Below are 56972 nucleotides of genomic sequence, written 5' to 3'. Positions count from 1 at the left end.
GGAGTACCGGGAGGCGTGGGACGAGCAGCGCCGTGTGCATGCCGCCCGCTTCGCCGACGAGGTCCCGGACACCTGCCTGCTCCTTGAGCACCTGCCGGTGTACACCGCGGGCCGCCGCACCGCGGACAGCGAGCGCCCGCTGGACGGCACGCCCGTCGTCGACGTGGACCGCGGCGGCAAGATCACCTGGCACGGCCCGGGGCAGCTCGTGGGCTATCCGATCCAGAAGCTGCCGCGCCCGGTGGACGTCGTAGCACATGTGCGGCGCCTGGAGGAGGCTCTTATCCGTACGTGTGCGGACTTCGGGCTGGAGACCTCGCGCGTCGAGGGCCGCAGCGGCGTCTGGGTCCTCGGCGACCCGGTGGCGGAGCGTCCGGCGCTCGGGGGCCTGTCCCTGGACTTCGACCCGCGCCTTGAGGACGACGAGTTCGACGCCCGGTTCAACGGTCCGGAGTACGCGCCGTCCAACGCGGGCCAGCGCCGCGAGGACCGCAAGATCGCCGCGATCGGCATCCGGGTCGCCAAGGGCGTGACGATGCACGGCTTCGCGCTGAACGTGAACCCGGACAACACCTGGTTCGACCGGATCATCCCGTGCGGCATCCGCGACGCGGGCGTCACGTCGCTCTCGTACGAACTGGACCGCGAGGTCACCATCGCCGACGTGCTGCCCGTCGCCGAGCGACATCTGCGGGACGTCCTGGAGAACGCGGAACTCACACCGCGCGTCGTCGAGAGGACGGCCGTCTGAGGCTCGGGGAATGAACCCCGTTGGCCAGAGGTTGGCCGGAAGTAAGTCCAACGACATCACGGGCGTACCCTGGTGTGCGCCGAAGAATCGAAGCTACGCCAGCTCATACGCCAGCTAACAGGGAGCCGATGTGTCCGCAGTCGCACCCGACGGACGCAAGATGCTGCGCCTGGAGGTCCGGAACGCCCAGACCCCCATCGAGCGCAAGCCCGAGTGGATCAAGACCCGGGCGAAGATGGGCCCCGAGTACAACGCCCTCCAGAAACTCGTGAAGAGCGAGGGTCTGCACACGGTCTGCCAGGAGGCGGGCTGTCCGAACATCTACGAGTGCTGGGAGGACCGCGAGGCCACGTTCCTCATCGGCGGCGACCAGTGCACGCGGCGATGTGACTTCTGCCAGATCGACACCGGCAAGCCGCAGGCCCTCGACCGCGACGAGCCGCGCCGCGTCGGCGAGTCCGTCGTCACGATGGACCTGAACTACGCCACGATCACCGGCGTCGCCCGCGACGACCTGGAGGACGGAGGCGCCTGGCTGTACGCGGAGACCGTGCGCCAGATCCACGCGATGACGGCGGACCGCGCGGAGGGCCAGACCAAGGTCGAGCTGCTCATCCCGGACTTCAACGCCGACCCCGACCAGCTGGCCGAGGTCTTCTCCTCCCGCCCCGAGGTCCTCGGGCACAACGTGGAGACCGTGCCGCGCATCTTCAAGCGGATCCGCCCCGGCTTCCGCTTCGAGCGTTCGCTGGAGGTCATCGCCCGCGCGCGGGAGGCCGGCCTGGTCACCAAGTCGAACCTCATCCTCGGCATGGGCGAGGAGCGCGAGGAGATCAGCGAGGCGCTGCACGCGCTGCACGACGCGGGCTGCGAGCTGATCACGATCACGCAGTACCTGCGCCCGACCCCGCGCCACCACCCCGTGGAGCGCTGGGCCAAGCCCGCGGAGTTCGTGGAGCTGAAGGAGGAGGCCGAGGAGATCGGTTTCTCCGGCGTCATGTCGGGCCCGCTGGTCCGCTCCTCGTACCGCGCGGGTCGGCTCTACCAGATGGCGATCGAGAAGCGCGGCGCGTACGTGGCCTCGCAGGCGGTGTGACGCGGGCCCATGGGTGAGGCGGACGCGTGGGCGCGGTGTGCTGTGTGCCCTGCGCTGTGTGCCGTGCGCTGTGTGAATCCGCGCACAAGTAGCTACTGACTAGTAAAACCCGCAACGACGCGGCCCGTACGATCCCCGCAGGTGACGGGGTCGTACGGGCCGCGTCAGTGTTTTTGGGGCGGGTTGGGGCAGGGCGTCAAGGTTTCATCGGGGTTTGACCGGTCGGTCACGCCCTGGTAACACCAATCAGTGACCCTGTAATCACCGCACGTACAGCCTTACCCACAGCATTGCCCAGACTTAGCCGCAGCCTTATCCCCAGCCGCTCATCCCCCGAGCCGCTCCCCAGGAGGGCCCCATCATGCAGGCCGCGCCCGTACGCGCCACCGCCATCCCGTCCGTCACCGACGCCCTGCGCGCGGTCGAGTCGCTCTTGATGAGCGGCGGCCAGCGCACCGCACGCCGCAACGCCTGGACTTCCGTGCTGGAGGACCGGCGCCGCGCCAAGGACCGGGGCGAGGCGCTGCGCGTGTTCGAAGAGGGCATGGCGACCCGTACGTCGTAGCCGCCTCCCGGGCCACGTAGACTTCACGACATGGCGAGGAAGGAATCCACCGCGGCGGATACGGCCGCGGAGCCAGGGCGACTCAAGCAGATCGCTCTGACCTACAAGATGACCCGACGGGCCGACTCCAAAATCGGTCTCATCATCGCGGCTGTGGGAATCGTCACCTTTGGTGTGTTCCTCGCGATCGGCTTCTTGATCGGTCACCCGGTCTATCTGGGCATTCTCGGCTTCCTGATCGCCTTCCTCGCGATGGCGATCGTCTTCGGACGCAGGGCCGAGCGTGCCGCCTTCGGGCAGATGGAGGGCCAGCCCGGTGCGGCGGCCGCGGTGCTCGACAAGATCGGCCGCGGCTGGACGACGACCCCCGCGATCGCGATGAACCGCAGCCAGGACGTGGTGCACCGCACCGTCGGCAAGGCCGGCATCGTCCTGGTGGCCGAGGGCAACCCGAACCGCGTGAAGGGCCTGCTGGCCGCCGAGAAGAAGAAGATGGCGCGCATCGTGGCGGACGTCCCCGTGCACGACGTCATCGTCGGCACCACCGAGGGCACGGTCTCCCTGAAGAAGCTGCGCACGACGCTTCTGAAGCTGCCGCGCGTCCTCACCGGTCCGCAGGTCACGGCGACCAATGACCGACTCCGGGCGATGGGTGACCTTATGTCCAATATGCCGCTCCCTAAGGGGCCGATGCCCAAGGGCATGCGGATGCCGCGCGGCGGCCCGAAGGCGAAGTAGTCCGCTCTGCTTCTCCCTACGACGATGAAGGGCCCCGGAACCGATCGGTTCCGGGGCCCTTCATCGTCGTAACCCTAGACCCGGACCTGCACGGCGCGGGCGAGGCGGTCGTGGAGGCCGCGGCCGTCGCGGTCCCAGATCAGGGCGGGGATGGCGACGCACAGCAGGACGCTGCGGGCCAGGACCCGGCCCAGGCCGAGCCGGCCGCCGCGCTCGGCGACGACGCGCAGCCTGAAGAGGGCCTTGCCGGGCGTGCAGCCGACCGTGCCGACGGTGAGCACGCTCATGACGAAGAGGATGCCGAGGGCCCAGTTGCCCATCGCCTGCTGGTCACCGCGAGCGAACAGGCCGTATGCGATCACCATGCACAGACCCCAGTCCACGGCGATCGCGCCGATGCGGCGGCCCGGGCGCGCGATCGAGCCCGGCCCCTCCTCCGGCAGGCCGAGCTGCTCGCCCCGGTACCCGAAGTCGACACCGGCGTCCTCCGCGGCCGCGCGCGGTCCGGACAGCCACGATCCGATTGCTTGCCTGTTGTCCACCCGTCCACGGTACTGCGCCCGGTTTCGTACGGGCGCGGGCGGGTCAGATGTACGAAGGTGCACGCGGGGCCGCCGAGGCGGCAGCGACCGCTCCCCACCGGCGGGCCGGTTAACTTCGGCGAAACAAATGGGTCATGCTTGAGAAATCCCCCGTCCCTATGGTCGGGTCCCAGCGTGTGCCACCGCACCGGCCGCACCACGAGCTGCAACCCCGTCCCGCCTCGGGCGGGAGTAGGAGGAGTTGGATGTTGTTCCAGAACGCCGACGACGCAAAGAAGTTCCTCGCGGACGAGGACGTCAAGTTCGTCGATGTCCGCTTCTGTGACCTGCCGGGTGTGATGCAGCACTTCACGATCCCGGCGGCGGCGTTCGACCCGGACGAGGAGCTGGCCTTCGACGGTTCGTCGATCCGCGGCTTCCAGGCCATCCACGAGTCCGACATGGCGCTGCGCGCCGACCTGTCGACGGCCCGCGTGGACCCCTTCCGCCGCGACAAGACCGTCAACATCAACTTCTTCATCCACGACCCGATCACGGGCGAGCAGTACAGCCGTGACCCGCGGAACGTCGCGAAGAAGGCGGAGGCGTACCTGGCCTCCACCGGCATCGCGGACACGGCCTACTTCGGCCCCGAGGCCGAGTTCTACGTCTTCGACAACGTCCGCTTCCAGACGTCGGCGAACGAGAGCTTCTACCACATCGACTCCGAGGCGGGCGCCTGGAACACCGGTGCGGTCGAGAACAACCGCGGCTACAAGGTCCGCTACAAGGGCGGTTACTTCCCCGCCCCGCCGGTCGACCACTTCGCGGACCTGCGCGCCGAGATCTCCCTCGAACTCGACAAGAACGGCCTCCAGGTCGAGCGCCAGCACCACGAGGTGGGCACGGCGGGCCAGGCCGAGATCAACTACAAGTTCAACACGCTGCTGGCCGCGGCCGACGACCTGATGCTCTTCAAGTACATCGTGAAGAACGTCGCCTGGCGCAACGGCAAGACCGCGACGTTCATGCCGAAGCCGATCTTCGGCGACAACGGCTCGGGCATGCACGTCCACCAGTCGCTGTGGTCCGGCGGCAACCCGCTCTTCTACGACGAGCAGGGCTACGCGGGCCTCTCGGACACCGCGCGCTACTACATCGGCGGCATCCTCAAGCACGCCCCGTCGCTGCTGGCGTTCACCAACCCGACGGTGAACTCCTACCACCGCCTGGTCCCCGGCTTCGAGGCCCCGGTCAACCTGGTCTACTCGCAGCGCAACCGCTCCGCGGCGATGCGCATCCCGATCACGGGCTCGAACCCGAAGGCCAAGCGCGTCGAGTTCCGCGCGCCGGACCCGTCCTCGAACCCGTACCTGGCCTTCTCCGCGCTCCTCCTGGCGGGCCTCGACGGCGTCAAGAACAAGATCGAGCCGGCCGAGCCGATCGACAAGGACCTCTACGAGCTGGCCCCCGAGGAGCACGCGGGCGTCCCCCAGGTCCCGACCTCCCTCCCCGCGGTCCTCGACGCCCTGGAGGCGGACAACGAGTACCTCCAGGCGGGCGGCGTCTTCACGTCGGACCTGATCGAGACGTGGATCGACTACAAGCGGACGAACGAGATCGCGCCGATTCAGCTGCGGCCGCATCCGCATGAGTTCGAGCTGTACTTCGACATCTAGACCGACCGGGCCGGTCTCTGGCCCGATGGCAGCTTCACCAGTGGGGGCGGTTACCCGGATCCGGGTAACCGCCCCCACTGGGTTCCGGCGCTCAGGCGTCCGGCAGCTCGTCGAGCGGCACCACCCGATAATGCGTCGTCAACCGCCCCGTGTCGTCCAGGACGTGGAAAGCGAGCGCCGGGGGCAGGTCGCGGTGGATGTGGTGGGTCGGGGTGGTCTGGGGTTCCCAGGGGAGGCGCAGGGTCGAGACCACGCCGGGGGCCACCAGGAGCGGGCGGTTCGCGAACGTCGTCGCCGCGGGGGTGTGCGCGTGACCCGCCAGGAATGCCGTGATGTTGGGGTGGCGGGTCGTCAGGGCGGCCAGGCGGGACTCGTCGAACTGGCGGATCTCGTCGACGTACGGCGTGTGCAGGGGCACGGGCGGGTGGTGGAAGGCGATCAGGACGGGCTGGGTGGGGCGGGTGCCGGCCAGGAGGTCGGACAGCCACGTCAGGGTTTCGTCCGACAGGCTGCCGTGGTCCTCGCCGGGGACCGAGGTGTCGCACAGGGCCAGCCGTGAAGTGGTCTGTGGTGTACGACTGGTTGATCGGGTCGGTCCGCGGCGGTTCGCCCAGCAGGTGCTCGCGGTACGCGGCGCGCTCGTCGTGGTTTCCGGGGCAGGTCAGCAGCGGGTGGCGGGATGTGAGGAGCTTGCGGGCCTCCTCGTACGCCGAGGGGGCGGCGTGGTCGGTTATATCGCCCGTGACGATCACGGCGTCCAGGTCGTACGGGAGGTCATTCAGGTACCGCATGACCGTGCGGGTGCGCTCGGCGCTGCGGCCCGCGTCCTCCGCGCCGGTGTCTATGTGGGTGTCGCTCAGGTGGGCGATCACGGCGACGGGCGTTGTGGGGTGGTGGGGTGGTAGGGATGTCGGGGTCTGCATCGGGGCGGGGCTCCTTGGTCGGTGATCTTGCGCTGAACTGAACCTAGAGCGCCGCAGGTGTGTCGTTAAGAGCCAGTGGCCCAGCCCTGGACCGGTTCGCGCGGTCAGCTCCGCAGGAAGCGCACCGATGGGGTCGGCGGGCGGCCGTCGGGGGTCGGCTCGCCGGGGGTGACCCGCGCCCGTACTCCGTATACCTCCGCGATCAGGTCCTCCGTGATCACCTCCGTCGGTGTGCCCGCCGCGTACGCCGTGCCCTCCTTGAGGATCAGCACGTGGTCGCAGAACATCGCCGCCAGGTTGAGGTCGTGCAGGGCGATGACGCTGGTGACGGGGAGGTCGGCGACCAGGGAGAGCAGGTCCAGCTGGTGCTGGATGTCCAGGTGGTTGGTGGGCTCGTCCAGGAGGAGTTCGCGGGGTTCCTGGGCCAGGGCGCGGGCTATCTGGACGCGTTGGCGTTCGCCGCCGGACAGCGTGTGCCAGGACTGGGTGGCGCGCCCGGTGAGGCCGGTGCGCTCCAGGGCCTCGCGGACGGCGCGCTCGTCGTGGGACGTGGGGGCCGACCATGCGCGGCGGTGCGGGACGCGGCCCAGGCGTACGACGTCTCGTACGGTCAACTCCACTTGTGTGGACGCGTGTTGGTCGACCACCGCGATACGGCGTGCCACCGCGCGGCGCGGGGTGTCGGGGAGCGGGCGGCCGTCCAGGGTGACTACCCCGGAGGCGGGGGCGAGGACGCCCGCGAGCAGCCGCAGGAGCGTGGACTTGCCGGAGCCGTTGGGGCCGAGGAGGCCTACGGTGGCGCCGGGTGGCGGAGCGAGACTGACGCCGTCGACGACGAGCCGCCCACCGGCCGCACGGGCGACGCGCTCGGCACGCAGACCGTGCGGGCCGTGCGGGCCGTGCAGGCCGTCCTCGGCAGGCGGTCCGCCCTGGACACGCGGCCCTCGCTCGGTCACGTCGTCCCCCTCCGCGTCCGGTACAGCACCAGCACGAACGCCGGTACGCCGATGAGTGAGGTCACCACTCCCACCGGGACCTCCTGCGGGTCGAGGGCCGTGCGGGCCAGGGTGTCCACCCAGATCAGGAAGACCGCCCCGGCCAGCGCCGTGACGGGGAGGAGGCGGGTGTGGCCGGAGCCGACGAGGGCGCGGGCCGCGTGGGGCAGGACCAGGCCCACGAAGCCGATGGCGCCCGCCGAGCTGACCAGGGCCGCCGTCAGCAGTGCCGTCACGCAGAGCAGGACGAGCCGGGTGCGGGCGACCCGTACGCCCAGTGTCGCCGCCGCTTCCTGGCCGAAGGCGAACGCGTCGAGCGTACGGGCGTGGCCGAGGCACACGGCCAGCGTCACCGCGAGGACCGCGGCGCACAGCCATACGTCCGTCCAGCCCGCGCCGCTGAGCGAGCCGAGCAGCCAGAACAGGACGCCCCTGGCGGTCTCCGCGTCGCCCGCCGTGAGGATCACGAAGGAGGTCAGGGCGGAGAAGAGCTGCATCGCGGCCACGCCCGACAGCACGACCCGGTCCGTCGTGTCGCCGAGCGTGTGGCTCAGGAGCAGGACGAGGGCGAAGGAGAGGAGCGCGCCGACGAACGCTCCCGCCGAGACCGAGAGCGCTCCCCCGCCCACGCCGAGGACGAGGACCGCGACGGCCCCGGTGGACGCCCCGGACGACACCCCGAGCACGAAGGGGTCGGCGAGGGGGTTGCGGAGCAGCGACTGCATGACCGCGCCGCAGACCGCGAGGCCCGCGCCGCACACCGCGGCGAGCAGGGTGCGGGGCATCCGCAGGTTCCAGACGATGCCGTCCCTGATGGGGGTGAGCCGTGCCTCGCCCCAGCCGAGGTGCGCGGCGAGCGCCGAGAACACGTCGGGGACCGAGATGTCGGCGGGGCCGATGGTGACGGCGACCGCCACGGAGAGCAGGAGCGCGGCGCACGCCGCCAGCCACAGGAGGGCCTGTCGGGCGGGGGCGGCCACGCTCACTTGGCGAGCCCGAACTTCCGCAGCCCGGCGGCCACTTGCTCGATGCCGTCGACCGTGCGGATCGTGGGGTTCATGGCCTGGCCGCTGAGGAGTACGTAGCGCTTCTTCCGTACGGCGGTCAGGTTCTTGGTCGCGGGGTTGGACTCCAGGAACTTGATCTTCGCCGCGGCGCTCTCGGCGGACTGCGACTTGCGGGTGAGGTCGCCGATGACGAGGACGTCGGGGTCGCGGTCGGCGACGGTCTCCCAGTTGATCTGGGGCCACTCCTCGCGGGTGTCGTCGAAGACGTTCTTCGCGCCGAGTTCGCGGGTGATGATGCCGGGGGCGCCGCAGCAGCCCGCCATGTAAGGGGCGTCGGAGTTGGCGAACCAGTACAGGAGCGTCGTGTCGGAGGCCTTGATGTCCTTGGTGGCCTTCGTGACGCGGCCCTTCAGGTCGGCGACGAGCCTCTCGCCGCGCTTCTCGACGTCGAACACCTTCGCCAGGTCCCGCACCTCGCCGTAGACGGTGTCCATGGTGAGGGTCTTGACGCGCTTGCCGTCGCCGCCGCCGTCGTTGTCCTTGCCCGCGCAGTCGGTGGGCGAGACGTAGACGGGCACGCCGAGTTCGGTGAACTTCGTACGGTCGGCGACGCCGCCCTTGCCGACGGTGTAGAGGAAGGAGGCGCTGACGAAGTCCGGTTCCTTGGCGAGGACCTTCTCCAGGGAGGGGTAGCGGTCGGCGAGCCGCTCCACCTTGGCGTTGTCCTTCTCCAGGTTCTTCAGGACCGGGTCCGTCCAGGTACCCGTACCGACCATGCGGTCGGCGAGGCCGAGGGAGAGCAGGATCTCCGTGGAGCCCTGGTCGAGCGAGACCGCGCGCCGGGGCGGGGCCCCGACCTTCGCCTCCTTGCCGCAGGAGGCGACCGTGACCGGGTAGCCGTCGGCGCTCTTGCCCGACGGCTTCGACGCGGAACCGTCGCCGCACGCGGTGAGCGCGAGCATGGCGACCGTCAGCGTTCCGGCACAGCGCAGGGCGGTTGTACGGGCTTTCGAGGACACGTGATCCCTTGAGTCTCACGGCTCATACGCGGAGCCTGGTCTGCGGCACAACCTCCGCCGCCCGGTGTGCGGGCGGAGGCGCCAGCAGGTCTTCGGACTCGGGATCGGCCGGACGGGGCGCCTTCCCAGGTGTCGGCGGACACCCAGTGGCCGTGGCCCCGCCCGTCCCCCTCACCGCTGCGCGTCAGTTCCGGATTTCCACCGGATTCCCTGACCCAGGTATGGGTTTGACTGGCTTGCGCAAGTTATCACGCGCCTTCACCAGGCCGGCCCGTGCCTTCACGAGCGGGCGGGGCCGGGCCTGGGGTCGCCCCGGTAGGTGCCGAAGAACCAGCGGTTTCCCTCGGGGTCCGCGATGCCGAACTCGCGGCTGCCGTACGGCTTGTCCTCGATCTCGCTGACGATCCTCACGCCGGCCCCGGTGAGGCGGGCGTACAGGGAGTCCACCTGGTCGGTGACGACATAGGCGCCGGAGGTGCCCGGCTTCCCGCACGTCTCGCCGGGCGCGTCGGGGTCGTAGGAGCCGAGCATGATGCCGCCGCCCTCGGGCCAGTCCAGCTGGGCGTGGGCGACACGGCCGCCGTCCTCGTATACGGCCGTGCGCAGGAAGCCGACGGTGTCGACGAGGAAGTCGATCAGTGCGGGGGCGTCCTGGGCCTGGAGGGTCGGCCAGATGGCGGGAGCGGGGGTGTGGAGCTGCTGCTCTGCTTGGAGGCGCTGCTTCGCTGTGGTGTCGGATGTGGTGCTGGGTGTGGTGTCGGGTGTGGTGTTCATGTCTCCCACTCTTCGCCTCCTCCGCGCACCCCGGCTTGGATATTCCGGCACTCCTCGGCCAGCCACCTGGTGGGGCTCGTCTCCGTGTACTGCTGGAAGTCCCGTACGAGGTGGGAGTGGTCGTAGTAGCCGGTGTCGGCGGCGACCCGGGCGAGGTCGGGCGGGCCGCCCGCCGCGACGGCCCGGACCACCGCCGCCCTGGCGTGCTGGAAGCGCATGAGGCGTGCGGCCTGCTTGGGGCTCAGTCCGGTCTCGGCGCGGAAGAGCGCGGTCAGGCGGCGCTCGCTGAGCGCCACGTGCCGGGACAGGCCGCCGAGGGTGCCCGCGCCGCGGTGCCGGGCCAGCCACGCCCAGGCCTCGGCGACCTCGGGGCGTACGGAGCCGGCGCGGCCGGTGGCGGCGTGGTCGGTGGCGGCGCGTCGACGCAGGTAGCCGGAGAGGAGGGCGAAGCGGTCCTCCCAGCGGTCCAGCTCGCACAGTCTTTCGCGCACCTCGGCGGCGCGGGCGCCGAACACGTCCGTGCCGCCCGTGACGAGCTGCCCGGTCAGCGCGGCCGCGGGCAGACCGAGGAGGGTACGGGCGGCCAGCGGGTGCACGGCGAGCTGGATGCCCGCCTGGTGCTCGGCCTGGGCGATGTACGCGGGGCTCTGGTGCAGGCCGCCCACGACGATGTCGGTGCGGACCGCGTCCGTGCCGGTCGCCTGGGCGGGGGTGCCGCCGCTGGCGATGGGGCCGTCGAGCGAGAAGATCACCGTCAGATAGGGGGAGGGCAGGCCCCGGTGCAGGGCAGGCGGCCGACCCGCGGTGCGGTAGCCGACCGCGGAGACGATGCCCTCCACGCGGGGGGCGGCTCGGACGAACTCGGAGGAGCCCACGTCTTCCAGTATGCGTGTACGTATGCGACTGCGCGGGGGTGGAGTCGGCGCCCGGCGTCCCCCTCCGCTACCCCCTCTCCCCCCGCCGCATGCGCCCCGCCCCCGGTGACTTCGATCATGGGAAACGGCCGTCCCGCCGCTTAGCATGGCGCGCCGCTCCGGACGGGGCCGCGCATCGCTCTCAGAATCGGCAGGACAAGGCCCACATGGCAGACACAGCAGACACAGCAGGTACGGCAGACACGGCAGTACGACGGAGGAACAAGCTGGCCGCCACCGGCGTCGCGGGGGCGCTCGTCGCGGCCGTGCTCACGGGCGGCGCGCTGTGGCCGACGAGCGAGGCCACGGCGGCGGACACCTCCGCCGCCACCGCCCGCGAGCTGTCGCACTGGCCGAAGCCGGTCGCGAAGAAGCTCGGCGAGGTCATCGCGGCGAACGACCACAAGGGCGCGTACGCCGTGTTCGACGCGGACAACACGACGTACCGCAACGATCTGGAGGAGTCGCTGCTGCCGTTCCTGGAGATGAAGGGCGTCCTGACCCGCGCGACCATGGACCCGTCCCTCAAGACCATCCCCTTCAAGGACACGGCCACCCACAAGGAGAGCCTCTACAGCTACTACAACCGGCTCTGCGAGGTGGACGACCAGGTCTGCTACCCCTGGGCCGCGCAGATCTTCTCCGGTTTCACGCTGAAGGAGCTGAAGGGGTACGTCGATGACCTCCTGGCGTACAAGAAGCCGATCCCCGCGGAGTACTACGAGGGCGGGAAGCTCACGAAGACGCAGGTGAATCCGCCCGAGTTCTCGAACGGCATGCGCCAGCTCCACAAGACGCTGCGTGCGCACGGCATCGAGGTGTACGTCGTCAGCGCGGCCAGCGAGGATCTGGTCCGCATGGTCCTCGCCGATCCGAAGTACGGCTACGGCGTGAAGCCGCAGAACGTCATCGGCGTCTCCATGCTGCTCAAGGACCGCGAGACCGGCGAGGTGACCAGTTCCCGCAAGGAGATCGCCGAGGGCCGCTTCGGCGAGAGGGACCGGGCGAAGCTCGCCGGGCGCGAGCTGACGCCGAAGCTGTGGGCGCCGCTGACCTGGTACGAGGGCAAGCCCGCGGCGATCAGCACGTACATCGACGAGTGGCGGAAGCCCATCCTCGTGGCCGGTGACACCCCGGTCAGCGACGGCCCGATGCTGTTCCACTCGGCGGATGTGGAGCACGGCGGCGTACGGGTCTGGGTCAACCGCAAGGACGCGTACATGAAGCAGCTCGACGGGATGAAGAGGAAGAACGCGCAGCGGCAGCGCGAGCTGGGCCAGAAGGTGACGGCCGACAAGCGGTGGCTGACGGTGACGCCGGGCCAGATCGGCTGATCACCGGCGGTCAGTGGACGGTCAGTCGGTGGATGTCCAGGCCGCCACCTGCTTGGCGAGCGCGCCGCCCGCCTTCGTCCACGCGAAGTGGTCGAGGCGGGTGCCCGCCTCCCGCTCGGTGTAGTGACGCCGGGTGAGGCGGGCCCGGGGGATCTTGCCGAGCAGGTGGTCGAGGGCGGCGGCGGGGGCGAACGTATCGCGCTCGACGGAGACCGCGAGCACCGGCAACTCCAGTGCGGCGAGGGCCGTTTCGTAGTCGCGTGCGGACCCCTTGGCGGTGTAGCGGCCCGTACGGCCCTGCCGCGCCCAGTCCCGCATGACGCTCTTGGGCTGGTCGCCGCCGAAGCCGAGCCGGGCGCCGGGCCACCGGCCGAGCACGGTCGACGTCGCGGCGATCAGCAGCTGGCCGAGGAGCAGGGCGGGGCCGCGCAGGGGGCCGTACGCGCGGAACCAGACGGATCCTGTGGCGACGAGCACCACACCGTCGACCCCGGGTCCGGGGGCGGGGCCCGGGACGGGGGCGGGGCTGGGGGCGGCGGTCAATGCCGCGTGTATCAGGCCCAGTTGGCCGCCGAGGCTGTGGCCGAGGAGGTACAGGGGCGGCTCGGGGCCCAGCTCGGCGCGGACGGCTGCGAGGACGGCGGGGAGGTCCTCCTCGACGATCGCGCGGTAGCCGTGGTCGCGCGTCCCGCGGCGGCCGGCGCGCGGGGTCGCCTCGCCCTGGCCGCGCAGGTCGGCGGTGAGCACGGTCAGGCCCTCGCCGTGCAGCCGGTGGGCGAAGCGGCGGTAGAAGCGGGCGGGGGTGCCCATCGCCGGGACGATGAGCACCGCGGGTGCCGGGGGCGGGCCGGGGGCCGGTCCCGAGCCGGACGGCAGGAAGCGATCCGGCGCGGGGGCGCACAGGGCACGCACCGGAACGCGGGCGCCGTCCGGGAGTTCGACGGTCACCAGGAGCGGCAGGTCGGCGACGGGGTCCGGCTGGTTCGGGCCGACGGTTTCCGGCTGGGTCATGGGGCACAGCATGCCTCGTCGCACGCGTGTACGCACGGCCCCACGCCGAAACGGGGCGCAACGCGATGGGGGCGCCCCCTGCTCGAGCGAAGCCGAGAGCTTGGGGAAGTGCCAGACCCCGCGGCCCGCGGCATGATCCGCCGGACAGGCCCTAGCGGCTGTAGCGCATCAGCGCGCGCACCATGTGGCAGGTGATGTCGGAGGGCGGGTGGATCCCGACCTCCTCCGCCATGCTCCTTATCCTGCTGTTCGTCGCCTGGTTCGGCACGAAGACGCCCGAGTCGAGAAGGGCGATCGCGAGGCGCATGGCCTTCAGGCGGCGGTTGTGGCTGACGTACCACTCGCGCGGGCGCCCGGCGGGCAGCACCTTCTTCGCCAGTGGTGCGTACGGCAGATCGATCAGTACGGGTTGGGAAACACGCTTCGTCGTCAGTGCGGCAGCGGGCACGGGCATCCTCCTGTCGCGGTCGGGACCCCCCGTCGGGCGCCCTCGAACACTACGTTGATTCTACTGCGCACCACTGACAATCGCCGCTGGCCAGAAGGCCTTTCGGATGTTCGAATAGGGTCGCGCCGCACGGCCTGGTGCGGGTGGTTCGGAGGTAGCGTGTGGGCATGGAGATCTGGATCAACCCCGCCTGTTCGAAGTGCCGCGCCGCCCTCTCGCTGCTCGACGCGGAGGGTGCCGACTACACCGTGCGCCGCTACCTCGACGAGGTACCGACCGAGGACGAGATCCGTGCCGTGCTCGACCGCCTCGGCCTCGAACCGTGGGACATCACCAGGACGCAGGAGCAGGCCGCCAAGGACCTGAACCTGAAGGACCGCGAGGCCTGGCCGCGCGACGCCTCGGGGCGCGACCGCTGGGTGAAGGCCCTCGCCGAGCACCCGAAGCTGATCCAGCGCCCCATCATCACCGCGGACGACGGCACGGCGGTGGTGGCGAGGACGGAGGAGGCGGTACGGGACGCGCTCGCACGCTGAGGCCCGGACGACCGCCGGCCGGGCCCAGGACCCGCGCTCCGGTAACACGGGGTTTTCCGGTAACACGGGGTTCACACAGGAGCAACGGTCGGGAAATCGCCGGTTGCCAGGCTGCCGCTCATCACCACGGCACCGCAGCACCCGCACGTTCTGCGCCGTACCGAGCGTCTAAGGATGAGGCACCCGTGACCTTCAAGGCTGAGTACATCTGGATCGACGGCACCGCGCCGACCGCCAAGCTCCGTTCCAAGACGAAGATCCTGACGGACGACGCGAAGGGCGCCGAGCTGCCGCTGTGGGGCTTCGACGGATCCAGCACGAACCAGGCCGAGGGCCACGCCTCCGACCGCGTGCTCAAGCCGGTCTTCACCTGCCCGGACCCGATCCGCGGCGGCGGCAGCACCGGTGACGTACTCGTCCTGTGCGAGGTCCTCAACACGGACATGACGCCGCACGAGTCCAACACCCGCGCCGAGCTGGCCGAGGTCGAGGCCCGCTTCGCCGCGCAGGAGCCGATCTTCGGCATCGAGCAGGAGTACACCTTCTTCGAGGGCGACCGCCCGCTCGGCTTCCCCGTCGGCGGCTTCCCCGCGGCGCAGGGCGGCTACTACTGCGGCGTCGGCTCGGACGAGATCTTCGGCCGTGACGTCGTCGAGGCGCACCTGGAGAACTGCCTCAAGGCGGGTCTCGGCATCTCCGGCATCAACGCCGAGGTCATGCCGGGCCAGTGGGAGTTCCAGGTCGGCCCGCTCGCCCCGCTGGAGGTCTCCGACCAGCTGTGGGTGGCCCGCTGGCTGCTCTACCGCACCGCCGAGGACTTCAAGGTCTCCGCGACCCTCGACCCGAAGCCGGTCAAGGGCGACTGGAACGGCGCGGGCGCGCACACCAATTTCTCCACGAAGGCGATGCGCGAGGGCTACGACGCGATCATCACCGCCTGCGAGTCGCTCGGCGAGGGCTCCAAGCCGATGGACCACGTCAAGAACTACGGCGCGGGCATCGACGACCGCCTCACCGGCCTGCACGAGACGGCCCCGTGGAACGAGTACAGCTACGGCGTCTCCGACCGCGGCGCCTCGGTCCGCATCCCCTGGCAGGTCGAGCAGGACCGCAAGGGCTACATCGAGGACCGCCGCCCGAACGCGAACGTCGACCCGTACGTCGTCACGCGCCTCCTCGTCGACACGTGCTGCGCCGCCCTGGAGAAGGCCGGCCAGGTCTGATCCCGCGATGACCGCCACCGACGTGGGCGCCCGCCGATACCGGTGGGCGCCCACGTCGTCATCTGATTCAATGGGGGGCATGGGCAGCCACCAGAACACCTCGACGGGTCGTGACGACCTCGAGCCCTTCTGGCCCTCCCGTCAGCACCACGACTTCGACCGGGTGTGTTGCCGCGCGATGAACGCGCGGGCCCTCTAAAGCCGTTCACCCCGGCCTTCGCCCGACGCGCACGACGTAACGACGTACGTCTCGTTCTCGACGACTCCTTATCTCGCGCGAAAGAGCTGACTCCCCATGGCGAACTCCCGTACCTTCACCGCCGCTGCCACCGCCACCGCATCCCCCGCGGCCTCCGCCGCCCGGGGGCGCCTGCGGGCCGTCGCCCCGGACGAGGTGGCGCACATCCCCGACTTCCTGCCGCCGGGCGCCACTTGGCTGCCCGCGCCCCAGCACACCCTGCCCACCCTGCCGGGCCAGCCGCCGATGGTCGGCTACCTCGTCCTCGTACCGGCCGGGCAGGAGCCCGTCGCCGCCGATCCCCGGCTGCCCGAGGCGCCGCCCGCGCCCGCCACCGGCCCGGTCAGGGTCGACGCCGTGCGGCGTGCCGCCGAGGTCGACGGGCGGCCCCTCGACCTGACGTACCTGGAGTTCGAGCTGCTCGCCCACCTCGTCGCGCACCCCCACCGGGTGCACACCCGGGACCAGTTGGTGACGACGGTGTGGGGGTACGGCCACGTCGGCGACGGCCGCACCGTGGACGTCCACATCGCGCGGCTGCGGCGCAAGCTCGGCGGCGAGCACCGCGGGACCATCCAGACCGTGCGGCGGGTGGGATACAAGTACGTGCCGCCGGCATCCCGCTGAGCACCGCCGCCCTCTGCTGGAAGCAGAATGCGTTCCCCCGCCCCCTGCCACCGGGGCAGAGTCACCCGCATGAGACTTCTGATGCTGGGTGGTACGGAGTTCGTGGGCCGCGCCGTCACCGAGGCGGCGCTCGCCCGGGGCTGGGAAGTGACCGTCTTCCACCGCGGCCGCCACGCCGCGCCCGAGGGGGCCCGGGTCATCCACGGCGACCGCACGGCCGAGGGGGGCCTCGCGGGGCTCGCCGGCGGCGAGTGGGACGTGGTGGTCGACACCTGGTCGGCCGCGCCGCACGTCGTACGGGACGCGGCGCGGCTGCTCGCCGGGCGGGCCGGGCGGTACGTGTACGTGTCCAGCGGTTCCGTGTACCGCTACCCCGGGGAGGCGGGCTCGGACGAGAGCTTCCCCGTGGTGGACGGCGACCCCGACGCGGACGCCACGGCGTACGCGGAGGACAAGCGGGGCGGCGAGCTGGCCGCGATCGCCGGGTTCGGCGCCGAGCGGACGGTGCTCGCGCGGGCGGGGCTGATCCTCGGCCCCTACGAGAACATCGGCCGGCTGCCGTGGTGGCTGAACCGGGTCGCGCGCGGTGGCCCGGTGCTGGCCCCCGGCCCCCGGGACTCGGAGATCCAGTACGTGGATGTGCGCGACCTCGCGGAGTGGGTCCTCGACGCGGCCGTGGCGGCACTGCACGGCGCGTACAACCTGGTCAGCCCCATGGGGCAGTTCACGATGGGGGAGCTGCTCGACGCGTGCGTGGAGGTGGCGGGCCCGGACGCGGAGCTGCGCTGGACGGCGCCCGAAGCGGTGCTGGAGGCGGGCATCGAGCAGTGGATGGAGCTGCCGGTGTGGCTGGCGCCCGGGGAGCTGCACGACACGATGCACCGCACCTCCTCGCGGAAGGCGATCGAGGCGGGGCTCAAGGCCCGGCCCGTCGCCGAGACGGTGCGTGACACCTGGACGTGGCTCCAGTCCATCGGCGGGATCCCGCCGCAGCGGCCGGACCGCCCCGTCGTCGGGCTCGCCCCCGAGAAGGAGGCGAAGGCGCTCGGCCTGTGACACGACGTGGTGGTGGCCCCGGCGCGGTGCAGGGCGCCGGGGCCACCTCACGGGTGCCGGTGTTCCGTCAACGCCCGCTCGGCACCCTGGTGTTGTACGAGTCGCCGTGGAGGGGGGCGGTGGGTCCCGCCTCCGCGTGGGAGATCCGCGGAAGCCACTTCAGGTAGCGCGGCGTGTGCCAGTTGCGCTCCCCCAGCAGCACCATCACGGACGGCAGGAGGATCATGCGGACCACCGTGGCGTCGAGCAGGACCGCCACGCCGAGGCCCACGCCCATCTGCTGCATGTCCTGCATGGACAGCGTGCCGAAGACCGCGAAGACCGCCACCATGATCACGGCCGCGCCCGTCACCGCGCCCGCCGTGCGCGTGACGCCCTCGCGGATCGCCGAGCGGTTGTCCATGCCCCCGTCCCGGGACTCGCGGATCCGGGAGACCACGAACACGTGGTAGTCCATCGACAGGCCGAAGAGGACGACGAGGACGAACAGCGGCATCCAGTTCTCGATCGCGCCGACCCGCTCCGAGCCGATCAGCTCCGCGCCCCAGCCGTGCTGGAAGACGGCGGTCATGACGCCGTACGCCGCGCCCACGGAGAGCAGGTTCAGGGCGATCGACGTCACCGCGATCACCACCGAGCGGAAGCTGAGGAGCATCAGCAGGAACGTCACGGCGGTGATGAAGGCGAAGACGGGGACGATGCCCTTGCCGAGCTGGTCGCCGAAGTCCTCCGAGGAGGCCAGTTCCCCGCCCACGTACGCCGTCGCGGCCACGCCTTCGAAGGCGGCGGGGACCGTGTCGTCGCGCAGTTCCCCCAGCGCCTTCTTCGCCTCGGCACCGGTGCCGTCACCGGGCAGCGGCACCTCGATCTCGGCGACGTCCGCCGCCTTGTGGACGGTGAGTTCGGCGCCGTCACCGGCCTTCTTTGTCAGGGCGTCGAGGGCGTCCCGCACCGGCGGCGCGCCGATGTCGTCCGCCGCGACGACCACGCGGGCCGGGGCCGGGCCGCCGGGGAACTCCTCGGTGATCCTCTTGTACGAGATGGAGAGCGGGGCGTCGGAGCCGAACTGCTTCTCCAGGCCCAGCTGTTCCGTCCTCATGCCGAGCGCGGGGGCGGCCAGCGCGAGGAGCAGCACGGTGGCGCCGACGGCGAAGAACTTCGGGCGGGCGAGGACGGGCCGCAGGAGCCTGCCCGCGACACCACCGCTCGTCCCGCTCGTGGAGCGGCGGCTCAGGAACGGGAGGCGACCCGCGTCGACCCGGTCGCCGAGCCCGGCGAGCAGTGCCGGCAAGACCGTGACGGAGCCGAGCATCGCCACGCACACCACCAGGATCGTGGCGACGGCGAAGCCCTTGAAGAGGAGCAGGCCGGACAGGAACATGCCCGCCATCGCGACCATCACCGTCAGACCCGAGACGAGGACGGCACGCCCGCTGGTGGCGGCGGCGATCCGCAGCGCGGTGTCCGCGTCGTGCCCGGCCGCCCGCTCGTCCCGCTCGCGGCGCAGATAGAACAGGCAGTAGTCGACGCCGACCGCGAGGCCCATCAGGAACATGACGGAGTACGTCGTCTCGAACAGGTGCAGCTGGTGGCTGGCGAGGGAGAGCAGCCCGAAGGCCGCCACGCACGCCGTGAGCGCGAGGCCGACCGGGAGCAGGGCGGCGACCACCGCGCCGAAGGCGACCAGGAGGATGCCGAGGGCGAGCGGCACCGCGGTGAACTCGGCCCGCTTCAGGTCGTCGGCGAGCAGGTCGGACAGGTGTTTCTCGGAGCTGGCGTCGCCGAACTGATGGATCACGATGCCGTGGGCGGCGGCGCCCTTGCGCCCGGCATCGGTCACGGCGTCGAGGACCGGCTGGACGCGGTCGGCCGCCTCGTCCGACGGCCCCTTGATCTCGAAGCGGAGCAGCGCGTCCTTGCCGTCCCGCGAGGGCAGCGGCTTCTGGAGGCCGGTCACGTCACCGGTCGCCCTCAGCGCCTTGGACAGGTCGGCCGCCGCGTCGCGCCAGCCGTCGGGGGTTCGCGCGGTGACCATGACGAGTTCGCCCGCGGGTTCGTCGACGCCGGCGTCCTTCAGGATCGTGGCGGCCCGGCCCGAGTCGCCGACCTCCATCTCCTCGTCGGACGCGGTGACCATGCCGCCGGCCCCGCCGAGGACCGTGGCGAGGACCACGAGAACCAGCCAGCCGAGTACGGCCGTCTTGCGGTGGTGTGCGCTCCACACCCCGAGTCGTGCCGCGAGGTTGTGCCTCATGGCGTTCCGCCCCCATCAGTTCGCGTAAGTAAGCGTCGGATAAGACGGACTCACGGTAGGAACCGGCGGCTTCGCGCCCCAGCCGCCGGGCCCCCCTCCGCGGGAGGCGGAAGGCGAGGTCCGGGGGTGTCGTCAGGTACACCCCCGCTCGGGTGGCGGACCCCATGACCTGGGCACGCGCCTCGGGCGAGACTGTGACGGTGCCGAACGCGCACGGAACGCGCACGGCCGCCGTGCTTGTCGAGAGGGATGGATGCCATGACGAGGCTGAAGGACGCAGTGATCGCGGGGGCCCGGGGCCTCTATCTGGCGATCGTCTCGTTGGTGGGCTCGATCGTCCTCTTCGTGTTCTCGGTCGTCTCGATCGCGTTCCTCCTGCTGGGGGTCGGCTTCCTCACCACCCCGGTCGTCCTGACGGGCGTACGCAAGTACGCCGACGCGCACCGCGCGCGGGCCGAGGAATGGTCCGGCGTGCGGATCGCGGTGCCCTACCGCCCCTTCCCCACCGGGATGCGGCGCGGCCTCACCGGGCAGGTCGAGCGCTGCTCGCTGATGCTGAAGGACCCGGCGACCTGGCGCGACCTCCAGTGGCTCCTGGTGAACATGACCGCGGGCTTCGTCGTCGCGATCCTCGCGCCCGCGCTGCTGCTGTACATGCTGTACGGCTGGGTGCTCGCCCTCGGCGTGTGGGAGCCCATCCACAACGCGGGCGGCGGCGAGTGGTACGCCTGGATCCACGTCACCTCGCAGTCCACCGCGAACCAGGCGGCGGCGCTCGGGGTGGGCTTCTTCGTGCTCGGCGTGCTCGTCAACACCTCCCTCGTACGCTCCCACTTCCTCCTCGCCCGTGCGTTCCTCGCGCCGACCGCGGCCATGCGGGAGCGCCGACTGGCCGATCGCGTGGACCGGTTGACCGAGACGCGGCACGACGCCGTGGACAACTCCGCCGCCGAGCTGCGCCGCATCGAACGCGATCTGCACGACGGCGCGCAGGCCCGTCTGGTGGCCATGGGCATGGATCTCGGTACGGTCGAGGCGCTCATCGAGACCGACCCGGCCAAGGCCAAGCAGCTGCTCGCCAAGGCGCGGCACGACTCCGGTGAGGCGCTGACCGAGCTGCGCGACCTGGTGCGCGGCATCCACCCGCCGGTACTCGCCGAGCGCGGACTGGGGGACGCGGTGAAGGCTCTCGCCCTGCGGATGCCGGTCTCCACCGAGGTCGACGTGGAGCTGCCGGGCCGGGTCGAGGCGCCGGTCGAGTCGGCGGCGTACTTCGCGGTGAGCGAGTCGCTGACGAACGTGATCAAGCACGCGGGCGCCGACCGCATCTGGGTGGACGTGCACCACGCCGACGGCATGCTGCGCATCGCGGTCACCGACAACGGCAAGGGCGGCGCCGTTCTCGGGGCGGGCTCCGGGCTGAGCGGGATCGAACGCCGACTCGGTACATTCGACGGCGTACTGGCCGTCAGCAGCCCCGCGGGCGGTCCGACCATGGTGACCATGGAGATCCCTTGCGCGTTGTCCTAGCCGAAGACCTCTTCCTGCTGCGCGACGGTCTGGTGCGGATGCTGGAGGCATTCGACTTCGAGATCGCGGCGGCCGTGGAGAGCGGGCCCGAACTCAGCAAGGCCCTCGCGGAGTTGCGGCCGGATGTCGCGGTCGTCGACGTCCGGCTTCCGCCGTCCCACACGGACGAGGGCCTGCAATGCGCGCTGGCCGCCCGCCGCGCCCGGCCGGGGCTGCCCGTGCTCGTCCTCTCGCAGCACGTGGAGCAGTTGTACGCGCGCGAGCTGCTCGCCGACGGGACCGGGGGCGTGGGGTATCTCCTGAAGGACCGGGTCTTCGACGCCGCGCAGTTCGTCGACGCGGTCCGCCGGGTCGCGGCGGGCGGCACCGCGATGGACCCCCAGGTGATCCAGCAGCTGCTCTCGCGGCGCTCCAGCGACCAGCCGCTCGGCGCGCTCACCCCGCGCGAGCGGGAGGTGCTCGAACTCATGGCGCAGGGCCGGTCGAACGCGGCGATCGCGTCCCAGCTCGTGGTCACCGAGCGGGCGATCGCCAAGCACACGTCGAACATCTTCGGGAAGCTCGGCCTTCCGGTCTCCGACGACGACAATCGGCGCGTGCTCGCCGTGCTGGCCTATCTGGACCAGGGGCGCTGAACAAGCCGGGCCGCTGATGCGTATGTAGCCCCATGGGACGCACATCACGAAAACGATCAAAGCTCGCGCGGCGCCTGGTCGCCGTGTCAGCGGCTGTAGTCATGGGCGGCGGCGGTCTGATCGCCGTGAACGTCTACGCGAACGCCGGGGAGGGCGCCGACCAGCCCCCTCCGCAGGCGTCCGGCCTGCCTGTCTCGACCATCAGCTGCCCTGATGTGGCGAATCGCCTGTCGGATGTTCCCGAGGGCGCGCGCGGCGAGGTCGACGACCGGCTCGCGGAACTCGACAGTCAGATCACCCGGGCCTACGACAAGCTCGGCGCGGCGCGGGACAAGGAGTCCGTACTCGACCCGCTGGAGGAGCGGCGCCAGGGCACGCTCGGCGCGATCGCGGACGCCATGGACCAGGCGGGGCAACGGCCCGAGCGCCTCGACAGCATGGCGCCCTGCACCCTGCGCGCCGTCGACGCCCCCGCCCAGCAAGGCCAGCAGGGGCAGCAGGGCGAGCAAGGGCAGCAAGGCCAGCAGGGGCAACAAGGCCAGCAGGGCCAGGGTGGCAATGGCCCCCAGGCCAACGACTTCGTCGAGATCGAGTCCGTACAGCCCAACGTCAACCGCCCGGGCAACCGGCGCGGCGCCTCCCGGGGCACCTTCACCACGGAGTGCGGGCGCAACGAGAACGGCAAGTTCAATCCCGACAACGTCATCGTCGCGCCCGGCGTGAGCAATGGCGCTCACCATATGCACGATTACGTGGGCAACCAGGCGACGGACGCCTTCTCCGACGACAACGACCTCGCGAACGGCGGGACCAGCTGCCGCAACCAGGGCGACAAGTCGACGTACTACTGGCCCGTCCTGCGGCTTCAGAACGGCGAGAACGAGGCCGACGCCCAGGCGGACGGCGGCGGAAAGGACCAGAACGTCGGCGAGATCCAGACGCCGTCGTCGGTGACGCTGGAATTCGTCGGAAATCCGCGGAGCAAGGTCGTCGCGATGCCGCGTTTCCTGCGCATCATCACCGGTGACGCCAAGGCGTTCACGAATGGCGACGCCAACGCCAACGCCTCGTGGAGCTGCACCGGATTCGAGAACCGCCAGCTGAAGGACAAGTACCCGATCTGCCCCGAGGGCAGCAAGGTCGTGCGGAGGTTCGACTTCCAGAGCTGCTGGGACGGGCGGAACACCGACAGCGCCAACCACCGCACCCATGTCGCCTTCGCCGACCAGCGGACGGGCGCCTGTCCCCAGGGCTTCCGGGCCATCCCGCAGCTGGTGCAGCGCGTGGTGTACGACGTGCCGCCGGGGACCGGCTTCGCCGTCGACTCGTTCCCCGAGCAGCTGCACAAGCCCGTCACCGACCACGGCGACTTCATCAACGTCTTCGACAAGCGGCTGATGCGGCGCGTCGCGGACTGCATCAACTCGGGGCAGCGCTGCACCTGACGCCCGCGCCGGCCCCCGTCCCCCACCTCATCCCCCGCGGTGACCGTGGTGGCCCCCGCCGTGCTTCCCCGCGGCGTCCACCACGGTCCCGCCCAGCCGTTGCCGCAGCGCCGAGATGTCGGCGGGGCCACCGACCGCGACCCAGCTGCCGCCGACGAGGTACGTACCGCCGTAGTCGTCCGCCTCGTCGAGCCATTCGGCCTGGCCGCGGGCGTTTGTAAAGGTTACGAGAACGTAGCGCCGGGAACCGTTCTCACAGGTGGCCTGGCGCAGGTCGGCCGCGTCCGTCTGGATCTCGGCCCTGCACTTCGCCTTGGCCGCCAGCTGCTCCAGGCTGCCGCTCGCCGTGCTCGGTGTGCCGTCATCCCCCGAGCCGCACCCCACCATGGCGCCGCATCCCGCCATCGCGAGCAGGAGGCCCGCGCCCCTGCCCGAGAGCACACCCCGTACCGCACCCCGTAGCACGCTCCGTGCTGCCTTCATCGTCCCACCCGTCACTTCCGGCGAGCCGAACTCGCCTGTCTCGTATGCACCTTTGAGGAGAGTCGGCCGCGCGGCTACCGTGCGCCGCAGCCTTCACCTCAGGGGGTACACATGTCCGAACCGTCCCGACGTTCCGTACTCAACGCCGCCGGCGCCCTCGGGCTCGGCGCCGCCGCGGGCGGCATCCCGTTGTCGGCCCACGCCACCGAGGGGCTCGCGAAGGCCCCGGTCTTCGATACGGATTCCGCGCGCTCGGCACTCAACAGACTCCTTCCGCGTCACGCGGAGCAGTTCCGGCTCAGACTCCGCCCCGCACCCGGAGGCGAGGACCGCTTCCGGGTCACCGGGGCGACCGGGCGGATCGAGGTGTCCGGCACGACGCCGGGCGTGCTGCTCACCGGCGTCCACTGGTATCTGAAGTACGTCTGCGGCGCCCACATCACCTGGAACGGCGGCCAGTTGGACCTGCCGCGCAGGCTGCCCGCCCCCGCGCGGCCGCTGGAGCGGTCCACCTCGCTGCCGCACCGATTCGCCCTGAACGACACCAACGACGGGTACACCGCCCCGTACGCCGACTGGACGTACTGGGAGCGGATGATCGACGTACTCGCCCTGCACGGATGCAACGAAGTCCTGGTGGTGGCGGGAGCCGAGGCCGTCTATCACCGGGTCCTGAAGGAGTTCGGCTACTCCGACGCCGAGGCCAGGGCATGGCTGCCCGCGCCCTCGCACCAGCCGTGGTGGCTGCTCCAGAACCTCTCCGGGTACGGCGGACCCCTGAGCGAGCAACTCATCGCCGACCGCGTCGAGTTGGGGCGCAGGATCTGCGACCGGCTGCGCTCGCTCGGCATCGCACCCGTACTGCCCGGCTACTACGGTCACGTCCCCGACGGCTTCGTCGAGCGCAACGGCGGGGACGCCCGGGTGATCCCCCAGGGCATCTGGCACGGCTTCCAGCGCCCCGACTGGCTGGACCCGCGCACCACGGCCTTCGCGAAGGTCGCCGCCTCCTTCTACCGCCACCAGGAGCAACTCCTCGGCCCCGCCGACCTGTTCAAGATGGACCTGCTGCACGAGGGCGGCACCCCCGGTGACGTGCCCGTGCCCGCCGCCGCCCGGGGCGTGGAGACGGCCCTGCGCACCGCGCGGCCCGGCGCGACCTGGGTGATCCTCGGCTGGGAGGCCAATCCGCTGCCCGCGCTGCTCGATGCCGTCGACAAGAAGCGGATGCTGATCGTCGACGGCGTCTCGGACCGGTACACCGGCGTCACCGACCGCGAGAAGGACTGGGGCTCCACGCCCTACGCCTTCGGCACCATCCCCAACTTCGGCGGACGCACGACGATCGGCGCCCGCACCCACCTGTGGAACGAGAGGTTCTTCGCCTGGCGCGACAAGGCGGGCAGCGCGCTGGTGGGGACCGCCTTCATGCCCGAGGCCACCGACCGGGACCCGGCCGCCTTCGAGCTGTTCTCCGAACTGGCCTGGGTCAAGGGGCCTATGGACCGGTCCTCGTGGTTCTCCTCGTACGCGGACTTCCGCTACGGCGGGCGGGACCGGGACGCGCGCGCCGCCTGGCGGGCGCTGCACGACACCGCCTACCGGCACACCGCCGTGGAGCGCAGCGACCCCCACGACTCCCTGTTCGCCGCCCGCCCCGACCTCGCGGCGAACCGCGCCGCCGAGTACGCGCCGCGCGCCCTGACCTACGACCCGGCCCGCTTCGACGCCGCGCTCACCGGGCTGCTCGGCGTGGCGGGCGCGCTGCGGGGCAGCGCCGCCTACCGGTACGACCTGGTGGACATCGCCCGCCAGGCCCTCGCGCACCGCGGCCGCCAGCTCCTGCCGCAGCTGCGGGCCGCGTACCGGCGCAAGGACCAGGAGGCCTTCCGCGCCCTCTCGACGCTGTGGCTGCGGCTGATGCGGCTCTCGGACGAGGTCACCGGAGCCCACACCGCCTTCCTCCTCGGCCCCTGGATCGAGGCCGCCCGGCGGATGGGGACGACCGACGCCGAGCGCGCCGAGTTCGAGCGGACCGCCAAGGTGCTGATCACCGTGTGGGGCGGGCGCGCCACGGCCGACGGCGGCAGGCTCCACGAGTACGGCAACCGCGAGTGGCACGGGCTGATGAGCGACTTCTACGTGCCCCGTTGGCAGCGGTGGCTCGACGAGCTGGCGGACGCGCTGGCCGCGGGGCGCGAGCCGAGGCCGGTCGACTGGTTCGCCGTGGAGGAGCCCTGGACGCGGGAGCGCGAGGACTATCCGCTGCGGCCCGTCGGCGATCCGTACCGCGTCGCCTCACGGGTGCGCGGCGTCCTCGCGCGGGCGCCCTACCAGGGGTCCGTGGAGGTCACCGCCGAGCCGCCCGCCTTCCCGCCGGGCGGCCACGCGCGCGTGAGCGCCGCCTTCCGCAACGTCAACGGGCTGCGCGCCACCGGCCGCGTCGACTTCGCGTTGACCGGCATCGAGGCGGAGCCGACGGGACCGGTGTCCCTGCCGAGGGTGGGCCCCGGGGCCACGGGCAAGGTCACCTGGCGGGCCAGCGCGCCGGACACGCCCCTGGACCGGCCGCTGCGTCCACTGCCGTACGAGATCGCCGTGCGGTACGGGCCGGCGGGCGAGCGGCGGGTGCGGCACGTCCACGAAGGCACCCTGTTCGAGGCGGGGCCGGTGGGCGGTGACTGGCAGAGGTACTCGAACAACGCGGCCGTATTCGGGGAGTTGAACGGGCGGTACGCGATCGACGGGGGCGGGGCCGACCTGTGGAAGGGCACCGCCGAGTTCGGCACGCTCTACCGGGCGGGGGCGCTGCGCGACGGCGTCTCGGTGACGGTACGGGTCGACGCGCAGGCGCCCACGGGGCCCTGGGCGCGGGCGGGCATCATCGCCCGCGACGCGCTGGCCACGCCGGGCTCGCGGGGGTTCGTGAACCTCGCCGTCACCCCGGCCAACGGCGTCGTGCTCTCGTACGACAGCAATGGCGACGGCACGCTGGACACGTACAAGAGGATCACCGGTGTCAAGGCGCCTGTGCTGCTGCGTCTGGCGCGCGCCGGGGGCACGTTCACGGGCGCCTGTTCCACGGACGGCGGCGGCACCTGGCGGACGGTGGCGACGGTGACCGTGCCGGGCGCGGCCGCCGCACAGGACGTGGGGATGTTCATGAGCGCGACGAACGGGGGCGACGAGGGGCGCGGGACAGCCGAGTTCAGCGGATGGGCGGTGAGGTCGTAAAGGCGTGTCCGGTGGGGCACATGTGTGCGAAGGTGAGGTCATGAACACGGACTGGGAACAGCGGCTGGCCGAGGTCTGGAACTCCCTTGAGGCGTACGAGGAGGACCGCGCCGCGGAGTTCCGCGCGCTGATCGACGAGTTGGCCGCGGAGCTGCCCGAGGGCGACCCCGTCGGCCTCTTCGAACGGGCCGGCGCCTTCGACTCCACCGGGCACTCCGACCGCGCCGTGCCGCTGTACCAGGAAGCCCTGGAGCGCGGCCTCGGCGGCTACCGCAAGCAGCGCGCCGTCATCCAACTCGCCAGCTCGCTGCGGAACATGGGCCGCGCGGAGGAGGGCGTCGCCCTGCTCACACCGGAACTGGTCGGACCGCCGAGCGAGCTGGACGACGCCGTCCGGGCCGTTTTGGCGCTGTGCCTGGCGAACCTCGGCCGTGAGCGCGAGGGGCTCGCCCTGGTACTCGGCGCCCTCGCTCCCCATCTGCCCCGCTACCAGCGCTCGATGGCCCATTACGCCCGCGCCCTCGTGGAGCCCGTGCCCTCTTGAGGTGACCAACCGACGATTCGCTCGTTCTGCTGAACGTGTCGTCGAATGTGCAGTCTCAGCCTTCGCAGTCCCCGAGCGCCAGCGGCCCCGCCCCCGTCCTCGACGTGGAGCAGGCCGAGGCCGCCCTCGTCGAGCACTATCCGCGGCTCGTCCGGCTGGCCTATCTGGTGCTGCCACCGAGCCTCGGCCGCAACCGCCGGGTCCTGACCGCCCACGCCCTCACGCAGCGCGCCCTGCCGCGCGGCCGTACGTCGGGCGCCCCGGCCGCCATCCCCGCGCAGCAGGGCGGCGCACACCTGCGGGATCCCGGATACGCGTACGTACGTCTCCAGGTCCTGCGCGGCGCCCTGGACGCCGGGCTGCCGCTGACCTGGAAGGCCCTGCCCAGGCGGGCGCAGCTGCCCCCGCTGCTGCCCCAGGTCCGGGGTCTGCGGCTCTTCCCGCGTTCGGGCGGCGCCGACGAACTCGCCCTCGACCAGAGCCTGGCCAAGCTGCCGGGCGCCGCCCGCGCCGCCTACGTCCTGCGCGGCCTGGAGGGCCTCGACGACGTCGGGGTGCGCTCGGTGCTGACGGCCGCCGGGTGCGACGACCCGGACGACGCCCTCGAAGAGGCCGACGAGGTCGAGGCGCGCTACGCCCTGCTCGCCTCCCCCGAGTTCGACCCCTGCTCCCTCCAGGCCAGGCCGACCGACCTGATGCGGCGCAGGCAGCACATGAAGGCCGCCGCGGTCGCCGCCCTCGCCACGCTGGTGTGCGGGGCGCTCCTCGGGCTGCCCGGCGAGGGCTGGGGGCCCGACGGCGCCGCCGCTCCCCCGTACGCGCGCAACCCCGCCGCTCAAGCCGCGCTGGATCCGGGGCAGTTGACGGTGGCCACGGCAAGCGCGTGGAAACGTTCCGCCCGCACCGACTTCTCCGTGTGGCCCGCGCGCGGCAACCTCGTCGGCGACCGGGAGCTGCTGCGCCGCGCCCTCGCCGTCTGGGCCAGGCCCGGTGAGACCGTCCAGGTGTCGGCCACCCCCGGCACGCCCTCGGGGGCGCCCCCCGGGCCCGCACAGCTGCTCTTCGCGGGCGAGGTCGACGCCGCGCGCGTCGTTTTGTTCCACGACGGGCTGCGCATCGTGCGCTACGCCGAGCCGAAGGAGGGCACGAGCGGCGCCGCGCTGGACTTCGCGCGCGTGGACGGCGCGAGCGGCCCCGAGGCGAGCGCCGTCGTCGTCAACCGCGCGGACGGCAACATCCGCTATCTGACGGCGCCCTGGGTCAAGGCCGCCGCGGTCCGCGACCTGCTGAAGCCCGCGGGGAAGGCACTCCCCCTGCACCGCGACAAGGACGGCGTCACCGACCCGTTCGCCGGCCCCGCGCCGACCGGGCGGTGCACCTCCTGGAACGCGCTGCGGCTGCGCGACGCCACCGGTGTGGTGGGGACCTCGACCGACCTCGGCGAGCTGACTCCCGCCCGGCTGACCGCGGGCCGCCCCGAGGCGCCGCGCGAGGCCGGTCCCGCGGACTGGGCGAAGGCCGCCTGCTCCCTCGCGTCGGTGCGCTCCAACGGCGTGCGGTCCGTGAACGCCTGGGCGTACGCCCGGCAGACCCTCCCCGAGGCCAACGGCGCCGCCCAGTGGGTCTGCACGCGGGCCGAGACCTGGCGGGGCGGCGGCAGCCGGTCCTTCGCCCAGTTCGAGACGGCCGGCGAGCCCGCCGGGGCCGTGGCCGCCAAGGCCGAGGACACCACCGCGTGCGGCGCCCGCGACCCCAAGGTCCTCGCGGGCGTCCTGTGGAAGTCCCAGGGCGGCAACTGGTACCTCCTGGGCGCGGGCAGCAAGGACGTCGCGTCCCTCACCACGTCCGGCGGCGACCGGGTCCAGGGCAACGTCATCGCGGTCAGGACGGAGCGCACCGCACGCGCGCGCCTGAGCGGCACCCTGGCGGACGGCACGAAGGTGTCGACGCTGGGCTAGATTCCCTTCGCGCACCCCTGTACCACCCGGCCTACCCATCAGTACATTGACGCCATGTCTAACACGGCGTCCGAGCGAATACCGCTCAAGGCTCGCAACGTCTCCTTCTCCTGGGAGGACACCCCGCTCCACTGGCTCCCGGGCGACCCGTTCACCACGCACACCATCAACGTGCTGCATCTGCTGCTGCCCGCCGGGGAGCGCTGGTTCGTGCACGTCTACAAACAGGTCCTGCCGTACATCAAGGACGAGCGGCTGCGCGAGGACGTCATCGGGTTCATCGGCCAGGAGGCGACGCACGCGCAGGCACACGACGAGGTCCTGCCGCACCTCAAGGAGCGGGGCCTCGACCCGACGCCGTACACCGCGCAGGTCGACTGGCTCTTCGAGAAGCTGCTCGGGGACCGCACGCTGCCACCGGGCAGGGCGCGCCACTGGTGGCTGATGGAGCGCGTCGCGATGATCGCCGCCATCGAGCACTACACCGCCTTCCTCGGCAACTGGATCCTCAACGCCGAGGAGCTGGACCGCAGGGGCGCCGACCCGACCATGCTGGACCTGCTGCGCTGGCACGGCGCCGAGGAGGTCGAGCACCGGTCCGTGGCCTTCGAGCTGTTCCTGCACGTCGACGGCGGCTACCGGCGCCGCGCGCGGACCTGGGCGACCGCCTTCACCGCCCTGGTCTTCCTCTGGCAGCGCGGGACGCGGTTCTTCATGGCGAACGACCCTACGCTCGTCCACGGCAGGGCGAGCCTCAGGGACCTCCACCGCAGCGGGCGGGCGGGCACGCTGCCGACGACCGCCGACATGATCCGCTCCATTCCGCGCTATCTGAGCCGCGGCTACCACCCCGCCCAGGAGGGCAGCACCGAGCAGGCCCTGGCCTACCTCGCCTCCTCACCGGCCGCCACCGCGGCCGAGAAGGCCGCCGCCCACCGGTCGAACGGGGGCCTCTGACATGCCCCGCGTCCGCACCCTCGCCCTCGTCGCGGGCGGTGCCGTGCTCGCCCGGCGGGCCCTGCGCCGCCGCGTCGCGTCCTCCCCGCTGTGGCCGCTGCCCGCCCTGGAGGAGCCGGTCTCGGGGCGGCCGCGCTCCCGGGCGCTGCGGCTGCGCGTCGCACGGCACGAGCGGGTCGCCGAAGGGGTCGTCCAACTCCGTCTGGAGGGCACGGGCCTGCCGCCATGGACGCCGGGCGCCCACCTCGACCTGGTCCTCCCCTCGGGGCTCGTACGGCAGTACTCGCTCTGCGGCGACCCCGCGGACTCCTCCTCGTACACCGTCGCGACCCGGCTGATCAGCGCCGCGCAGGGCGGCAGGGGCGGCTCGCGCGAGGTGCACGAGCTGCGCGAGGGCACCGAGGTCGAGGTGCGGGGGCCGCGCAACCGCTTCCCGCTCGCCACCGCCCCGTCGTACGCCTTCGTGGCCGGGGGTATCGGGATCACCCCGATCCTGCCGATGCTGCGGGCCGTCGAGGCCTCGGGGGCGCCGTGGCGGCTGCTGTACGGAGGGCGTTCGCGCGCCACGATGCCGTTCCTCGACGAGGTCGAGAAGCTCGGCGCGGGGCGCGCGGGACGGGTCACCGTCGCCGCCGAGGACGCGGACGGGCTGCCGGACGTGGCGGCTTTCCTCGGCGGGGCGGCCGAGGGCGCCGCCGTCCACGTATGCGGGCCGGAAGGACTGATGGAGGCGGTCACCGCCGCGCTGCCCGCCGGGTGTTCGCTGCATCTGGAGCGGTTCTCGCCCCGCCTCTCCACCGAGGGCGACGCCGCCTTCGAGGTCGAGCTGCGGCGCAGCGGGCGCACGGTGGCGGTCGCCGCGGACAGCACGGTGCTCGCCGCGGTCCGCGCCGAGCTGCCGGACACGGCGTACTCCTGCGAGCAGGGTTTCTGCGGAACGTGCCAACAGCGCGTCCTGGAAGGGGAGATCGACCACCGGGACGAGTTGCTCACGGACGACGAGCGGGCCGCCTCCATGCTCATCTGCGTCTCGCGGGCGCGCGGCGAGCGGCTGGTGCTCGATCTGTGAAGTCCCGTGGCGCACCGGCCCGTCGAGAGGCCGGTTCTGCTCGGTAAGGTGTTCGTATGACAACCGGGGTGCGCCGCAGGATGGGCGTCGAGGAGCGTCGGCAGCAGTTGATCGGGGTCGCGCTCGACCTCTTCAGCCACCGCTCGCCCGACGACGTCTCCATCGATGAGATAGCAGCGGCCGCGGGCATCTCGCGCCCGCTGGTCTACCACTACTTCCCCGGCAAACTCAGCCTGTACGAGGCGGCGTTGCGGCGAGCGGCGGAGGACCTCGCCGAGCGGTTCGTGGAGCCGCGCGAGGGGCCGCTCGGGACCCGGCTGCTGCGGGTGATGGGCCGCTTCCTGTCCTTCGTCGACGAGCACGGGCCCGGTTTCTCCGCGCTGATGCGGGGTGGCCCCGCGGTCTCCGCGGGCGGCGCGTGCGCGGTGGACACGGCGTCGGCCTCGGCGACGAACGCGCTGATCGACTCGGTGCGGCAGGCGGCGTACGACCAGATCCTCGCGCATCTGGGGGTCACCGAACCGCCGGCGCGGCTGGAGCTGGTGGTGCGGTCGTGGATCTCCCTCGCCGAGACCACGGCGCTGCTCTGGCTGGACGGGCGCCGCATCCCGCGCGCGGAGCTGGAGCTGCAACTGGTGCACGACTTCGCGGCGCTGACCGCGGTGAGCGCCGCCTACGACGAGGAGATGGCGGAGCTGCTGCGCGGCATCCTGGCCACGGAGCCGGCCGACGGCCCGTTCGCCGAGCTGATCGGCCGGCTGATGGAGCTGGCGCGGTGAGGGCCTCGTTGACCGTGCGCGGTGCGCGCGAGGGCGACGTGGCGGCCCTCACCGGCCTCTACGACGGCGCGGCCCGCTGGATGCGGGAGCGCGGCATCGACCAGTGGAAGCCGGGCGGCAAGGACGAGCGGCACTTCCGGCGGCTGATCACCTCGGGCGTGGAGGAGGTGTGGCTCGCCCAGGAAGGGGGCGAGGTCGTCGGGGCGTACGAGATCTGGTGGGACGACGAGGCGGCCTGGGGCGTGACCGAGCCGGTCGCGGGCTATGTGCACCGGCTGATGACGCGGCGCGGGGCGCGGCCGGGAACGGGTCGGGCGATGCTCGCGCGGGCCGAGCGGCGCATCGCCGAGGCGGGCCGCGAGCTGGCCCGTCTGGACTGCGTTTCGGCCAATGTGCGGCTGCGCGTCTACTACGAGAACGCCGGGTACAGGGTCGTCGGGGAGCTGCCGACGAAGGTCGCCGCGGACGGGAGCACGTACGGCGTGACCCTTCTGGAGAAGCGGCTCACCGGGGCGGACAGGCCCTAGCGGTTTCCCGTCAGGCCGAGGACGAGGAGTGCGATGTCGTCGTCCCTGTCGTGGCCGAAGCAGGCGAGCAGGGTGTCGCAGAGGGCCGTGACGCTCCGCGGCGCGTTGGCGGCGGCGGTGCGCAGCTGTTCCATGGAGACCGCGAGGTCGACGCCGCGGGTCTCGATGAGGCCGTCGGTGACCATGAGGAGCCGGTCGGTGGGGCGCAGCAGCACTTCGGTGGGCTCGGGTCTGTCGAGGCCGAGGCCGAGCAGTGGGCCGCACGCCTCCAGGTAGGTGGCGTCGCCCGAGTCGCTGACGATGAGCGGCGGGATGTGCCCGGCGTTCGAGACGCGGGTGCGTCCGGTGGCGGGGTCGACGACCGCCAGGCAGAGGGTGGCCGTCACGTCGGGGTGGTAGCGCTGGAGCATCTTGTCGAGGCGGTGGGCGAGCACCCGGGGGTCGGATTCGTCGACGCAGTAGGCGCGCAGGGCGTGCCGGACCTCGACCATCACGGTGGCGGCGCCGAGGGAGTGGCCGACGACGTCGCCGATGGCGGTGAGGACGCCCGCGGAGGTGGGCAGCGCGGCGTAGAAGTCGCCGCCGATCTCCGTGTCGCTGGAGGCGGGTTCGTAGCGCACGACGACTTCGGTGCCGGGCACCTGGGGCACGTGCGCGGGCAGGAAGCTGCGCTGGAGGGTGAGGGCGATGTGACGTTCCATCTCGTACATGAGCAGGCGTTCGGCGGCCAGCGCGGTGGCGTGGGCGAGCCGCCCCACGAGCCGTCCGGTGTCCGGGGAGTTCCCTCGGGCGTACGAGGGCGTGGCGAGGCAGACGGGTGCGGAGCCCTCGCGGCTGCGGGCCAGGGCGAGCCGGGCGCCCTCGGGGCCTCCGGTGCCGCTGGACGGCTCGGGCTGGAAGAAGCCGGGCGGCCACAGCGGGGCGGGTGCGAAGGTGCTGCGCACGCCGACGTGGCCCGACATGATGCGCAGGACGAGGCGTGCCACGGCTTCGTGCGCGCCGTCGTCGGGCAGGGAGGCGCTCGCCCTGCGCCGGGACAGGCCGCGGTGCATCGCGCCGTCGTCACCGAGGATGAACGCGGCGGCGGGGCCGTGGGTGAGGCGGTCGGTGCCCGCGGCGGCGGCGTCGGCCAGCTCGCGCGGGCAGCGGGCGGACTGCACGTCGAGGATGGTCTCGGCGAGCCGTGTCAGATGCCCGGCCTGCGCTTCGGCGTCGCTGCGGTGGCGGGCGCCGCGGGCGACGGCCCGGACGACGGCCTGGATCTCCTCCGGTTCCGCGGGCACCGTCAGATAGGCCTCGCCGCCCGCGTCGAGGCCGCGGCACCGGTCGGCGGGGGCGACGCGGGCCGCCGAGAAGTGCACGACGGGTACGAGGGCGGTCCGGGGTGACTCCTTGAGGCGGCGGCACAGCTCGAAGCCGCTCATGTCGGGCAGGCCCACGTCGATGAGCGCCACGTCGGGCAGGTCGCCCGCGCGGTGGCGCGCGTCGAGTTCGACGAGGGCCTCGCCCGCGCTGGCGGCAAGGATGACGCGATGGCCGTCCCGGCGCAGGACAGCGCCCAGCGCGTATCGACTGGCGGCCGTGTCGTCGACCACCAGGATCGTGGTGTCTGCCTTGCCGTTGGCGCTCAAGCGGGCCCCTCAGGGGCATGTCGATGGGGCAGGCCTCCCGCGGGCCTGCCCGACCAAGTTAGCGCTCTAACGCGCGCTTCGGGAGAAGACCGCGACGGTCCGACCGGGAACGGTGAAGATCCCGGAACTCGGCTCATAGGTAGCGGATTTCACGCTACGATCTGCGCCTTTCGCCTGAATGGGGTGCAGTCGGTACGTGCTTCCCGCCGCGTCCCGGACCCGCTGCTCGCGGGTCTCGGGGGTGGCGTTGAAGACGACGACGAGGTCGCCGGCGCGCAGGGTGATGACGCCGGGCGTCTCGGCGCGGCCCGACAGGGGGAAGGAGATTGTCCGCTGCACCTGGTCGGCGGTGCGCTGCCCGAACGCCGGTTCGGTCGTACGGATCCTCAGCAGATCCCGGTACGCCGCCGAGGCCGCCTCGATGTCGCGGCAGCCGACGCCGACGGACGTCAGCAGGGGCTTTCCGTAGGGCCACTTGGACTTGTTGTCGGCGGCCGGGGGCAGGCCGCGCCCGAAGCCGTTGCCGTCGCGGCAGTCCCAGTGCAGGGCGTTGAACCAGTCGCCGCTGTCGTAGGAGTTGCGGTCCAGGGACTTGGAGCGCAGCCGGTCGGTGCCCGCCTGGGAGAGGGCGGGGCCCTGGGAGAGCGCGGCGGTCGCCATCGCCAGGACCTGCATGCGCGAACGGTCGGCGGGGGTGGTGGACGGGGGCAGTTTGAAGGCGAGGGCGTCGAAGAGGGTTTCGTTGTCGTGCGCGTCGGCGTAGGCGAGGGCGTCGCCGGGGGCGGCCGCGTATCCGGCGGGCGCGCCGTTGTAGTCGACCTGGGAGCCCTTGACCTCGCGGCCCGCGGAGTCGGTGAAGGTGTAGTCGGCGAGGTTGCCGGTCAGGCCGACCTTGATCAGGTCCTGGTAGTGCAGGAGCCGGGCCCTCTGCTCGGCCGGGGTGCCGTTGGCCTTCGAGGAGTTGGGGTCGGTGTACAGGCCGCTGGCGAAGCCCTGGACGCCGGGGTCGTCGTCGAAGGGGCCGCCGCCGCGCACCGCGTCGCGGGCGCGGTCGGAGAAGGTGGCGATGCCGGTACCGGCCATGTTCTTCTGGGTGGCCTGGACGAAGCGGGCGTCGTCGGCGGCCTCGCCGAAGTTCCAGCCCTCGCCGTAGAGGATGATCCGCTTGCCGTCGACGCCGTCCTTCTCCAGCGTGAGCGCGTCCAGGGCCTCGCGGACGGCGAGGATGTTGGCCTTGGGGTGGTGGCCCATCAGGTCGAAGCGGAAGCCGTCGACCTTGTACTGCCGGGCCCAGGTGACCAGGGAGTCGACGACGAGCTTGCCCATCATGGCGTTCTCGGGCGCGGTGTTCGCGCAGCAGGTGGAGGTCGCGACGGTGCCGTCGGCGAGGAGGCGGTGGTAGTAGCCGGGCACGATTTTGTCGAGTACGGACTTGGGGTCCTGGCCGCTCGCCGCCGTGTGGTTGTAGACGACGTCCATGACGACGCGCAGCCCGTCGCGGTTGAGCGCCTGGACCATCTCGCGGAACTCGACGGTGCGCCGCGTCCCGTCGGGGTCGGTGGCGTACGACCCCTCGGGCACCGTGTAGTGGAAGGGGTCGTAGCCCCAGTTGTAGGCGTCGTCGGCGGCGACGGCGGCCACGCACTCCTGCTGCCTCTCGGAGTCGGCGGCGAAGGAGGCGAGATCGCAGTCGGGGCGCTTCTGGTCCGCCGCCCGCTCGGGGATGGTCGCGATGTCGAAGGCGGGGAGGAGATGGACGTACGACGTGCCGGCCCTCGCCAGCTTCCTCAGGTGCCGTGAGCCCTTGCTGCGGGTGTCGGTGAAGGCGCGGTAGGTGCCGCGGTGGCGGGCCTTCGCGGTGCGGTCGGTGGCGGAGAAGTCCCGGATGTGCAGTTCCTGGATCTGCGCGTTCCGCAGCGGCACGGCCTTCGGCTTCTTCAGGGACGCCCAGCCCTTGGGGGCGAGCGGCTCGGCGTCGAGGTCGACCGCGACGCTGCGGGTGGAGTCGGCGGTCAGGGCGAGCGAGTAGGGGTCGGTGACCTTGTTGGTGACGACCGCGCGGGCGCTCGGGGACCAGACCTTGACGGCGAAGCGGTAGTGCTCGCCGCTCCAGCGGCCGGGTCCGGTGGCGGACCAGACGCCGCTCGCGCCGTCGCGCCGCATCGGCAGGTGCTTGCCGCCGAGTTCGAGGGCGACGGACTGGGCGGTGGGGGCCCACACGGACAGGGTGACCTTGCCCTTGCGGAAGACGGGGCCGAGCGCGGCCTTCGTGGCGCGGGCGGCGTAGAGGTCGTCGAGGACGCCCTGGGTCTGGACGCCGGTGGCGGCGGTGAGGGTGCCGTCGGGCTCGTGCCGGGTGAGGATCACCTGGCCGGTGAGGTCCTCGGCGGTGTGCTCGCGGTCGCGGGGGGCGACTTCGTAGGCCGCGTACCGCGCTAGGTGCGGGAACTTGGCACGCTGGGCGGCGGTAAGGCCGCCGGGGATCTTGCGGAGGGCCGACTCCCGTCCGGTGCCGGTGAGTTCGCCGTCCTCGACGGCGAGCTTCCCGTGCCGGTCGGAGACGAGCCGGGTGGTGGCGCCCGCGGCCCCGCCGTCGTCCTTGACGGCGACGGTGGTGCGGTCGATCCACTGGGCCGTCGACTTCGTCAGGTCGAGGGGGCCGGGGTCGGGGGGCGGCGGTGCCGCCCCGGCCGGTATCGCGGTGCAGAGGGCCGCGACGAGCGCGAGGACGGTGCCGGTTACCGTGCGGTGCCTGAGCTGGGCCATGACCGGGGAAGGTACCCGGGAGACACCCTTGCAGCAAGAGTTTGCAAGGAGCGACTCGGGGGCTTCCCGCAGAGGCCCTCGTGGTACGCGGTTGGCGCCCTGCGGCGCGATCGCGTCTGCCCGCTGCCGCGAAATGACGGGTGCGGCCCGTATTGGGCCGGTCGCGCAGTTCCCCGCGCCCCTTACGGGGCCACAAAGTGATTGCAAGCTCTTCCGCAAAGCCTTGCAAGGCTGTTAACTTCCTGCCAGCCCGGCAGCCGTCGATGGGACGGACGGCCCAGCGGGTCCATCCCTCAGGAGTTCACTATGCGACGTGGCATATCGATCGCCGCCGCGGTCTGCGCCCTTGCGCTCACCGCCACCGCCTGCGGCAGCGACGACGACGAAGGCTCGAACGGCAAGGCGAAGGACGCCAAGGACATCTCGGGCTCCCTCACCTACTGGGACACCTCGGACGCCACGACCGAGGCGCCGGTCTACAAGAAGCTGATCGCCGACTTCGAGGACAAGTACCCGAAGATCGACGTCAACTACGAGAACATCGAGTTCGCGTCCATCGAGCAGAAGTTCAAGTCGGCCGCGAAGACCGGCAAGGGCGCCCCCGACGTGATGCGCGCCGACGTCGGCCTCATCCCCGAGTACGCCTCGCTGCACTACATCGCCCCGCTGGACGGCACCCTCGCCCTCAAGGGCGGCACGGAGGACTTCACCGAGGGCCCGCTGAACACCACGAAGTACCAGGGCAAGACGTACGGCGTCCCGTCGGTCACCGACACCCTCGCGATCCTCTACAACAAGAAGCTCTTCAAGAAGGCGGGCATCGAGAAGGCGCCCACCACCTGGGACGAGTTCATCGAGACGTCGAAGGCCATCAAGAAGAAGACCGGCGTCGAGGGCACCTACCTCAACCCCGACTCCTACTTCCTGCTGCCCTTCCTCTACGGCGAGGGCACCGACCTCGCCGACACGAGGACGAAGAAGATCACGATCAACTCGCCGGAGGCCGTCAAGGCCGTCACCACGGCGAAGAAGGTCTACGACCAGGCGTCCGCGAAGGTCGACTTCGCCAACGCCTACGACAACATGCAGACCTCGTTCAAGAACGGCGAGGTCGCCATGCTCATCCAGGGCCCCTGGTCGGTCACCGACGACCTGTCGGGCAAGGCCTTCAAGGGCGACGAGGACAACCTCGGCTTCGCGCCGGTCCCGGCCGGCTCCACCGGCAAGCCGCAGGCCCCCACCGGCGGCCACGACCTCACCGTCTACCAGGGCTCGAAGAACCTGGACGCCGCCTACCTCTTCACGCAGTTCATGACCTCGTCGAAGAGCCAGCAGAAGATCGCCACCGAGACCGCGACGCTGCCGACCCGCGAGTCCGCGTACACCCCCGAGGTGACCAAGGACGCCCGCATCAAGGGCTTCCACCCGATCATGAAGACCGCGCGGCCGCGCGTGGCACTCCCCCAGGTCGGCAGCCTCTTCACCCCGCTGGTGCAGCAGTACACCAAGATCCTCCAGGGTGACGTCTCCGTGAAGTCCGGCCTCGACGCCGCCGCCAAGGACTTCAAGAAGCTGCTCCCCGGCTACACCATCAGCAGCTGAGGCAGGCACAGTTGATCACCGCGCTTCGCCATTCCTGGCAGAAGTACTGGTACGCGTGGGCGATGGTGGCTCCGGTCGTCATCGTCCTGGCCGTACTGGTCCTGTATCCGCTGGGCTACGGCTTCTACCTCTCGCTCACCAACGCCAACGAGGCGAACGTGGCGCGGGACATCGGGGCCTTCCACGCCCCCGCGACGTACGAGATGGTCGGGCTCGACAACTACTGGTCGATCCTCTCGGGCGCGGACGGCGACTTCTATCCGCGCCTGACCTGGACGATCGTATGGACGGTGTCCTGCGTCGCCCTGCACATCGCGATCGGCATGGGCCTCGCGCTCCTGCTCAACCGCAAGATGCGCGCCAAGCTGCTCTACCGCGCCCTGCTCATCCTGCCGTGGGCGGTCCCCGCCTTCGTCGGCGTCTTCGCCTGGCGCCTGATGCTCAACTCGCAGTACGGCGTCTTCAACGAGATGATCACGGCCGTCGGCCTGCCCGCCCAGAACTGGCTGGCGACGCCGTTCGCACAGAAGGTCGCCGTGATCATGGTGAACGTCTGGATCGGCGTCCCCTTCAACATGGTGGCGCTCCTCGGCGGACTCCAGTCCATCCCCAAGGAGCTGTACGAGGCCTCGGAGATGGACGGCGCCTCCCCCTGGCAGCGCTTCGTGAACGTCACGCTGCCCGGCCTGCGCCCGGTCACCAACACCGTGGTGCTGCTCGGCTGCATCTGGACGTTCAACATGTTCGCGGTGATCTATCTGCTGCTCGGCCAGAACACCACCGGCGAGGCGGACATCCTCGTGACCTTCGCCTTCCGCAAGGCGTTCACCGGAGTGTCCGACTACTCCGGCGCAGCCACCTACGGAATCGTGATCCTCGCCCTCCTCCTCGCCTTCTCGACCTTCTACCGCCGCCGCCAGCTCAAGACCGAGCAGGCCTGAGGGGGCCCGTCACCATGACCTCAGCAACCACCCACTCCCCGGCCACCACCGGGGCCCTCGCCAAGATCCCGGCACGGCCGCGCGCGAAGAAGGTCCGGGGCCGCGAGGAGCGCTCGACGCTCGCCTCCGTCGCGCTGCACGGCACGCTGATCCTGGCGAGCCTGGTCGCCTCGTTCCCCGTCGTGTGGATCGTCTTCATCTCGCTCGGCCCGAAGACGGCCTGGCAGAGCCCGGGCGAGGTGCTCGGCAACCTGAGCCTCGACAACTACACCAAGGTCCTCACCGACACCGACTTCCCGCAGTGGTTCGGCGCCTCGGTGATCGTCGCGGGCGGCACCACCCTGCTCGGCGTCTTCCTCGCGGCGACCGCGGGCTACGCGGTCTCCCGGATGCGGTTCCCCGGCCACCGGCAGCTGATGTGGTCCTTCCTGGTCACCCAGATGTTCCCGATGGCCGTCCTGATCGTGCCGCTCTACGAACTCCTGGCCCGCTTCGACCTGATCGACAACTACCTGGGGCTCATCCTCACGTACGCGACGACCGCGGTCCCCTTCTGCGCCTGGATGATGAAGGGCTACTTCGACACCATCCCGCACGAGATCGACGAGGCGGGCCGCGTCGACGGCCTCACCCCCTTCGGTACCTTCTGGCGGCTCATCGTGCCGCTCGCCAAGCCGGGCCTCGCGGTGACGGCGTTCTACAGCTTCCTCACCGCGTGGGGGGAAGTGGCCTACGCCTCCCAGTTCATGGGTGCCGACCATTACACCCTCGCCGTCGGAATCCGTACCTTCGCCACCGAATCCCGCGCGGACTGGGCCATGATGACCGCCGCCTCGGTGATCATCCTGGTCCCGGCGACGCTCGTCTTCCTTCTGGTCCAGCGCAATCTGGTGTCGGGCCTGACGGCCGGCGGCACCAAGTCCTGACCCGCCACCACCCCGGCCACTCCCCGCACTCCTAAGGGACTTCATGACCCAGCACGTCACCGCCGCGCTCGCCCCCACCGACTCCGCGCCCACCCGGGAGTGGTGGCGGGACGCGGTCATCTACCAGGTCTACCCGCGCAGCTTCGCCGACGGGAACGGCGACGGCATGGGCGATCTGCCCGGCATCACGGCCCGTCTGCCGCACCTGCGCGACCTGGGCGTGGACGCCGTCTGGCTCTCCCCCTTCTACGCCTCCCCGCAGGCCGACGCCGGCTACGACGTGGCGGACTACCGCGCCGTGGACCCCATGTTCGGCACCCTCACCGACGCCGACGACCTCGTACGCGAAGCGCACTCGCTGGGTCTGCGCGTCATCGTCGACGTGGTGCCCAACCACTGCTCCGACCAGCACGAGTGGTTCAAGCAGGCGCTGCGCGAGGGCCCCGGATCGCCGCTGCGCGACCGCTTCCACTTCCGGCCCGGAAAGGGCACCGAGGGCGAACTGCCGCCCAACGACTGGGAGTCCATCTTCGGCGGCCCCGCCTGGACCCGGGTCGAGGACGGCTCCTGGTACCTCCACCTCTTCGCGCCCGAGCAGCCCGACTTCAACTGGGACCACCCGGCCGTCAAGGACGAGTTCCGCTCCATCCTGCGCTTCTGGCTCGACCTCGGCATCGACGGCTTCCGCATCGATGTGGCACACGGCCTGGTCAAGGCGGCGGGGCTGCCGGACATCGGCCACGAGGAGCAGGTCAAGCTGCTCGGCAGCCAGGCCGTGCCCTACTTCGACCAGGACGGCGTGCACGAGATCTACCGCGACTGGCGCAAGATCCTCGACGAGTACACCCGCGAGGACGGCACCGAGCGCATCGCCGTCGCCGAGGCGTGGACCCCGACCGTCGAGCGCAGCGCCCTGTACCTGCGCCCCGACGAGTTGCACCAGGCCTTCAACTTCGAGTACCTGACCACCGACTGGGACGCCGAGGCGCTGCGCGGCGTCATCGACCGCTCGCTGGCCGCCATGAACTCCGTGGACGCCCCGGCCACCTGGGTGCTCTCCAACCACGACGTCGTACGCCACTCGACCCGCTTCGCCGACGGTGACGAGGCCCGCGGGCTGCGCCGGGCGCGGGCGGCCACGCTGCTGATGCTGGCGCTGCCCGGCTCCGCGTACCTCTACCAGGGCGAGGAGCTGGGCCTGCCCGAGGTCACCGACCTGCCGGACGAGGTGCGCCAGGATCCGGCGTTCTTCCGCTCCACCGGGCAGGACGGCACGCGCGACGGCTGCCGGGTGCCGCTGCCCTGGTCCGGGGAGCGGGCGCCGTTCGGCTTCGGCCCGGCCGAGGGCGGCCCGAGCTGGCTGCCGCAACCGGAGGCCTGGAAGGGCCTGACGGTCCAGGCGCAGACCGGTGACCCGACCTCGACGCTGGAGTTCTACCGCACCGCGCTCGCCGTGCGCCGCGAGCACCCGGCGCTCGGCGCGGGCCGCGGCGTCGAGTGGCTGGACTCCCCCGAGGGCGTGCTGGCGTTCCGCCGGGTCAGCGCGGCGGGCACCTTCGTGTGCACCGTGAACCTCACTTCCGCGCCCGCCACCCTCCCCACCCCCGGCACCCTGCTCCTCGCGAGCGCGGAGGTCGCCCCGGGCGATGGCGAGACCGTACTGCCGGCCGATTCAACGGTCTGGTGGGCAGCCTGAGATGCGACCGGTACAGTCCAATCCTGTGACCGCACGGCTAGCCGACATCGCAGCCCAGGCGGGGGTCAGCGAAGCGACAGTAAGCCGCGTGCTCAACGGCAAGCCGGGCGTCGCCGCGGCCACCCGCCAATCGGTGCTCGCCGCGCTCGACGTGCTCGGCTACGAGCGCCCGGTACGGCTGCGCCGGCACAGCGCGGGCCTGGTGGGGCTGATCACGCCGGAGCTGGAGAACCCGATATTCCCCGCGCTCGCGCAGGTCATCGGGCAGGCCCTGACCCGGCAGGGGTACACACCGGTCCTCGCCACCCAGACCCCGGGGGGCTCCACCGAGGACGAGCTGACCGAGATGCTGGTGGACCGCGGGGTCGCCGGGATCATCTTCGTCTCGGGCCTGCACGCGGACACCTCGGCCGACATGCAGCGCTACGAACAGCTGCGGGCCCAGGGCGTGCCGTTCGTCCTGGTGGACGGCTTCTCGCCGAAGGTGCGGGCGCCGTTCATCTCGCCGGACGACCGCGCGGCGATGCGCCTCGCGGTCACGCACCTGGTCTCCCTCGGCCATACGCGCATCGGGCTGGCCCTCGGCCCCAAGCGGTTCGTGCCCGTGCAGCGGAAGATCGAGGGTTTCGTCCGTACGATGCAGGACCGGTTCGGCCTCTCGCCCGAGGAGATCGAGGCGGATCTCGTCCAGCACTCCCTCTACACCCTGGAGGGCGGCCAGGCCGCCGCGGCGGCGCTGATGGACCGCGGCTGCACGGCGATAGCGTGCGCCAGCGACATGATGGCGCTCGGGGCGATACGGGCGGCCCGCCAGCGCGGCCTGGAGGTGCCGGACGACGTCTCGGTGGTCGGCTTCGACGACTCCCCGCTGATCGCCTTCACCGACCCGCCCCTGACCACGGTCCGCAAGCCGGTGCCCGCGATGGGTCAGGCGGCGGTGCGCACCCTCCTGGAGGAGATCGGCGGGACCCCCGCCCCGCAGAGCGAATTCGTCTTCATGCCGGAGCTGGTGGTTCGCGGTTCAACCGCCTCGGCGCCCAGACGCCCCTAGGGGAACGTCCGTATCGCGGACTCGTCCTTCCGGTGTAGAGAATGCGGTCCGGACCCGACCAGGGGATGATCGGTCGGGGGCGGGGATCTGGCAGACTCTGTGCCTATGGGTGAGACGATCGTGACGACACTTGAGGGCCGGCAGGCCCCCGCTGATTCACCCATCGCGGACGAGGAAGACGTCCGCAGTGGGCGCGATCCGCTGCGTCGTCTGCGCCTCCCCCGCCGTGTCCCCCGCCGTCCGCGGCTGTGGTTCGAGATCCTCCTGATCGCGGTCAGTTACTGGACGTACTCGCTGATCCGCAACGCCGTGCCGGAGCAGAAGGCGCAGGCCCTGCGCAACGCCGACTGGATCTGGCGCGTCGAGCACGACCTCGGGATCGCCGTCGAGAAGAGCGTCAACCACGCCGTGGACTCGGTGACATGGCTCATCGTCGGCATGAACTACTACTACGCGACGCTGCACTTCGTGGTGACGCTCGGCGTCCTCGTCTGGCTGTTCCGGTGGCATCCGGGGCGGTACGCGGCCACGCGCCTCGTCCTCTTCGCGACGACCGGGGTGGCCCTGGTCGGCTACTACCTGTATCCACTGGCGCCGCCCCGCCTGATGAACGGCACGACCTTCATCGACACGGTCCTGGTCCACCACACATGGGGCTCGATGGCCTCCGGTGACCTGAAGAACATGTCGAACCAGTACGCGGCGATGCCGTCGATGCACATCGGCTGGTCCCTGTGGTGCGGCCTGACGATCTTCGCCCTGGCCTCGGTGCCGTGGGCCAAGGTGCTCGGTCTGCTCTACCCCGTGACGACGCTCGTGGTGATCGTCGCGACGGCCAACCACTTCTGGCTGGACGCGGTCGGCGGCATGATCTGCCTGGCCTTCGGCTTCGCGGTGGCCCGGCTCTGGTACGGGGCGCGGCCGTACGCGCTGCCGCGCGAGGTGGCGGCGGCCCGCAGGACTCCCGGGGCCTACGCCCCGTAGAACCGCTCCTCCACCACCGCCCGCGCCCTGCGCGTGATCCGGCGGTAGTCGTCCAGCATGTCGCCGACGTGCCCCGCGTCGTAGCCCAGGTACCGCCCCACCGCGGCCAGCTCCCGTCCCCCGGAGGGGAACGTGTCGCCCGCCCGGCCGCGTACCAGCATCACCGCGTTGCGCACGCGCGTCGCGAGGACCCACGCCTCGTCGAGGATCGCCGCGTCCTGGGCCGGGACCAGGCCCGCCGCGCAGGCCGCCGCGAGGGCCTCGCGGGTGCGGGTCGTGCGCAGGCCCGGTTCGGCCCAGCCGTGCTCCAGCTGGAGGAGCTGAACGGTCCACTCGACGTCGGACAGCCCGCCGCGGCCCAGCTTGGCGTGCAGGGTGGGGTCGGCGCCGCGCGGCATCCGCTCCGCCTCCATACGGGCCTTGAGGCGGCGGATCTCACGGATCGCGTCGTCGCCGAGGCCCTCGGCGGGGTAGCGCAGGGGGTCCACCAGGTCGATGAAGGCGCGGCCCAGTTCCTCGTCGCCCGCGACCGGCTCGGCGCGCAGCAGCGCCTGGGACTCCCAGACCAGGGACCAGCGGCGGTAGTAGGCCCCGTACGACCCGAGGGTGCGCACCAGCGGGCCGCTCCTGCCCTCCGGGCGCAGGTCCGCGTCGATGGCCAGCGGCGGGTCGGCGGAGGGGAGTTGGAGGAGGCGCCGCATCTCCGCGACCACCTTCGCCGCGGCCTTCGCCGCCTCCTGCTCGTCGGCGCCCTCGCGGGGCTCGTGGACGAACAGGACGTCCGCGTCCGAGCCGTAGGCCAGCTCGTGGCCGCCGAAGCGGCCCATGCCGATGACGGCGAAGCGGGTCGGCAGCGTGTCGCCCCAGCCGTCGCGGACGACCGCGCGCAGGGTGCCCGCGATCGTGGCGGCGGTGAGGTCGGAGATCGCGTCGCCCACCCGGTCCACCAGCGCGCCCGGGTCGGCCTCGGCGGGGCTGTCCTCCGTGCCGTACGAGCCGATGATGTCCCCGGCGGCGGTGCGGAACAGTTCCCGGCGGCGCACGCCGCGCGCCGCCGTCACCGCCTGCTCGGCGCCGTCCGCGCGGCGCACCGCCGCGAGGATCTCCTGCTCCAGGTGGGCACGGCCGCGCGGCACCAGACCCCGCTCGTCGCCGAGCAGGGCGACCGCCTCGGGGGCGCGCAGCAGGAGGTCGGGGGCGAGCCGTCCGGCGGACAGGACGCGGGCGAGGTTCTCGGCGGCGGCTCCCTCGTCGCGCAGCAGCCGCAGGTACCAGGGGGTCTTGCCGAGCGCGTCGGAGACCTTGCGGAAGTTCAGCAGGCCCGCGTCGGGGTCCGCGGAGTCCGCGAACCAGCCGAGCAGGACGGGCAGCAGCGTGCGCTGGATGGCCGCCTTGCGGGACACGCCCGAGGCCAGCGCCTCCAGGTGGCGCAGGGCGCCGCTCGGATCCTCGTAGCCGAGCGCGATGAGCCGTTCGCGGGCCGCCTCTGTACTCAACCGCGCCTCGCCCGGGGCGAGTTGGGCGACGGCGTCGAGCAGCGGGCGGTAGAACAGCTTCTCGTGCAGGCGGCGTACGACGGAGGTGTGCCGCTTCCAGGCGCGGCTCAGTTCGGTGATCGGCTCCGTGCGCATGCCCAGGGAGCGGCCGATGCGGCGCAGGTCGGCGTCGTCCTCGGGCACCAGGTGGGTGCGGCGCAGCTTGTACAGCTGGATGCGGTGCTCCAGGGAGCGCAGGAAGCGGTACGCGTCGTCGAGCTGGGCCGCGTCCACCCGGCCCACGTAGCCGCCCGCGCCGAGCGCGTGCAGGGCGGCGAGGGTGGAGCCGCTGCGGATCGAGGCGTCGCTGCGGCCGTGCACCAGCTGGAGCATCTGGACGGCGAACTCGACGTCCCGCAGCCCGCCGGGGCCGAGCTTCAGCTCCCGGTCGACCTCCCCCGCCGGGATGTTCTCGACGACCCTGCGGCGCATCTTCTGCACGTCGGGGACGAAGTTCTCGCGCTCGGCGGCGTGCCAGACCAGGGGCGCGAGCGTGGTGACGTACTCCTCGCCGAGCGCGAGGTCCCCCGCGACCGGGCGGGCCTTGAGCAGCGCCTGGAACTCCCAGGTCTTGGCCCAGCGCTGGTAATAGGCGAGGTGGCTGGAGAGGGTCCGCACCAGCGGGCCGTTCCTGCCCTCGGGGCGGAGGTTGGCGTCGACGGGCCAGATGGTGCCCTCGATGTTCGTCTCGGAGCAGATCCGCATCATGTGCGAGGCGAGCCGGGTCGCGGCGCGCAGCGCCTTGTCCTCGTCGGCGGCGTCGGTGCCTTCGGCGGGCTCGGCGACGAAGATGACGTCGACGTCGGAGACGTAGTTCAGCTCGTGGCCGCCGCACTTGCCCATCGCGATGACCGCGAGCCTGCACCGGGCGGCGTCGCCGGGGGCCTCGGCGCGGGCCATGGCGAGCGCCGCGCGCAGCGTCGCCGTCGCGAGGTCCGCCAGCTCGGCCGCGGCCTCGGCGACGTCGGTGGTGCCGCACACGTCACGGGCGGCGATGGCCAGCAGGCAGCGGCGGTAGGCGACGCGCAGCGAGACGGGGTCGGTGGCGTCGGCGAGGCCGCGCTCGAAGTCCGCCACGCCGGGGTGCAGGTCGGCCGACTCGTACGTGGCGAGGGCCCGCCAGTCGCGGGGGTGGCGCGCGAGGTGGTCGGCGAGCGCCTCGGACGCGCCCATCACCCCGAGCAGGCGGTCGCGCAGCGGCTTGGCGGTGACGAGGGTGTCCAGCAGTTCGCGCCGGCCGTTCTCGTCCTCCTGTGCCTCCACTAGGCGTACGAGACCGAGCAGCGCGAGATCGGGGTCGGCGGTGGCGCCCAGCGCGTCCAGGAGCAGCGGGTCGGAGCGGACGGCGCTCAGCTCCGGGGCGTCGAGGAGGCGCTCGGCGGCGGACGGGTCGGTGAAACCGTGCCGCAGCAGCCGCGTGAAGGTACTGCTCCTACGCCCTTGCGGCACCGTCATGGTCTCGCGCCTCCGTTCGATCACTGCTGGCCCGAGCCTACGGCCTCTACTCCGCGTTCCGCCCGCGTGACCCCCCTCCGGCTGATGTACTACGAGGCATGGAATACACCCTCGAAGTGATCCCGCTGCCCGTGAGCGACATCGACAGATCGATGGAGTTCTACCGCGACAAGCTCGGGTTCCATGTCGACATCGACACGGAGGTCATGCCCGGCATGCGCATCGTCCAGCTGACCCCGCCCGGGTCGGGCTGTTCCATCGCCCTCGGCGACTCGATCTGGGAGACGATGGTGGACGGCCACAGGCCGGCCCCCGGCTCCTACCAGGGCCTCCAGCTGTGCGTCGCCGACGCGAAGGCCGCGCATGCCGAGCTGGTGGCGCGCGGTCTCGAGGTCACCGAGCCGGTGCAGCACGCGCCGCAGGACGGTGGCACGTTCATGTACTTCAAGGATCCCGATGGGAACGGATGGGCCATCCAGGAGTACCGGGTGCGGGCGTCCACGCCGTTGCGGGAGGCGATCGTCAGTGCCCCGTAGTCCCTAGGTCCGGGTCGGGCGCGCGGCTTCCCCCGTGCGCTGCTTCCACGACCCCGCGAGGGCGGCGTGCGGGTAGGGGAGAAATCGGGGGTGCGTGACGGAGCCGCCCGCGGAGCCGGACGCGTTCTTGTCCCGGGCACCTCGACGGCTGGGCGCGGACGCCTGGTGCAGGCGTGCCAGACGGGTTCCTTGGCGTTCCACGTCCAGCCGTCGCCGGGCGCGGCGCCAGGCACCGCGCCATCGCTCCACCTCGACGCCGTCGGTCACATCGCACACCCGCAGGAACGCCATGAGCCGCGCGAGGTCGAGCATGGACCTGCCCGCCAGCATCCGCAGGACCGTGCTGTGCGGCAGCTCTCCGTGCCGGCCGGCCCGGCGTTCCATCTCGGCGACGGGCATCGCCCCTGCCTTGTAGTAAAGCTCCTGGAGCGCGTGGTTCAACCCGTCACGGTCGTACACCCGGTCCGGCCTCGGCACGCCCGCCCCGGGATTCCTCCGCCGGTGCTCGGCGTAGCGCGCGGCCTGCCACAGCCGCCGCGCCTCGCCGACCGGCGCCCCGCAGGCGCGGGCGTACGCCTCCACGACCGGGAGGCGGGGAATGCGGTGCCCGCTCGCGGCCCGGGAGAAGGTGGAGGCGGAGAAGGCGTGCCCGGACCTTTGCACCAGGTCCCGGTGGGTCAGGCCTGCCGTTCGGCGTCGTGTACGCAGCCACCGCGCAAGCCGCACCAGCTCCGGGTCGGAGCCGGCGATCGGCCGCTCTGGACGTGCCATGACCGGCCTCGGTCACAGTCCTTCGGCCGCGCTCGGAGCGCGGCGGGCCAGCTGGGCGCCGATGAGACCACAGGTCGCCAGGACCTCGGCCACGACGACGACGGGCATGTCGGTGAGCGCCAGCGCGGCGCCCAGCAGCAGGACCACGATGACGATGACGGTCCGGTGGCCGTCCGGGCGGGCGGGGGGCTGGGGTGCGACGCAGGCCGGACGCCTTGGCGAGTGCATGAGGTACCTCTGGTTCTCGACGGTCCAACTGGGCGCCGGGAGGCGCCCGTTGCCCATGGTGGCACCAGATCCCGAGGCCCTCGCGGCGTTGATGCACCGCCGCCCCACTCGCACGGCTCCCCCGCGCTTGCGCCGCGCTTGACGCCGCTCACCGGAACGGCTCCACCGGCCCGGTGCTACCTGCACGGACGGAGAACGCCCGAACATGCGTACCGTTCGGCGGAGCCGGTTGATGCAGCCACAACCCTCGTGACCAGAAAAATTGGTACCCCCCGGGGACACCGGGGAGCCGCCTCACAGCACCGGCAGGTTCTTCCGCAGCTCGAAGGCCGTGACCTCGGAGCGGTACTCCTCCCACTCCTGCTTCTTGTTCCGCAGGAAGAAGTCGTACACGTGCTCGCCGAGCGTCTCGGCGACCAGTTCCGACTTCTCCATCAGGGCGATCGCCTCGCCGAGGTTCTGCGGCAGCGGCTCGATGCCCATCGCGCGCCGCTCGGCGTCGGAGAGGGCCCACACGTCGTCGTCGGCGCCCGGCGGAAGCTCGTATCCCTCCTCGATGCCCTTGAGGCCGGCCGCGAGCAGGACCGCGTACGTCAGGTACGGGTTCGCGCCCGAGTCGATCGAGCGGACCTCGACGCGCGCCGAGCCCGTCTTGCCCGGCTTGTACATCGGCACGCGGATCAGGGCCGAGCGGTTGTTGTGGCCCCAGCAGATGTACGAGGGTGCCTCGCCGCCCGCGCCCGCCGTGCGCTCGGAGCCGCCCCAGATGCGCTTGTAGGAGTTCACCCACTGGTTGGTGACCGCCGAGATCTCCGCGGCGTGCCGCAGCAGGCCCGCGATGAAGGAGCGGCCGACCTTGGAGAGCTGGTACTCGGCGCCGGACTCGTAGAACGCGTTGCGGTCGCCCTCGAAGAGGGAGAGATGGGTGTGCATGCCCGAGCCGGGGTGCTCGGAGAAGGGCTTCGGCATGAAGGTGGCCTGGACGCCCTGTTCGAGCGCGACCTGCTTCATGACCAGGCGGAACGTCATGATGTTGTCGGCCGTGGAGAGCGCGTCCGCGTAGCGGAGGTCGATCTCCTGCTGACCGGGGGCGCCCTCGTGGTGGCTGAATTCGACCGAGATGCCCATGGATTCGAGCATCGTGATGGCCTGGCGGCGGAAGTCCATGCCCACGTTCTGCGGGGTGTGGTCGAAGTAGCCGGAGTTGTCGGCGGGCGTCGGCCGTGAGCCGTCCAGCGGCTTGTCCTTCAGGAGGAAGAACTCGATCTCGGGGTGGGTGTAGAAGGTGAAGCCCAGGTCGGAGGTCTTGGCGAGGGCCCGCTTCAGGACGTAGCGGGGGTCCGCGAAGGACGGGGAGCCGTCGGGCATCAGGATGTCGCAGAACATGCGGGCGGTACCGGGGGCCTCCGCGCGCCAGGGCAGCACCTGGAACGTCGACGGGTCCGGCTTGGCGATCATGTCCGACTCGTACACCCGGGCGAATCCTTCGATCGCCGAGCCGTCGAAGCCGATGCCCTCGTCGAACGCCTGCTCCAGTTCGGCCGGGGCCACGGCCACCGACTTCAGGAAGCCGAGGACGTCCGTGAACCACAGGCGTACGAACCGGATGTCGCGCTCCTCCAACGTACGGAGCACGAATTCCTGCTGCTTGTCCATCTTCCGCTTCCACCCATCCTTGCTGGTCAGGCCGCCTGCTCCCGCGCCACGGGACGGCTCGGGCACACGAGCATCCCATCACCCGGTTTCGAACGCGTTGCGGACGGCGCGTGCCCCTCTGTGCCCATAGTGCCTGCTGATCGGCTCCTCTGTAACAGCGGGCCGCTCGCGCCGTGCTCGCGGACGCGGCCGCGGGTGCCGTGCGGGTGGGCCGGCGTCACGGATGCCCCCGGCAGGGCTCCGGCATGAGGCGGCTTCAGGCCAGGCGGGGCAGGTCCCGCGCGTGGAGGCGGCCGCGCAGGGGCGCCCCGGACACGTAACGCTCGACCTCGGCGACCGCGTACTCCCCGAGCCGCCGCACCTCGCTCCCCTGCGCCCCCGCGATGTGCGGGGTGAGCAGCACATTGGGGAGGCCGAGGAGCGGGTGTCCCGCCGGCAGCGGCTCGGGGTCGGTGACGTCCAGGAACGCGTCGAGGCGGCCGGCCGCGCACTCCCGGGCCAGCGCCTCCGTGTCCACCAGCGCCCCCCGTGCCGTGTTGATGACGGTCCCGCCGTCCGGGATCAGCCGCAACATGGCCTCGCCGAGGAGGCCGATCGTCTCCGGGAGTTGGGGCGCGTGGACGGTGACGATGGTGCTGCGCGCGCAGAGTTCGGGGAGGTCGACCAGTTCCGCGCCGAGCGCCGTCGCCTCGGCGGGCGTCACATAGGGGTCCGCGAGCAGCACCTCGTACCCCGCGTCGGACGCGTGGAGGGCCGCGATGACCCCTCGGCCGATGCGGGACGCCCCGATGACCCCGACGGTGCGCGCGTCGGCCCCGGTGCGCTCGGCGAACGGCGGCCACCCGGCCGCGTACCCGGCGGCCGTCCGCAACGCCCCCTTCGCGGCGAACGTGATCGCCGCGACCGTGAACGCCACCACCGGCCCCGCGTTGGCGTCCGCCGCCGAGGAGACGACGATGTCCCGCTCCCACACCGCCTCGGTCACGATCTGCTTGACCGAGCCCGCCGCGTGCACGACCGCCCGCAGGCGGGGGGCGAGGGCGAGGACCTCGGGTGTCAGCGGGGGGCACTCCCAGCCCGTGATCAGGATCTCCGTCCCGGCGAGGACCGCGCGGGACTCCGGGGCGGTGAGGGGGCCGGACAGGACCGTGGGCGCCGGACGCACGCACGCGGCGAGCCGTTCGCGCAGGTCCGGTACGAAGACCCGGTCCGCGACCTCGGCGCCCATCGCCAGGGCCGCGACCGGCCGGCCGTCGGCTCGCTCCGCCTGCTCGGCCCGTTCCGTCCGCTCCGCCTGCTCTGCCACGCGTGACCGTCCCTTGTAGTAACCGGTTACTCCCCAGTGACTGGAGGCTAGGACCAACCCGCGAAGGGGGTCAAGGGATCGCCTGGCAAAGGGGGTTGACCGAGCACAGTAACCGCTTTAGATTCCGGGCACCTTATTCCGACGACGGAGGGGTTGCCGTGCCGACGGTGACGAAAGACCGGGCGGAATCCGAGGCGGTGAGGCCGCCCGGCAGGCACGATATCGGGTCAAGTGGCAGGAAATCAGGCCATGGCGAGCGCTGGAAGCGGTTACAGCGCACCCGCTTCCTGGTCCTGCTCATGGTCCCGGGGCTCGCGTACTTCCTGGTCTTCCACTACGGCGCCTTCATCGCCAACGCGGTGGCCTTCAAGGAGTACGTCCCCTTCGACGGCCTCTGGGCCAGCCCCTGGGTCGGCACCGCGAACTTCGAGCGGATGTTCGGCGATCCGGACTTCTGGCACGCCACGTGGAACACGCTGTTCATCGCCGTGCTCCAGCTCGTCTTCTTCTTCCCGGCGCCCCTCGCCCTCGCCCTGCTCCTGCACAGCCTGACCTCGGACCTGCTGCGCCGCTTCACACAGTCGGTGATCTATCTGCCGCACTTCCTGTCGTGGGTCGTCGTGGTCGCCCTCTTCCAGCAAGTGCTCGGCGACACCGGCCTGTTGAACACCACGCTCAGCGACGCCGGGCTGCACACCGTCGACATCATCGGCAACCCGGACGCGTACCGGCCGCTGGTCGTGATCGAGGTGATCTGGAAGGACGCGGGCTGGGGGACGATCATCTTCCTCGCCGCGCTCATGCAGGTCGACGAGCAGTTGTACGAGGCGTCGGCCATCGACGGCGCCGGGCCCTGGCGGCGCTTCTGGCACGTCACGCTGCCCAGCATCCGGCCCATCATCATCCTGCTGCTGATCATGCGGCTCGGCGACATCCTCTCCGTCGGCTTCGAACAGATGCTGCTGCAACGGCAGTCGGTCGGCCCGGAGGTCGGCGAGGTCCTCGACACCTTCGTCTTCTGGCAGGGCATCGTCGGCGGCGACACCGGATACGCGGCGGCCGCCGGCCTGTTCAAGGGCGTCGTCGGCGCGGCGCTCGTCTTCACCGCCAACCGGGTCGCCCACCGGCTCGGCGAGCAGGGGGTCTACAAGTGAGCGCCCGTCATGTCACCAGGCCCGCCTGGATGGAGAAGCCCCGGTTCGCCACGAAGGCCGCCAAGGCCGTCGCGGTGGTGGTCGTGCTCGGGCTCGTCCTGATCCCCTTCCTCGTCATCGTCTCGACCTCGCTCGCCGCCAACCGGGAGGTCGTGGACAACGGCGGCTGGGTGCTGTGGCCGAGCGATCCGACGCTGCGCGCCTACCGGACCATCCTGGAGGGCGGCATCGTCACCAAGGCGCTCGGCGTGAGCGTCGGCCTCACCGTCGCGGGCACGCTCCTCTCCCTCGCGTGCACCACCTTCCTCGCCTACGCCCTCGCCCGCCCCGGCGTCTTCGGCGGCAGGCCGGTCCTGCTGCTCATCCTCTTCACGTTCCTCTTCCCACCCGGCATGATCCCCGCGTTCCTGCTGGTCAAGGGCGCGGGAATGATGGATACGTATGCGGCGCTCATCGCCCCCGTCCTCATCAACGTCTTCAATCTGATCGTGCTGCGCGGCTTCTTCCAGGGCATACCGGAGGAGCTGTACGAGGCGGCGCGGCTCGACGGCGCGGGTGACTGGCACATCCTGTGGCGGATCGCGCTCCCGCTCTCCAAGGCGGCGCTCGCCGTGGTCTCCCTCTTCTACGCCGTCAGCTACTGGAACGCCTGGTTCCATGCCTCGATCTACATGGAGTCGGACCACTGGCCGCTCTCCCAGGTCCTTCGTACGTACGTCATCGGCGGCTCCCAGATCGCCGATACCGGGCTGAGCGAGGCCGGCCAGGTCTCCGCCCCGCAGACGACCCAGATGGCCGTCCTGGTGATCGCCACCGTGCCGATCCTGCTCGTCTACCCCTTCCTCCAGAGGTACTTCACCAAGGGCGTGCTCACCGGCGCCATCAAGAGCTGACCCCGCTCCCGTACGCGTATCCGTCGTCCAGAAGGGACCTTCACGTGTCCGGATCCTCGATGTCGCGGCGCACCCTGCTCCGCTCCATAGCCGTCGGCGGCGCCGCCCTGGCCGCCCCGTCCGTCCTCACCGCCTGCTCGACCGGCTCCGGCGGCGGCAGCGTCTCCAACGCGGGCAAGAAGGCGGTTCCCTGGCCCGCGTACAAGCCCGCCGAGGGGCCCGCTCCCGATCTCGCGCCGAGTGCCGAGGGCGTGCAGGCCGGATACACGACGTATCCCGGGAAGCTCGTCCGGGCGACGGCCGAGAAGCCGGGCAACGGCAGGCAGCGGATCAGGGTCATGACCATCACCTACGGCACCCCGCCGAAGCCGGTCGGCCGCAACGAGTACTGGCAGGCGGTGAACGAGGCGCTGGGCGTGGAGATCGAGTTCACCGTCGTGCCCGACGCGGACTTCCGCGCCAAGATGTCCACGCTGATGTCGGGCGACGACCTCCCCGACATGATCAACTTCGGTGGCGGGTACGTCCTTCCGCGCGAATCCCAGTTCGTGAAGTCGCGGTGCGCCGACCTGAGCGACCATCTGTCGGGCGACGCCGTCAAGGACTACCCGAACCTCGCCAACATCCCCACGTACGCCTGGGAGGGCATGGGCCGCATCGCCGGGCGCATCTACGGACTGCCCGTCGAGCGCGCCAAGGTGCAGGGCGCGATGTTCATCAACCGCGAGGCCTTCGACAAGGCCGGATACCGGCCCGGTATGTCCGCGTCCGACTTCCGCGCGATGGCCGAGGAGGCCTCGCGGGGCAAGAAGTACGCGCTCGGCGCCTCCACGGTGGGCTTCTTCGGCTACCTCTACCACGCCATGTGGCACGGCGCCCCCAACCAGTGGCGGATCAAGGACGGCAAGGCCATCGACATGTACGGGACCGACGTGTTCAAGGCCGCGCTGGAGTACATGGCCGAGCTGCGCCGGGACGGCTCGTACAACCCCGACGCCACCTCGATCTCCCAGGTCGACCTGAAGACGCAGTTCTACAACGGGACCGTCCGCTCCATGACGGACGGCTGGGGCGCCGTCATCTCCAACGCCCAGGGCATCAAGGACGAGTTCACCCTGGACGTCGCCGAGCCCTACGCGGTCGACGGCGTCACCCCCGTCTACCAGCAGAACCGCGGCTGCTTCGGCTACACCGTCATCAAGAAGGCCGCCAAGGAACGCGTCGAGCTGATGCTGCGCGTACTGAACTGGCTGGCCTCGCCGTTCGGTTCGAAGGAGTACGAGCTGACGCACTACGGAGTCGAGGGCACCCACTTCCGGTACGACAAGGCGGGCGACCCGGTCGCCACCGAGCTGGGCCTGGTCGACTCGCGCACCAACCTGCCCTTCCCCTACCTCATGGACGCCCCGCAGCCGCTGTACTACGCCGGTTTCCCCGACCTCACCGAGCGGCTGCACGCCTGGCAGCGGAAGGTCGTGCCGATGCTGGTGCCCGACGACCACTGGGGCCTGATGTCGGACACGTACAACCGGCAGAGCGCCACGATGGACCAGATCATCACGGACGGCGTCACCGCGGTCGTCGCCGGGCGCAAGAAGCTCTCCGACTGGGACGGCATCTACAAGAAGTGGCGCTCCCAGGGCGGCGAGCGGTCCGCCGAGGAGTTCCTCGAGGAGTACGAGGCCGCGCACTGAACCGGCGCCGGGCGCGGGATGATGGGCCCCGGTGTGCCGGGTGGGTGCCGGGCGGGTGCTAGGCGAGGGAGAGACAGTGGGCGAGCGGGTCACCATCCGTGATGTGGCCGCGCGCGCGGGGGTGTCGGTGGCGACCGTCTCGCGGGTCCTCGCGGGCAACTACCCGACGTCGACGGCGTCGCGGGCCAAGGTGCTGCGGGCGGTCAAGGACCTGGACTACGTCGCCAACGCGCACGCGCGCGCGTTGGCGGGCGCCGGGCGCAAGACGATCGCGGTGCTCATGTACGACGTGGTCGGGGCGTTCTACGCGCAGGTCGCGCAGGGCGTGGAGATGGAGGCCGCCCAGCACGGCCGCCTCACCCTCGTCTCGTCGACCGGCAGCGATCCCGCCCGGGAGCTGGCCCTGGTCCAGATGATGCGCGAGCAGGCGGCGGAGGCCGTGGTGCTCGTGGGCGGCGTCACGCAGGACGACGAGTACCGGCAGCGGATGGCCCGCTACGCGGAGGTCCTCGCGGCGGCGGGCTCCCGGCTCGTCCTGTGCGGCCGGCCCGCCCCGGCGCCCGACGTGCCCGCGCTGGTCGTCGAGTACGACAACGAAGCGGGCGCCCACGCCGTGACCAGCCACCTCCTGGGCGCCGGACACCGGCGGATCGCGCTCCTCGGCTACCAGCCGGGCAACACGACCGGCGAGGACCGCCTGGCCGGCTACCTCCGGGCGCTCGCCGACCACGGGGTGCCGCGCGCCGACGCCGTGCTGCACGGGGTCGGCTTCGGGCAGAACCACGGCTACCGCGCGATGCGGGACCTGCTCGACGCGGCGGACGGGAAGCCGGAGTTCACGGCGGTCTTCGCGGGGGACGACCGGGCGGCCGCGGCGGCGGTCGTCGCGTTGCGGGAGTACGGGTTGCGGGTGCCGGAGGACATGTCGGTCGTCGGCTACAACGACGATCCCGTGGCCGGGGACATCACGCCCGGTCTCACGACCGTGCACATCCCCGCCGAGGAGATGGGCCGCACGGCGGTGCGGCGCGCTCTCTCCGGTGCCTCGGGGGCGGGGCAGGAGCGGCATGTCCTGGGCACGCACATAGTCATCCGCGACAGCGTCCGGCCGCTCCGGGGGGGTTCACCGGCGGGTGGGGCCGGGGGGTCCTTCGACTGACGTCGGGGGTGAGGCGCCGACAAACCGGCCCCGGTCCCAGCGCTGTCCCGCGCCGAGCCGGCCGGTCCTCCCGGCGGGCGGCCCGTTCGAGCCGCCGCTCCGCGGCGATGTCTCCCAC

At 71.5% G+C, this 56972-nt stretch carries 48 protein-coding genes, 1 pseudogene and 1 riboswitch (1 of these 50 running past the window's edge); of the genes and pseudogenes, 31 read left to right on the top strand and 18 right to left on the bottom strand.

Annotation, left to right across the window (positions count from 1 at the left end):
- From lipB to IG54_RS0121770, 4 genes are all read left to right on the top strand, one after another.
- Window positions 1-751: the 3' portion of a lipoyl(octanoyl) transferase LipB gene (gene lipB, locus IG54_RS0121785; protein WP_030786885.1), read on the top strand. Its footprint begins 47 nt before the window's first position; only the last 751 of its 798 coding nucleotides appear in the window; the start codon falls outside the window, past its left edge; it ends in the stop codon at window positions 749-751.
- Window positions 752-881: 130 nt separating this feature from the next.
- Window positions 882-1847 (top strand): lipoyl synthase, encoded by a 966-nt coding sequence (locus IG54_RS0121780; protein ID WP_030786881.1) that lies wholly within the window; start codon window positions 882-884, stop codon window positions 1845-1847.
- Between the two features lie 361 nt (window positions 1848-2208).
- Window positions 2209-2412, top strand: coding sequence for a hypothetical protein (locus tag IG54_RS0121775; RefSeq protein ID WP_030786878.1), 204 nt, complete (start codon window positions 2209-2211; stop codon window positions 2410-2412).
- Window positions 2413-2442: 30 nt separating this feature from the next.
- A complete protein-coding gene (locus IG54_RS0121770) occupies window positions 2443-3150 on the top strand; it encodes a DUF4191 domain-containing protein (protein WP_030786876.1) in 708 nt (235 codons plus the stop codon).
- Window positions 3151-3224: 74 nt separating this feature from the next.
- Here IG54_RS0121770 and IG54_RS0121765 read toward each other — a convergent pair whose 3' ends face one another.
- Window positions 3225-3692, bottom strand: a complete 468-nt coding sequence (locus tag IG54_RS0121765; RefSeq protein ID WP_030786874.1) for an RDD family protein — start codon at window positions 3690-3692, stop codon at window positions 3225-3227.
- A gap of 248 nt (window positions 3693-3940) precedes the next feature.
- Here IG54_RS0121765 and glnA point away from each other — a divergent pair, with 248 nt between their 5' ends.
- Complete coding sequence (gene glnA, locus IG54_RS0121760; protein WP_030786871.1) at window positions 3941-5350, top strand: type I glutamate--ammonia ligase; 1410 nt, start codon at window positions 3941-3943, stop codon at window positions 5348-5350.
- 91 nt (window positions 5351-5441) lie between these two features.
- Here the strand turns inward: glnA and IG54_RS43815 are convergent.
- The 6 genes and pseudogenes from IG54_RS43815 to IG54_RS0121730 form a co-directional block, all read right to left on the bottom strand.
- Window positions 5442-6273, bottom strand: a pseudogene (locus IG54_RS43815) (metallophosphoesterase).
- A gap of 104 nt (window positions 6274-6377) precedes the next feature.
- Window positions 6378-7178: an ABC transporter ATP-binding protein gene (locus IG54_RS0121750; protein ID WP_030786867.1), complete on the bottom strand. Its 801-nt coding sequence runs from the start codon at window positions 7176-7178 to the stop codon at window positions 6378-6380.
- A 47-nt stretch (window positions 7179-7225) separates the two neighbouring features.
- Entirely contained in the window at window positions 7226-8248 is a 1023-nt protein-coding gene (locus tag IG54_RS0121745) for a FecCD family ABC transporter permease (protein WP_037897541.1), read from the bottom strand.
- 2 nt (window positions 8249-8250) lie between these two features.
- The gene (locus IG54_RS0121740; RefSeq protein ID WP_078594362.1) at window positions 8251-9237 is read right to left on the bottom strand and encodes an ABC transporter substrate-binding protein; all 987 of its coding nucleotides are present in this window, start codon (window positions 9235-9237) and stop codon (window positions 8251-8253) included.
- 122 nt (window positions 9238-9359) lie between these two features.
- Window positions 9360-9545: riboswitch (cobalamin riboswitch) on the bottom strand.
- A 28-nt stretch (window positions 9546-9573) separates the two neighbouring features.
- A complete protein-coding gene (locus IG54_RS38160) occupies window positions 9574-10068 on the bottom strand; it encodes a VOC family protein (RefSeq protein WP_030786858.1) in 495 nt (164 codons plus the stop codon).
- Window positions 10065-10943, bottom strand: a complete 879-nt coding sequence (locus tag IG54_RS0121730) for an AraC family transcriptional regulator (protein WP_051819783.1) — start codon at window positions 10941-10943, stop codon at window positions 10065-10067. The genes IG54_RS38160 and IG54_RS0121730 overlap by 4 nt, the downstream gene beginning before the upstream one ends.
- 206 nt (window positions 10944-11149) lie before the next feature.
- Here IG54_RS0121730 and IG54_RS0121725 point away from each other — a divergent pair, with 206 nt between their 5' ends.
- Complete coding sequence (locus tag IG54_RS0121725; RefSeq protein WP_234336302.1) at window positions 11150-12316, top strand: haloacid dehalogenase-like hydrolase; 1167 nt, start codon at window positions 11150-11152, stop codon at window positions 12314-12316.
- 21 nt (window positions 12317-12337) lie between these two features.
- Here IG54_RS0121725 and IG54_RS0121720 read toward each other — a convergent pair whose 3' ends face one another.
- A complete protein-coding gene (locus IG54_RS0121720) occupies window positions 12338-13327 on the bottom strand; it encodes an alpha/beta fold hydrolase (RefSeq protein WP_051819781.1) in 990 nt (329 codons plus the stop codon).
- 151 nt (window positions 13328-13478) lie between these two features.
- Window positions 13479-13775 (bottom strand): hypothetical protein, encoded by a 297-nt coding sequence (locus tag IG54_RS0121715; protein ID WP_420712270.1) that lies wholly within the window; start codon window positions 13773-13775, stop codon window positions 13479-13481.
- A 167-nt stretch (window positions 13776-13942) separates the two neighbouring features.
- Between IG54_RS0121715 and IG54_RS0121710 the strand changes: the two genes are divergently transcribed.
- The 4 genes from IG54_RS0121710 (at window position 13943) to IG54_RS0121690 (ending at window position 17455) form a co-directional block, all read left to right on the top strand.
- A complete protein-coding gene (locus IG54_RS0121710) occupies window positions 13943-14311 on the top strand; it encodes an arsenate reductase family protein (protein WP_030786848.1) in 369 nt (122 codons plus the stop codon).
- A gap of 185 nt (window positions 14312-14496) precedes the next feature.
- Window positions 14497-15534, top strand: a complete 1038-nt coding sequence (gene glnII / locus IG54_RS0121705) for a glutamine synthetase (RefSeq protein WP_030786845.1) — start codon at window positions 14497-14499, stop codon at window positions 15532-15534.
- A gap of 295 nt (window positions 15535-15829) precedes the next feature.
- Window positions 15830-16399, top strand: a complete 570-nt coding sequence (locus IG54_RS0121695; RefSeq protein ID WP_030786843.1) for a winged helix-turn-helix domain-containing protein — start codon at window positions 15830-15832, stop codon at window positions 16397-16399.
- Between the two features lie 69 nt (window positions 16400-16468).
- Window positions 16469-17455, top strand: a complete 987-nt coding sequence (locus IG54_RS0121690; RefSeq protein ID WP_078594358.1) for an NAD-dependent epimerase/dehydratase family protein — start codon at window positions 16469-16471, stop codon at window positions 17453-17455.
- Window positions 17456-17522: 67 nt separating this feature from the next.
- Here the strand turns inward: IG54_RS0121690 and IG54_RS0121685 are convergent, their stop codons facing one another.
- Window positions 17523-19709, bottom strand: a complete 2187-nt coding sequence (locus IG54_RS0121685) for an MMPL family transporter (RefSeq protein WP_199809572.1) — start codon at window positions 19707-19709, stop codon at window positions 17523-17525.
- A gap of 249 nt (window positions 19710-19958) precedes the next feature.
- Between IG54_RS0121685 and IG54_RS0121680 the strand changes: the two genes are divergently transcribed.
- From IG54_RS0121680 to IG54_RS0121670, 3 genes are read left to right on the top strand one after another with little or no spacing between them, the layout of a single operon-like run.
- Window positions 19959-21239 (top strand): sensor histidine kinase, encoded by a 1281-nt coding sequence (locus tag IG54_RS0121680; protein ID WP_030786834.1) that lies wholly within the window; start codon window positions 19959-19961, stop codon window positions 21237-21239.
- Window positions 21224-21874, top strand: a complete 651-nt coding sequence (locus IG54_RS0121675; RefSeq protein WP_030786831.1) for a LuxR C-terminal-related transcriptional regulator — start codon at window positions 21224-21226, stop codon at window positions 21872-21874. Before IG54_RS0121680 ends, IG54_RS0121675 begins: the two co-directional genes overlap by 16 nt.
- Window positions 21875-21906: 32 nt before the next feature.
- Window positions 21907-23319, top strand: coding sequence for a DUF1996 domain-containing protein (locus IG54_RS0121670; RefSeq protein WP_030786828.1), 1413 nt, complete (start codon window positions 21907-21909; stop codon window positions 23317-23319).
- A 27-nt stretch (window positions 23320-23346) separates the two neighbouring features.
- On the opposite strand, the gene IG54_RS0121665 is transcribed toward IG54_RS0121670, so the two are convergent.
- A complete protein-coding gene (locus IG54_RS0121665; protein WP_051819775.1) occupies window positions 23347-23802 on the bottom strand; it encodes a hypothetical protein in 456 nt (151 codons plus the stop codon).
- A 111-nt stretch (window positions 23803-23913) separates the two neighbouring features.
- Between IG54_RS0121665 and IG54_RS0121660 the strand changes: the two genes are divergently transcribed.
- The 7 genes from IG54_RS0121660 to IG54_RS0121630 are packed head-to-tail and all read left to right on the top strand — an operon-like array spanning window position 23914 to window position 32870.
- Window positions 23914-27036 (top strand): alpha-N-acetylglucosaminidase, encoded by a 3123-nt coding sequence (locus IG54_RS0121660; protein WP_030786822.1) that lies wholly within the window; start codon window positions 23914-23916, stop codon window positions 27034-27036.
- 40 nt (window positions 27037-27076) lie between these two features.
- On the top strand, window positions 27077-27580 hold the full coding sequence (locus tag IG54_RS0121655; RefSeq protein WP_199809571.1) for a tetratricopeptide repeat protein: 504 nt from the start codon (window positions 27077-27079) through the stop codon (window positions 27578-27580).
- Window positions 27581-27627: 47 nt separating this feature from the next.
- On the top strand, window positions 27628-29538 hold the full coding sequence (locus tag IG54_RS0121650) for a hypothetical protein (RefSeq protein ID WP_030786816.1): 1911 nt from the start codon (window positions 27628-27630) through the stop codon (window positions 29536-29538).
- Between the two features lie 54 nt (window positions 29539-29592).
- On the top strand, window positions 29593-30495 hold the full coding sequence (locus IG54_RS0121645) for a metal-dependent hydrolase (RefSeq protein WP_030786813.1): 903 nt from the start codon (window positions 29593-29595) through the stop codon (window positions 30493-30495).
- 1 nt (window position 30496) lies between these two features.
- Window positions 30497-31564, top strand: coding sequence for a PDR/VanB family oxidoreductase (locus IG54_RS0121640; protein WP_030786810.1), 1068 nt, complete (start codon window positions 30497-30499; stop codon window positions 31562-31564).
- Between the two features lie 56 nt (window positions 31565-31620).
- Window positions 31621-32343, top strand: a complete 723-nt coding sequence (locus IG54_RS0121635; protein ID WP_078594356.1) for a TetR/AcrR family transcriptional regulator — start codon at window positions 31621-31623, stop codon at window positions 32341-32343.
- The gene (locus tag IG54_RS0121630) at window positions 32340-32870 is read left to right on the top strand and encodes a GNAT family N-acetyltransferase (protein ID WP_030786805.1); all 531 of its coding nucleotides are present in this window, start codon (window positions 32340-32342) and stop codon (window positions 32868-32870) included. Before IG54_RS0121635 ends, IG54_RS0121630 begins: the two co-directional genes overlap by 4 nt.
- On the opposite strand, the gene IG54_RS0121625 is transcribed toward IG54_RS0121630, so the two are convergent.
- Window positions 32867-34501, bottom strand: coding sequence for a fused response regulator/phosphatase (locus IG54_RS0121625; protein WP_030786802.1), 1635 nt, complete (start codon window positions 34499-34501; stop codon window positions 32867-32869). The two genes, IG54_RS0121630 and IG54_RS0121625, sit on opposite strands and share 4 nt — an antisense overlap.
- A gap of 66 nt (window positions 34502-34567) precedes the next feature.
- A complete protein-coding gene (gene pulA, locus IG54_RS0121620) occupies window positions 34568-37267 on the bottom strand; it encodes a pullulanase-type alpha-1,6-glucosidase (RefSeq protein WP_078594354.1) in 2700 nt (899 codons plus the stop codon).
- Between the two features lie 306 nt (window positions 37268-37573).
- On the opposite strand from pulA, the gene IG54_RS0121615 reads away from it, so the two are divergent.
- The 6 genes from IG54_RS0121615 (at window position 37574) to IG54_RS0121590 (ending at window position 44467) form a co-directional block, all read left to right on the top strand.
- The gene (locus IG54_RS0121615) at window positions 37574-38869 is read left to right on the top strand and encodes an extracellular solute-binding protein (RefSeq protein ID WP_030786796.1); all 1296 of its coding nucleotides are present in this window, start codon (window positions 37574-37576) and stop codon (window positions 38867-38869) included.
- A 62-nt stretch (window positions 38870-38931) separates the two neighbouring features.
- A complete protein-coding gene (locus tag IG54_RS0121610; protein WP_051819795.1) occupies window positions 38932-39810 on the top strand; it encodes a carbohydrate ABC transporter permease in 879 nt (292 codons plus the stop codon).
- A gap of 14 nt (window positions 39811-39824) precedes the next feature.
- Complete coding sequence (locus tag IG54_RS0121605; protein ID WP_030786790.1) at window positions 39825-40736, top strand: sugar ABC transporter permease; 912 nt, start codon at window positions 39825-39827, stop codon at window positions 40734-40736.
- Between the two features lie 43 nt (window positions 40737-40779).
- Complete coding sequence (locus IG54_RS0121600) at window positions 40780-42432, top strand: glycoside hydrolase family 13 protein (RefSeq protein ID WP_030786787.1); 1653 nt, start codon at window positions 40780-40782, stop codon at window positions 42430-42432.
- A gap of 25 nt (window positions 42433-42457) precedes the next feature.
- Window positions 42458-43483, top strand: a complete 1026-nt coding sequence (locus tag IG54_RS0121595; protein WP_030786784.1) for a LacI family DNA-binding transcriptional regulator — start codon at window positions 42458-42460, stop codon at window positions 43481-43483.
- A gap of 105 nt (window positions 43484-43588) precedes the next feature.
- On the top strand, window positions 43589-44467 hold the full coding sequence (locus tag IG54_RS0121590; RefSeq protein ID WP_030786780.1) for a phosphatase PAP2 family protein: 879 nt from the start codon (window positions 43589-43591) through the stop codon (window positions 44465-44467).
- On the opposite strand, the gene IG54_RS0121585 is transcribed toward IG54_RS0121590, so the two are convergent.
- Window positions 44455-47457, bottom strand: coding sequence for a bifunctional [glutamine synthetase] adenylyltransferase/[glutamine synthetase]-adenylyl-L-tyrosine phosphorylase (locus IG54_RS0121585; RefSeq protein ID WP_030786777.1), 3003 nt, complete (start codon window positions 47455-47457; stop codon window positions 44455-44457). The two genes, IG54_RS0121590 and IG54_RS0121585, sit on opposite strands and share 13 nt — an antisense overlap.
- Window positions 47458-47555: 98 nt before the next feature.
- Here IG54_RS0121585 and IG54_RS0121580 point away from each other — a divergent pair, with 98 nt between their 5' ends.
- The gene (locus tag IG54_RS0121580; protein WP_030786773.1) at window positions 47556-47993 is read left to right on the top strand and encodes a VOC family protein; all 438 of its coding nucleotides are present in this window, start codon (window positions 47556-47558) and stop codon (window positions 47991-47993) included.
- 3 nt (window positions 47994-47996) lie between these two features.
- Here IG54_RS0121580 and IG54_RS0121575 read toward each other — a convergent pair whose 3' ends face one another.
- From IG54_RS0121575 to IG54_RS0121560, 4 genes are all read right to left on the bottom strand, one after another.
- The gene (locus IG54_RS0121575; RefSeq protein ID WP_030786770.1) at window positions 47997-48764 is read right to left on the bottom strand and encodes a helix-turn-helix domain-containing protein; all 768 of its coding nucleotides are present in this window, start codon (window positions 48762-48764) and stop codon (window positions 47997-47999) included.
- 12 nt (window positions 48765-48776) lie between these two features.
- Entirely contained in the window at window positions 48777-48992 is a 216-nt protein-coding gene (locus IG54_RS0121570; protein WP_158708906.1) for a hypothetical protein, read from the bottom strand.
- 294 nt (window positions 48993-49286) lie between these two features.
- Window positions 49287-50648, bottom strand: a complete 1362-nt coding sequence (locus tag IG54_RS0121565) for a glutamine synthetase family protein (protein ID WP_030786766.1) — start codon at window positions 50646-50648, stop codon at window positions 49287-49289.
- A 256-nt stretch (window positions 50649-50904) separates the two neighbouring features.
- Entirely contained in the window at window positions 50905-51876 is a 972-nt protein-coding gene (locus tag IG54_RS0121560; protein ID WP_030786764.1) for a hydroxyacid dehydrogenase, read from the bottom strand.
- A 377-nt stretch (window positions 51877-52253) separates the two neighbouring features.
- Between IG54_RS0121560 and IG54_RS0121555 the strand changes: the two genes are divergently transcribed.
- The 4 genes from IG54_RS0121555 (at window position 52254) to IG54_RS0121540 (ending at window position 56854) form a co-directional block, all read left to right on the top strand.
- On the top strand, window positions 52254-53108 hold the full coding sequence (locus tag IG54_RS0121555) for an ABC transporter permease (RefSeq protein WP_030786762.1): 855 nt from the start codon (window positions 52254-52256) through the stop codon (window positions 53106-53108).
- 29 nt (window positions 53109-53137) lie between these two features.
- The gene (locus tag IG54_RS0121550; protein WP_030786759.1) at window positions 53138-54001 is read left to right on the top strand and encodes a carbohydrate ABC transporter permease; all 864 of its coding nucleotides are present in this window, start codon (window positions 53138-53140) and stop codon (window positions 53999-54001) included.
- 44 nt (window positions 54002-54045) lie between these two features.
- Complete coding sequence (locus IG54_RS0121545) at window positions 54046-55695, top strand: extracellular solute-binding protein (protein WP_324615423.1); 1650 nt, start codon at window positions 54046-54048, stop codon at window positions 55693-55695.
- A gap of 76 nt (window positions 55696-55771) precedes the next feature.
- Window positions 55772-56854, top strand: a complete 1083-nt coding sequence (locus IG54_RS0121540) for a LacI family DNA-binding transcriptional regulator (RefSeq protein ID WP_030786753.1) — start codon at window positions 55772-55774, stop codon at window positions 56852-56854.
- Window positions 56855-56972 lie beyond the last annotated feature (118 nt).

The organism is Streptomyces sp. NRRL S-920, assembly GCF_000717945.1.
Taxonomy (GTDB): Bacteria; Actinomycetota; Actinomycetes; order Streptomycetales; family Streptomycetaceae; genus Streptomyces; species Streptomyces alboniger.
Note: the sequence above shows the minus strand (reverse complement) of the source record. Positions and strands in the feature narration are given on the sequence as shown.

What these genes read in the sequence shown, in the direction of transcription:
- IG54_RS0121605 (WP_030786790.1), top strand. Translation starts at nt 39,825, where the DNA reads ATGACCTCAGCAACCACCCACTCCCCGGCCACCACCGGGGCCCTCGCC.
- IG54_RS0121665 (WP_051819775.1), bottom strand. Translation starts at nt 23,802, where the DNA reads ATGAAGGCAGCACGGAGCGTGCTACGGGGTGCGGTACGGGGTGTGCTC.
- IG54_RS0121555 (WP_030786762.1), top strand. Translation starts at nt 52,254, where the DNA reads ATGGTCCCGGGGCTCGCGTACTTCCTGGTCTTCCACTACGGCGCCTTC.
- IG54_RS0121690 (WP_078594358.1), top strand. Translation starts at nt 16,469, where the DNA reads ATGAGACTTCTGATGCTGGGTGGTACGGAGTTCGTGGGCCGCGCCGTC.
- IG54_RS0121560 (WP_030786764.1), bottom strand. Translation starts at nt 51,876, where the DNA reads ATGGGCGCCGAGGTCGCGGACCGGGTCTTCGTACCGGACCTGCGCGAA.
- IG54_RS0121600 (WP_030786787.1), top strand. Translation starts at nt 40,780, where the DNA reads ATGACCCAGCACGTCACCGCCGCGCTCGCCCCCACCGACTCCGCGCCC.
- IG54_RS0121615 (WP_030786796.1), top strand. Translation starts at nt 37,574, where the DNA reads ATGCGACGTGGCATATCGATCGCCGCCGCGGTCTGCGCCCTTGCGCTC.
- IG54_RS0121770 (WP_030786876.1), top strand. Translation starts at nt 2,443, where the DNA reads ATGGCGAGGAAGGAATCCACCGCGGCGGATACGGCCGCGGAGCCAGGG.
- IG54_RS0121660 (WP_030786822.1), top strand. Translation starts at nt 23,914, where the DNA reads ATGTCCGAACCGTCCCGACGTTCCGTACTCAACGCCGCCGGCGCCCTC.
- IG54_RS0121775 (WP_030786878.1), top strand. Translation starts at nt 2,209, where the DNA reads ATGCAGGCCGCGCCCGTACGCGCCACCGCCATCCCGTCCGTCACCGAC.
- IG54_RS0121710 (WP_030786848.1), top strand. Translation starts at nt 13,943, where the DNA reads ATGGAGATCTGGATCAACCCCGCCTGTTCGAAGTGCCGCGCCGCCCTC.
- IG54_RS0121685 (WP_199809572.1), bottom strand. Translation starts at nt 19,709, where the DNA reads ATGAGGCACAACCTCGCGGCACGACTCGGGGTGTGGAGCGCACACCAC.
- IG54_RS0121655 (WP_199809571.1), top strand. Translation starts at nt 27,077, where the DNA reads ATGAACACGGACTGGGAACAGCGGCTGGCCGAGGTCTGGAACTCCCTT.
- IG54_RS0121720 (WP_051819781.1), bottom strand. Translation starts at nt 13,327, where the DNA reads ATGACCCAGCCGGAAACCGTCGGCCCGAACCAGCCGGACCCCGTCGCC.
- IG54_RS0121575 (WP_030786770.1), bottom strand. Translation starts at nt 48,764, where the DNA reads ATGGCACGTCCAGAGCGGCCGATCGCCGGCTCCGACCCGGAGCTGGTG.
- IG54_RS0121570 (WP_158708906.1), bottom strand. Translation starts at nt 48,992, where the DNA reads ATGCACTCGCCAAGGCGTCCGGCCTGCGTCGCACCCCAGCCCCCCGCC.
- IG54_RS0121550 (WP_030786759.1), top strand. Translation starts at nt 53,138, where the DNA reads ATGGAGAAGCCCCGGTTCGCCACGAAGGCCGCCAAGGCCGTCGCGGTG.
- IG54_RS0121725 (WP_234336302.1), top strand. Translation starts at nt 11,150, where the DNA reads ATGGCAGACACAGCAGACACAGCAGGTACGGCAGACACGGCAGTACGA.
- IG54_RS0121695 (WP_030786843.1), top strand. Translation starts at nt 15,830, where the DNA reads ATGGCGAACTCCCGTACCTTCACCGCCGCTGCCACCGCCACCGCATCC.
- IG54_RS38160 (WP_030786858.1), bottom strand. Translation starts at nt 10,068, where the DNA reads ATGAACACCACACCCGACACCACACCCAGCACCACATCCGACACCACA.
- IG54_RS0121640 (WP_030786810.1), top strand. Translation starts at nt 30,497, where the DNA reads ATGCCCCGCGTCCGCACCCTCGCCCTCGTCGCGGGCGGTGCCGTGCTC.
- IG54_RS0121680 (WP_030786834.1), top strand. Translation starts at nt 19,959, where the DNA reads ATGGATGCCATGACGAGGCTGAAGGACGCAGTGATCGCGGGGGCCCGG.
- pulA (WP_078594354.1), bottom strand. Translation starts at nt 37,267, where the DNA reads ATGGCCCAGCTCAGGCACCGCACGGTAACCGGCACCGTCCTCGCGCTC.
- IG54_RS0121635 (WP_078594356.1), top strand. Translation starts at nt 31,621, where the DNA reads ATGACAACCGGGGTGCGCCGCAGGATGGGCGTCGAGGAGCGTCGGCAG.
- IG54_RS0121580 (WP_030786773.1), top strand. Translation starts at nt 47,556, where the DNA reads ATGGAATACACCCTCGAAGTGATCCCGCTGCCCGTGAGCGACATCGAC.
- IG54_RS0121740 (WP_078594362.1), bottom strand. Translation starts at nt 9,237, where the DNA reads ATGCTCGCGCTCACCGCGTGCGGCGACGGTTCCGCGTCGAAGCCGTCG.
- IG54_RS0121670 (WP_030786828.1), top strand. Translation starts at nt 21,907, where the DNA reads ATGGGACGCACATCACGAAAACGATCAAAGCTCGCGCGGCGCCTGGTC.
- IG54_RS0121590 (WP_030786780.1), top strand. Translation starts at nt 43,589, where the DNA reads ATGGGTGAGACGATCGTGACGACACTTGAGGGCCGGCAGGCCCCCGCT.
- IG54_RS0121585 (WP_030786777.1), bottom strand. Translation starts at nt 47,457, where the DNA reads ATGACGGTGCCGCAAGGGCGTAGGAGCAGTACCTTCACGCGGCTGCTG.
- IG54_RS0121645 (WP_030786813.1), top strand. Translation starts at nt 29,593, where the DNA reads ATGTCTAACACGGCGTCCGAGCGAATACCGCTCAAGGCTCGCAACGTC.
- IG54_RS0121565 (WP_030786766.1), bottom strand. Translation starts at nt 50,648, where the DNA reads ATGGACAAGCAGCAGGAATTCGTGCTCCGTACGTTGGAGGAGCGCGAC.
- IG54_RS0121610 (WP_051819795.1), top strand. Translation starts at nt 38,932, where the DNA reads ATGGTGGCTCCGGTCGTCATCGTCCTGGCCGTACTGGTCCTGTATCCG.